Below are 54165 nucleotides of genomic sequence, written 5' to 3'. Positions count from 1 at the left end.
ACGCAAGTCGATCGCCTGTACGGCAAGGCTGGCTCGAGCGGCCCAGAAGTTCAGCTTTCCCACCACCGTGACGCCTTCGCCTTCAGCGGGGACGAAGTTCAGTTGTTGCAGCCTTGAAGCCCAGCAAACAACAGTGATGCTTGCGCTCCCGTCGCTGAGCGTCAGCCAGAGATGTCCTTTCTTGATCTGCGGACGCAGGGCACTGCCGTGCACAAGAAACCTGGGAGCAAAACCTCGTTCGAGAAGTGCACCCACGGAAGTATTTAACTCCTGAACGGAGTAGCTGGGAATGGTGTCAGCGTTCAAGACGGCGGTAAGCGAACCACCAATAAAGGCAGAGGGCACTGGCCAACACACTGACGATCTGCCCCCAGGGTTGGGTCAGTTGCGTGAGCGCAATGGCAAGAATCACCAGTGCACTGCTGAGCAACCTCGCTCCATCGCGTCGGTTCTTGGCAAAAAATGGAAGCAATCGACTCACAATGCGACCTTCACTCTCTCGCAGAGCGGTTGCCATGAAAAAGCCCACCGGTGGTCCAGTGGGCTTAAGAGAGAGATTGGAGCTTGACGCTGAAATCAGCCGAGGCCGATCTGGGTCAGGATGCCCTGGCCGGTGAGCAGCTCGGTGCCAAGACCGATTACGAAACCGAGCATGGCCAGACGGCCGTTCCAGGTTTCAGCAAAGTTGACGAAGCCGAAGCGGGGTTGTGCGGAGTCAGACATGTTGGAAAGTCCCTAACGGGTCCAATGTAACAAAGGGTTGACTTTTATTGACTGTCGCTATGGCGACATCACGAGGCATTTTTGGTTTTGCGCGTTGCAACGGCATCCGCTGGGGAATCAGGCCATGGGTGTTTGGGGTACCGACCACGCATCTCCTTGCGAACGTCGTGATAGCTGCCCTCCCAGAATCCCCGCAGGTCTCCGGTGCGCTGAAGGGGGCGGCCCGCAGGAGAGAGCAGTTCCAGGGTGATCGGAAGGTGTCCACTCAGCAGGCGAGGACTGTCTGTGCAGCCGAACATCTCCTGAAGCTTCACGGCGAGAACGACCCCATCCTCTTCGTACGTCAGTGCCGCATCGCGCCCACTCGGGATGCGAATTGTTGTGGGCAGCAACGCATCAAGATTGCGCCGAAAGCCCCACGCAATGTCTCCCCAGAGGGCCTCAATCAGGCTCGCTTCATTCAGCTCCCCCCAGCTGCGGGATTCCAGGCTTGCTTCTTTGAGCCAATGCTCTGGATGATTTTGGAGAAAGGGCTTCTCGCGGCATGGCCAAGGTGTGCCGATGCGCGCGTGGGCCAGCTGAAGCCGTCGGCGGAGTTGCTCGCTGTGTTGACTCCAGGGCAAGAGCACTAACCCCTCACGCCTGAGCCGTTCTAGTAAGACATCGCTAATGGCCTCGGCTGAAGGCTTGGGCCAAGGCTGACGTTTCAGCTCAAGAGCGCCGAGAGACAGAATTCGTTCTGCGCGGATTTTCTGTTGGCGGTCGTCCCAGTCGACGTCTTCCCGCCACTGCCCGTCGGCTTCAGCGAGGCTTTCAAGCCAGCTCTTTGGCATGGGGATGGCCAGGCGGATCCGTGCGTCGCGACCACTGAGATCGAGCTGAGCCACGGCGAGCGCTTCGGCATGGCTCAACGCATCGTCGTCTTGAAGGGTTGCTCCTCGTCCTTGCCTCAGCAGAAACTTCCCTGGGCGTTGGTCGCGAGCGAGAGCTAGCCATTCGGGGAAAGCCTTGGCCACCAGGAGTCCAGCCATCCAGTCCCATGCCTCGTGCGGGGAGGTGCTGCGGGGAATGTCCGAGAGCCTGTCCAGCTCCCTTTGCCATTGCTTGCTCTGCTGAAGGATGGCGGCAGAACCTGTTGTTTCCCCCCGCCGCTTTGATTGCCGGAGTGTCTGAAGCCCACGAAGGAGGTCGCACCCTTCAGAGCGAATGCCAGGGAGATTTCGTTCGCTCAACAGGGCTGCGAGATCGCAGCCAAGCTGCTCGACCCCCCTGCGACGGGCTTCAACCATCATCAACCCCAGCCTGGGATGAACGCCGAACGTCGCCACATGGCGACCCTCTTTGGTGATCTGCCCTTCTGGATCAATGAGGCCGAGCTGCTGCAGCTGCTGACGCCCTTCAAGAAAGAGGGCTTGCGGAGGTGGTTCAAGCCATGCCAAGTCCTCCCCTAATCCAGCTCCCCAGCGGGCGAGATCGAGCAGGGTTGGCTGTGGATCGGCCCGTTGGAGTTCGGGTAGATCCTGCACAGGGCGTCGCTGCTGATCAGCAGAAGACCACAGGCGGATGCAGCGTCCTGGGGCCTGTCGACCCGCACGCCCCCGTCGTTGATCAGCACTGGCTTGACTTGCCGGGATGGTCTCCAGCCCCTCCATGCCCGTGCCCGGATCAAACCGTGTGTGACGGCTCATGCCGGCATCGATCACCAGTCGAACGCCGTCGAGGGTGAGTGAGCTTTCAGCAATCGATGTGGCGAGCACCACACGGCCATCCCATTCGCGATTGCAGGGTTGAAGTGCGTAGGACTGCTGACTGAGAGAAAGCTGGCCGTGAAGGGGAATGCTCTCCCAGTCCTGCAGCCGGTTAGAGCCCTTGATCCGCCTGAGGCAGCGGTCGATTTCCTTGAGACCCGGCAGGAACACCAGAACAACCGGGGGATGGGTGCTGATGAGCCGTTCGTTCTCGAGATAAGCCAGCTCCGCCTCGAGCGCGCGGAGCACATGCAGATCCAGGGACTCCTGGTTGCGCGGTGGACAGTGGAGGGTGTCGACGGGAAAGGCCCGTCCCTCGCTGCGCAGGGTCCTGGCTCCATCCAACTGTCGACTGAGGTCACCGAGCTGCAGCGTCGCCGACATCAGCAGGACCCTCAGATCCGGCCTGAGCAGGTCCCTCGCCTCGCGTAGCAGTGCCAGGGCCACGTCGCTGTCGCGACGACGCTCATGAAACTCGTCGAAGATCACACAGGTCACCCCTGGGAGGTCGGGTTGTGCCTGAAGCCTGCGCAGAAATAAGCCATCGGTGATGGCTTCAATGCGGGTCTTTGGGGAACGCCTTTGTTCGTTTCGTACCGAGTAACCCACGCGTCCGCCGACGGGTTCGCCGAGAGAGTCCGCAAGACGAGCTGCTGCTGCCCTCGCTGCAAGTCGCCTGGGCTCAATAAGGAGGATCTTGCCCTCCATGGATGCGCCATCGGCAAGCTCGCCGATCAGCGCCAGGGGAACGCGGGTGGTTTTTCCAGCTCCTGGAGGAGCCTGCAGGATCACGGTGGCCCCTGGTACAAGCAGGGACTGCAGCTCCGGCAGCAGGGAATCGATGGGGAAGGGACCCGTCAGGGGCTGCTCCCGTTAGCTGAACAGCTCGAGAACTCCCAGTAGGAGAAGGCTGCTGAGTGCTCCCATGGCAGCGAGGAGGCGCACAAGAGGCGCGAAACGAAAACGGAGTGTGGCCATGAAGAAAACCTTAAAGGCCGAAGTGACTCTGTTCTAGTCCGATGCGTCTTTTTGCACCAGCTCCGCTTTGCAGGGCTTCACAGATCGTGCGAATGGTCAACGCACGTGTCTGGCGCCATCCACAGGGTGATACTCCTCTCCCGTGAGCTCTTCGTAAACGATGGCTGGAAGTCCCGTTTCAAACATGGTCTGAAGGGCTTCCTTCAGATAAGGGTTCCAGCCACCGGTGCTCACCTGCCCATGGCGCACCGTCCAGTCCCATGTCCCCTGAAGGTCTCTCGGGATGCGTCCTTCGCGATCCCTGCGGGCCACGAGGTCGAGAGACTCAACCAGGCCAACCTGCACGGGATCTTTGCCGTAGGCAGGTGTCAGGCTCAGTTCCAGCCGAACGGGATCCTCTTTGAGAAGGCGAAGCCGGAAACGCGGCGGCAACTTCACGGATTTGATCACTGCAGCAACGATCCGTGTTCTTTGGTCCACCAGGAAGTTCCCCCCTACGAGTCCGAAACGAGCCGTCTTGCAGCTCATCCATCCAACTTATTCACCAGAGCGATCAGCAGGTTCTCCCTCGTCGTCGTCGCTGAAACGAACCGTCAGCAGATTTTCTTCGGTCAGGCGGCCTTCGCCATCCAGTAGCTCGGGATGGATGGTCACTTTTCCAGTTCGATCATTGCGGCTTGCAGGTGCATTAAGCGGCCGTCCTGCTGCACTGAAACCCCGACCCATCACTTTGAACGCCTGCCAGAGCAGGGCCAGGAAGATCAGTCCATAAATCAGTGGAAAAAGACTACTCAGCATGGCGGAAGCCTGAATGGCAATCGGGGGCGGTCCTCCCTGTTCATCATCGCTGCAGACAGCAGAAAGCGGCATCATTCCAATCCCGCCGGTCGCATCCGGTCATGAAACGGTCGGGCTTCCCTCTGGCCTGTCCCGGGATTGCTCCCTACGGTCAAATGCAAGATTCAACGCCCCTCCGCCCATGGCTGTGGCTGATCCTTCCGCTCTTCGGATTTCGGCGCGACGCGTCAGCAACAGGAGTGGCCTGATTTCTCTGATGGTGACGGCGTCATTGTTTGGCCCCTTGGTGGGGCCATGGGGGGCCAGACCTGCGAAGGCCGTCCCAGCGCCTTCATCTGTGCTGTCCTCTCAATCGTTTGTTGCCGGAGCAGTGGCTCGCAGCGGTCCTGCCGTCGTCACACTCGAGACCCAACGCACGGTGAGGACATCAACAGGCAATGGCCTTCCACAGGGGCTGCTGATGGACCCCTTCTTTCAACGGTTTTTCGGTCTGCAGGGTCAGGCTTCTCCCCGCTCTCGTGTTGAGCGCGGCCAGGGAAGTGGTGTGATCTTTGATGCCCAGGGCCTCGTCCTGACCAATGCACACGTCGTGGAAAACACCGACCAGGTGATGGTGGGTCTTCCAGATGGCCGTCGTGTGTCTGGTCAGGTGGTGGGGCAAGATTCCGTGACGGATCTGGCTGTGGTGAAACTGGAGGGTGGAAGCAGCTGGCCAACGGCACCGCTCGGCAATTCCGATCAGCTCCGTGTTGGAGATTGGGCGATTGCTGTCGGCAATCCTTTCGGGCTTGAGAACACGGTCACCTTGGGGATTGTGAGCAATCTCAATCGCAATGTGTCCCAGCTGGGAATTCAGGGCAAACGCCTGGATCTGATCCAAACGGATGCAGCCATCAATCCAGGAAACTCAGGCGGCCCCCTTCTCAATGCCAATGGAGAGGTCGTGGGCATCAACACGCTTGTGCGATCAGGACCGGGCGCTGGCCTGGGATTTGCGATCCCGATCAACCGTGCCAAGACCATCGCCATGCAGCTCGTCGAGCAGGGGCGTGCCAGCCATCCGATGGTCGGAATTGGTCTTTCCTCAATCCCTGCATCCACTCCCGGAGGCAGAACACCTCCAGGAGCCGTCGTTCGCTCCGTCGTTTCCGGTGGTCCTGCCGCACGGGGGGGGCTGCAGGTGGATGATGTGATCGTGGCCGTGGCAGGTGTTGCCGTGAAGAGCCCTGCCGAGGTGGTGACAGCGATCGACCGCAGTGGAGTGGGGCGACCTCTGGAGCTCCGGGTCGAGCGTCAGGGCCGTTCGGTTCCCATCACGGTGACGCCTGTGGACATGCGCGCACTGAAGATGCGCTGATCAATCCTCATCAGCATCACGCAGCTGCTCGACACAGCGCGTAATGCATTCGCCGTCGTCGAGATTGCACGTGGTGATGCATTCGAAATAGGTTTCAACTGCATCCCAGGTCTGTTCATGGTCCGCTCCATTGGCCTGGCTCTGGGGGAGGCCGGCGGGCAGGGTTCCTTGGTGTGTCATCAGCTGCCGGGATCAGTAATGTCAGCTTATGCACACGTTCTGTGTGGGTAAAGGGAAATGAGTCTTCCTTCCTAGCTGTTCGTGAAGTTTCACCTTGCCGTGTCGAATTGCTGCGTTATGCAACTTTTTTGCGACGGCTATCGCGCTCTTTTTGCTTGTCGCGTTTGGCTTGGCGCTTGGCCTCCTGCTCCGCCTTCTGCAATGCCTCGTCGGTAGCTTGGCGCTCCTCCGTTTTCTTCTCGAGGTAGTAGTTGTAATCCCCCCGGTAGAGCACAAGCTCTCCATCGCGGAGTTCCACGATCCGGTTCGCGACCCGGGAAATGAAATATCGGTCGTGGGACACGAGTAGGGCTGCCCCCTCGTAGGCACAGAGTGCGTCCTCCAGCATTTGCTTGGCAGGAATGTCGAGGTGGTTGGTCGGCTCATCGAGAACCAGCAGATTGCAGGGGGTAAGAAGCATCAGGGCCAGGGCCAGGCGTGCTTTCTCGCCGCCGCTGAGCTGTCCCACGTCTTTGAAGACGCTGTCGTTGCTGAAGCAAAAGCTTCCGAGAAGAGAGCGCACCTGGGTCTGTGTCCAGTCCGGTACGGCTTCGAACATGGTGTCGATCACTTTTTTACCGAGATCCAGCGCCTCCGCCTGGTTCTGTTCGAAATAGCTCGCCACGATGTTGTGTTCGCCAAGGGTGGCGGCCCCTTCGTCAGGCGTTTCCAGCCCCATCACCAGGCGCAACAGAGTGGATTTGCCCGCACCATTAGGCCCAACGAAGGCGATCCGGTCCCCTCGCTCCACTTCAAGCTCAGCGCCAAGGAAGAGGATTTTGTCTCCATAGCTGTGGGTGAGGTTGTCGATCAGAGCCACCTGGGCTCCGGAACGAGGTGCCGGGGGAAAGCGGAAGCTTGGCCCTGCGACTGATTCGATCGGTGCTTCCACGCGATCCACCTTCTCAAGCTGTTTTTCCCGGCTTTTCGCCTGGGTGCTGCGGGTGGCACTGGCGCGGAAGCGGTCGATGTAGGCCTGCTGGGCAGCGATGTCCTTCTGCTGGCGATCAAACGCAGCTTGGGTGGCCTCCTGTTCAAGAGCTTTCTGCTCGAGGTGAGCTGTGTAGTTCCCCAGGTATGCGCGGGAGATTCCCCGCTCGGTGGACACGATCTGATTGCAGACCTGGTCGAGAAAGGCTCGATCGTGACTGATCACCACCAAGGCCGCGGTCTGCGTCTTGAGGTAGTCCTCCAGCCATTGGATCGTTTCCACATCCAGGTGATTGGTCGGCTCGTCGAGAAGCAGCAGATCTGGATCTTGGAGGAGGATCTTGCCGAGGGCGATGCGCATTTGCCAGCCACCGGAATAGTCCTTCACGAGCCGTTCGGCAGCTTCTGCTGTGAAGCCGATGGTGGGAAGCAGTTTGTCGATTCGAGCATCCAGCTCATAGCCGTGCAGGGATTCAAATCGGGTCTGAAGGGCCCCGAGGCGGTGAATGAGCTGGTCGAGATGCTCTGGATCGGAGGCAGCCTGCTCGGATGCCATGGCCAGCTCCACCTGTTTCTGTTCACGCAGCACCTGCGCTGCTTCGCCAAACGCCTGGAACAGCTCTTCACGAACCGTTCGCTCGGGGTCCACGTCGAATTCCTGCTGAAGAAAGGCGATTCGCGGTTCTCCCTGACGAACGATTTGACCGCTAGTGGGCTCCTCCAGCCCGGCGATCAGTTTCATCTGTGTGGATTTCCCCGCGCCGTTCACGCCGACAAGGCCAATGCGGTCGCCGTCTTTCACCTCCCAGGTCACATCACGGAGCACCTCCCCCGTCGGATAGATCTTGCTGACGCGCTCAAGTCGCAGCACAGGGGCGAAGGCAGATGCACTCATCATCCCGTGCCGGGGTGAGGGCAGACTGGGGATCGACGAGGCGGCGGTGATGCGGAGGCTTGAGCAGGTGGCAGCTCTTGTTGTCGCTGCAGGGTTGGCTCTGGTGAGTTACTGGTTGTTCTTTAGTTGGGCAGGCGGTGGCGGCACGCGTGAACGTCGTGTGGATCCGTCGCCCGCACCTCAGGCTTCCGTGCCGGTCAAAGCCCCCCTCTCGCTTTGACCAGCCACTGCTTGCTGAGGTCATCATCAAGATTGCTGATGTGAGCCTTCACCTCGTCGGCTGTCACCGGAAGCCTCAGTTGTTCACCGATCGCGCAGATGGCGTCGATGGCTCCAGCAGGGTTCTGTAGTGCCTGCCGGAAGAGTGAACGGGTGAGATCACGATCACCTTCGATGCGTTCGTAGAGCGCGGCTGCGTTGCCCATGGCACACCCATGTCTCACCGCACAGTATTCACGCCGCGTGGATCAGCCCAAAACCGCAAATTCTGTTTAAGCGGCTTGGTCGAGATCCGCCTCCTTCAGGCCTGCCGCTGAGGCGTCTTCCATGCTGCGGGCATCCATGCAGAGAACTTTGCGCAACTGGGCGTAATTGGCTGCCTGGGATGAACGTCCTTCCTGAACGGCGCCGTATTCAGCGCGCTGAAGAACATGGTGCAAATGGGTCAGCAGGTAGGTGCTGATGACTGCAGAGACCAGGACATCACTGTTTTCAGCGGCACGACGGGTCCGGCGAGTCCCGCCTGTCCGCCTGCTGCGAGGCGTCGGCTGGCGGGTGCTGGTGGCCTGGCTGGTGGAACGGGGCATGGCAGTCCTGGCTGAACGTCGAGAGGGGAGGGCAGATGAATGAGCCGTTGAGATGAACCGTTGAGATGAACCGGTGAATGAATCGCGCGTCAGGGGTCGGATCGATGACAGCAGCATAGTGCTGGATACTATCCTTGCGCATCTCTGTACACTTTTCAGTAGCTCTGCCTTTGCGGTCGTGGCAACCCGCCAAACTTCATCCAGCGGGAAGCCGAAGTCGCCACGAATTCAGGTGGTGCTGCCGGAAGATCTCTGCCTGCGCCTAACGGCTCTTGCCGAACAGGAATCCCGCACCGTGAGCAACATGGCCAAGGTGTTGATTCAGCAGGGGGTTCAGCGTTTGGAGCAGGGGGAAGCTGCCCCTCGCCCCAGCGCGTCTGCACCTCCTCAATCTCCGACCGATCGTCTGCGCTCAGCCCTCGAGGCCCAGCAGCCGAGGCGGTTGCGAGGGGCGCCTCGCAGGGTGCGGTTGTATCGCCCCAATGGCCCGGGCGCCTGATCAGGCAGGGTCGGCCCGAAGCCCGAGAACAGTTGACTTCGATGCACCAGTAATTGCAGGAGCGTTGCCGGGGTGCCCGCAGTGGTGCCACCAGGCCAGAAGCGCGAAGACGAGTGCTTCGCGGAACTGGGTGGGGAGATTCAATTCACTGCTCGGGCGAACGTGCACCCCAAGGCACCGCTGCCTGAGCTGCCGCATCAGGGTTCGATTCCTGCAGCCCCCGCCCGCAACCAGCAGCTCCACAGGCAGAGGCTGGCCTGTCGATGCCAGCCGGCGTAGATCCTGTGCCACCACAGCGGCGCTGAAGGCGGTGAGGGAGGCCAGCTGATCTGCGGGTGCCTGGGTTGCCAGCTGTTGGAGTCGCCGGTTGAGATCCTCCTGCCCGAACACTTCCCGTCCAGTGGATTTCGGCGGCGAGCTCAGGAAATAAGGTTCCTGAAGCCATCGCTCGAGAGTCTCCTCGGAAACGGTCCCGCGGCCCGCCAGCGCTCCATCCGTGTCGAATGTGTCCTGCCCTTGGCTGAGGCGGGTCATGGCCAGGTCCATCAAGGTGTTGGCAGGACCGCAATCCCAGCCCAGTACAGAGCGCTGGCGATCTGGCCCGGCGTTTGGTGGGATCAGCGTGATGTTGGCGATGCCACCCAGATTCAGGAGCCCTCGCCAGCCATCGATGCGACCCATCAGAGCGGCATCCGCCATGGGAACTAAGGGTGCGCCTTGACCTCCAAGCGCAAGATCGGCGGCTCGGAAGTCATGAATCACCGGTTGACCGCTCAGGTGCGCCAGGAGTGGAGCCTGGAGCATCTGCCAACTGGAGCCTCGGCGCCTGGACTCTTTCGACTGCTTGCTTGCAGGAGCAGGGGGGCGGTGCCAAATCGTCTGGCCATGGCAGCCCAGCAAGGAGGCCGAGCGCTCAGGATCGCAGAGATGGGCTGCTGTCGCCTGCATCTCAGTCACGGCTTCGGACATCTCCAGGAGATCGCAGGCGCTGGTGGGTTCACCCTGGGCCATGCGAATCAGTCGCTGTTTAAGGCCTGGGGGGTAGGGCACCGATGCGGTGTTCAGCAGAGCCCAGTCCGGGGCCTCAGGTCTGCCCTTGAACTGCGCGAGCGCCGCGTCAACCCCATCGGCACTGGTACCGCTCATCAAGCCGAGCACGCGCATGATCGAGAGCTGCTCAGGTTCGTGGAAGATTCTGAAGGTCTTCGGTGAGGCCCATGACGACCAGCACATGGCCGTTCAGAAGAATGTGCGAGGCGGGCGGATTCACCAGCAGTTCCCCTGCAGGGCCAGCAGCAAGAACGTTCACCCTGTGGTTTTTGCGCAAATTCAGATCGCGCAGTGACCGGCCCACAAAGCGTTCAGGAACTTTGATCTCCTCAATCGAGTGATGCTCATCGAGTTCCAGCCGCTCCATCAAATTGGGGCGAACAAGCTCGATCCCCAAACGTTCACCCTGCATCCGTGAGGGGAACACCACCCGATCAGCGCCAACACGCTTCAGCATCTTCTCGTGCAGATCGCTTGTGGCTCTTGCAATCACCTGGCGGACCCGGGTTCCTGCGCTGTCCTTCGCGATCAGAGTGGCCGTGATGCTGGCTTCGATCGGTTCACTGATGGCTACCACCACGATGTCCATATCGAGGATGCCTGCTTCACGCAGTGACTCCTCATCGGTGCAATCCACCACCCGCGCTTCGATGGAGGGTTCGAGCTGGCGCAGTTCCTCAATCGCCTTGGAGGAGCGATCGACGGCCAGCACTTCAGCGCCGTTCTGCATCAGCTGACGACAGACCGCGCTCCCGAAACGCCCGACGCCGACAATCCCGAAGCTCTGTGGATCGCTTTCGGTGGACTGCGACCAATTCCACCAGTCCCTCATGACAGCCTCTCCAAGGAACCTCGGTCAGACATACAGATCCTCACGGGGATAACCAACACGATTCTGGCGTTGGATCTGGTCGCGCTCGAAGCTTTCCCAGATGGCGCTGAGCAACAGCAGGATGCCGAGCCGACCTACGAACATACCCACCACCAAGATCAGCTGCCCAAGGTGACCGAGTTGTTCGGTCACGCCGAGATCGAGGCCCACCGTGGCGAAGGCAGAGATGCAGGTGAACATCAGTTCCAAAAACGACAGCGGATCTTCGCCCGTGGGGTCACTGATCAGAGCGAGCAGCAAGGCCATCATCAGCACGAACAGCAGGGAGGCCACCGTGATGCTCACGGCCCTCAGCACCACCTTGTCGGGAATCTGGCGATGACGGATCACAACATCATCGTGGCCGCGAAGGGTGGAGCGGGTGGTGGCCATCAATGCAGCCACCGTGGTGGTTTTGATGCCCCCGCCAGTCCCTCCGGGACTGGCGCCGATGAACATCAGCGTCATCAGGAGCAGCAGGCCTGAATCCGAAATGCTCTGGATCGACAGAGGCACTGTGGTGAAACCTGCTGTGCGCGCACTCACTGAGCCGAACAAGGTACTCATCACTCTCTCCTGCCAGCCCATGGTGGTGAGGATGTGGCCTTTGGAGAGGGATTCAGTCAGCGTCAGTCCGACCATGCCGATCAGGATCAGGAGTGCTGATGTGCGGAGCACGAGCCTGGTGTGAAGACTCAGGTTCCGGCGCTTAAGCCGTTGCCTGTTGCTCCAGAGATCGTTGGTCACCCGCCATCCCAAGCCTCCCAACACGATCAGAAGCATGATCACCGCATTGACCGCGCGATTGGTCCGATAGCCCTCGAGGCTGTCGTTCCAAAGGCCGAAGCCTGCATTGTTGTAGGCCGAAATGCTGTGAAAAAGAGACGCCCAGGCCCTGGAACCTCCCGCAGGCAGATCTGAGAATCCGAAGGTGTACAGCACAACAGCTCCTATCAGGATCAGGACGGCTGCCGTGAGAGCAATGCTTCTGAAGGTGCTGCCGATACCGCCGACGCCGAATTGATCCAGTGTCTGCCCCCGATCCAGTCGCCGGCGAAGAGAGGCCCCACGCACCACGAACCCCTGCAGAAAGGTGGTGATGGCCATTAATCCCAGCCCGCCCACGAGGATCATGAAAGCCAACACCCCTTGGCCGAAGGGTGTTAGATCGCGACCGACGTCGATCACCGTCAGTCCAGTCACCGTGACGGCGGACGTTGCTGTGAACAGCGCTTCCCAGAGCCCCACATTGGTGGCAGAGCAAACGGGGCTTGCCAGAAGAAACGTTCCGGTGGTGATCACCAGCAGGCCCGTCACCACCGTGAACTGAGCTACGGAGAGGCGTCGATACCAGGCCTGGGTTCGGTGAATGGCCTTGGGCAGAGGCATCGGCTTCATGCTCCCCCCATCTGGTTGAGGATCAACCAAGGCACGAGCAGAGTCATCAAAACTGTGAGTCCCAGTCCGTAGCGGGCCACGTCAAAGAAGCGGTAACGCCCCGGTCCGAACACCATCAGATTGGTCTGATACCCCATCGGTGTGAGGAAGGACTGGCTTGCTCCGAACAGAACAGTGAGCAGAAGGGCTTGGGGCGGCAGGTTGAGGGGGGCGGCCAGTTGGGTCGCCACTGGAATCAGCAGGGCGACGGATGCGGCGTTGCTGAGGACTTCCGTGAGCAGCGTGGTACTGAGGAAAATCACAAGCAAGGCGGCGTAATCAGGCCAGTTCACCAAAAGCACACGCAGGGAGGCGGCCAGTCCATCAGCAAGGCCTGTGCGCTGCATGGCCACACTGAAGCTCGGGAGCGCTCCCAGAAGCAGGATCACATCCAGACGGATCGACCGCAGCATCTCCCCTGAGCGCAGACAACCTCCAATCACCATCAGCACCACAGCGAGAAGCACTGAGGCCACGAGGGGGATGGATGTCATTGTTGGCAGCAACAGCATGCCGGCAGTGATCGCGATTGACAGCGGTTTGCGGCGAACCGTTGGCAGGTCGTTCTCCAGCTCATCAAGCACGAGAAGATCATGGTTGGACTGCAGGCCTCGAATGGCATCCACCGGCGCTTGAATCAGGAGCACATCGCCTTCTTTGAGCACGGCTTGTCCAAGTCGCTCCTGCACGGTCTGCTGGCCGCGGCGCAGGGCCAGAACCGTTGCGTTGTAACGCTGGCGAAAACGCAGTTCACGAAGACTGGCCCCGGCCAGGGTCGAGCCTGAGGGGAGCAGAACCTCAACCATCGTCTGTCCCCCTTCCGCAGGGGGGTGGGCCAGGGAATCTGCGGCCAACAAAACCGTTTTATCCTGCTGAAGCCGCAGGAGGTCATCGCGTGTGATCCTCAGCAGGAGTCGATCGCCCGCCTCCAGTTGGCGATCAGCGAGGGGAGGCATCAGCCGTTCTCCCTCCCGCTGTAGCTCGAGAACATCCACATCAAACCGCCTCTGCAGCCTGCTGTGGCGGAGTGTTTGACCCACAAGGCTTGAGCTGCCTGGGATGGTGACTTCGGTGAAGTAACCCTCAAGGTTCTGGTCGGCCGTCAGTGAATTGGCCTCGAGTCCTCGATCAGGCAGGAGTCCACGGGGGGCCAGGAGCATGTAGGCGACTCCTGTGAGCCACACAGGAATTCCGATGCTTGTGAAGCTGAAGAGTTGAAGCGGCCCGTATCCAAGCTGTTCACTGATGTCGCTTGCCAGCAGATTCACCGAGCTGCCAAGCAGGGTCAGGGTCCCTCCCAGCAGCGTGGCGAAGGACAGGGGAAGCAGCACCCTCGATGGCGCCACCCGCCGTCGCCGGCACCAAGCCTCCAGGACTGGGAGAAGAGTGGCCACAACCGGTGTGTTGGGCACGACCCCTGACACGGGTGCTACTACCAGACCGAGAAGCGCAATCAGTCGGCGGGGGGAGCGAATCCGGTCGGATGCGATTTGCTCTCGAAGTCGATCGAGGGCTCCGCTGCGGAAGAGGGCCGCGGAGACCGCGAACAGGCCCATCAGTGTGATCAAAGCGGGGCTCCCAAACCCTGCCAACGCTTGAAGGGGTGTCAGGACACCCCCGATCATCAGGAGCGCCAGACTGAGAAGCCCCACAAGCTCGGGGGCGATGACGCCGCTGATGAAGAGAGCAACGGCCAGCACAAGCACCGCAAGGGTGATCTGAGCATCCCCGTTTTGAAGAGCGGCACTGAGCTCAGCCATTGGCGCGTGCGCTGGTCTGATGGGAGGGGGCTTTGCAGACTTGTTCTGGTGAGGTCCCCCAGAACGTTTGCTCGAGCCATGCTCGCAGACCTTTCAATCCTGTCCCCTGTGTTGCTGACAGATAGAGGGCGTGCGGTTCAAGAGTTCTGATCAGTTCGAGTTCCGAAGCTTTGCAGCGATCGATTTGATTGGCGATCACCTGCCGCGGTTGCTGGCAGTTGAGCCCATTCAGAATGGAATGAACGGCACTCAGTTGGCCTTGCCAGTCGGGATCTCCGAGATCCACCACCAGAAGAAGCTGGTCGGCTTCGCGGGTTTCTTCAAGCGTGGCCATGAACGCCTGCATCAACGGTCCGGGCAGCTCCCGAATGAATCCGACTGTGTCGGTGATCAGAAGCTCTTTGGGTGCAGAGCCTGACTGCGGAAGGCACAACCGCCTGGTGGTGGGGTCAAGCGTTGCAAAGAGACTGTTTTTCGCTTCCACAGCACGCCCTTGATCAAGGGCACAGAGCGCATTGAGAAGAGATGACTTTCCAGCATTGGTGTAGCCGACCAGCGCAACTCTCGGAAGCGTGCTGCGTTGTTGCCGCAGCCGGGCGCGATGCGCCCCCAGCTGCCGCAATTCCCGGCCAAGATGCTCGATGCGGCGGCTGATGGCACGGCGGTCCTTCTCGAGCTGGGTTTCCCCCGGTCCCCGGGTGCCGATGCCACCTCCTTGGCGCGACAGGCTGAGACCGCGGCCGGTCAGGCGTGGAAGCCTGTAGCGCAGTTGGGCCAGCTCTACCTGAAGTCGGCCGGCCGAGCTTGTGGCGCGCTGGGCGAAAATATCCAAAATGAGCTCGCTGCGGTCCATCACAGGGCAATCCAGAAGCCGCTCGAGGTTTCTCGCCTGCACTGGGGTCAGTTCCCTGTCGGTTATCACGAGAGACGCAGCATGGCGGCGCACATCAACGGCAGCCTCCTGGAGTTTTCCTGTTCCCCAGAGAGTTTGTGGATTGATCTGGCCGAGGCGCTGACGACACACTGCCACGGGGCAGGCACCGGCACTGCGTGTCAGCCCCTCCAGTTCAGCGAGCTCGCGCTCATTGCCGTCAGGGTCTGAGCCAATCAGTGTCAGCAGCAGGACGCGTTCCTCCTGTTGATGGGGAGAGTAGACGGTTCCCTTCACAGCGGCCAGCTCGGAAACGGGCTCCGTCGTCTCAGCTGCACAAAGCACAGACAGCGCGCCCGTGGCATCGCAGCGCCAGCCGATCGCGGCAGAGGCATCGGTGCGCCAGAGCGCGGCAGGCCGCGTTCCCGAGGCGGTGGCGGCTGCTTGGAGCCGTAGCCAGATGCTGGGGGCCACATCCATCGCGATGACGGCGTCGCGTCCTTCCGGTTTCAGATCCACTCCTTGTGTGCCTGGCAATGCACTCACCAGACGCCAGCGTTGGCGGCGTCGCGTCCCTCCGGAAAGATGGCCATCAAGCCGGTCGGACTCTCCGAGGGGGCCAACCCACAGCAGCCTGCTCACACCGCGTGCATCGATCAGAAGATGCAGAGACTGCTTGAGTTCGAGGGTGAGTTCGGCCAGGCGCTCAAGGGTGAACAGATCGGCGCCCGCGTTCTGCGGATGACGCCGGTGGCTGAGCCTCTCCAGCTGACGGAGCTGGGATGGCCTTAGCCCGCGCGTGCGTCCTGCTAGGTGGGCCTGCTTCAAGAACTGAACAACCAGGCCCCAGCAGAGCGCAGACCAAGGGACAGTCCGGGCATGCGGGTGAGGTATGCCAAGCGTCTCAATTTGAAGGCAAGGGGCCCCGCCAAGGTGACACCCATACCGGTGAGTGTGGCGTCGCCGATCCCCAGGCTGAGCATTTCACCGAGATCCTGGAACACAAAAGGATCTGGAGTGTTGCCGTCTCGACGTGCCTGAAGGCTGCGGGCCGCGGCTTGCCCTTGCTGGATGGCGACCTGGGCCGACAAGGGCCAGGGAGATTGACCTTCATCGATGGAGTGCTGGCTGGCGATGTCTCCAAGGACAAGAACGTCGGGTTGGCCAAGCAGTCGCAGGCTTCCATCCACGGGCAGGCGCTTGTGATGGGGTGAGGCGGAAGGTATCAAATCAGGGATGTTGGGCCGACTGCCTGCCGTCCAGATCAGACCGTCGTGGGGCTGTTCCATGTCGCCGTCAACACCACTCCATCGCACAGCATTTGGAGCCACGTTGAGAACGCGTGTCTTCAAATGAACTGTGATGTCGCGCTTTTTCAAGGCTTGTTCAGCTTGCTCTCGGTTGAAGGCCCGTGAGCGAGCGAGGATCTGATCTCCCTGTTCGATGAGATGAACGCGAGCTGCTCCGTCAAGCAGGTCAACGAGTTTGCAAGCGAGTTCTACGCCCGTGGCACCAGCCCCAACAATCACGAGCGTGCTTGTTCCGGAGGGACGGTTGCGCAGGTCCCTCAAGCGAGCATGAAGTGGCGGAAGGTCTTCCAAGGCATGGAAGCGCAAGGCGTGCTCTCGGACGCCAGGGATTCCGAAGTCATCCGGTACTGCTCCAGTGGCCAGAACCAGTTGGCTGTAAGGCAACTGGTGACCACCTGCTGTTGTGACGACGTGATCTTCAAAGTTGACGGAGCAGACCGAGTCCTGAATGTGACTGATCCCCCGCCCTTGCAAGAGTTGCCCGTAGTCGGGGGCGACTTCCCATCCCTGCAGCTCCCCGCTGAGCAGTTCGTAGAGAAGGGGAACAAAGACGAACCTTGATCGGGGTTCGATCAAGACGAGGGGTGGTCGGGGATGCACCCTACTGAACGCTTGCAGGGTTGATAGCCCTGCAAATCCTCCCCCAACCACAAGGATCGGGTGCTCCTGCGGATTGGGTGCTTGCGTCAATGGATCCGCATGTTCTTTCTTCAACCTTAGGCAGGCCCCCGGTCACCCCGGCGTATGAGAATGCACTGATGAGGAACGGCATCATTCCGATGACAAGCGCTGCCGCGGGCTTGGACTCCGGCGGTGAAACCGCCATGCTGGCGCTTCAGAGGGAGGCGCTTGAGGCACTGGAGCCTGCTCAGCGGTTGCAGTGGGCGCGCGAGCAATTCGGGTCGGGATTCGCAATGACCACGAGCTTCGGGATCCAGTCGTCCGTGCTCCTACACATGCTTGCAGGCTTGCCAGGCTCCGAATCGGTGCCGGTGATCTGGGTGGATACCGGATATCTACTCCCAGAGACCTATCGCTACGCCAAAACTCTCTGCGACCGTCTCGGCCTTCAGCCCGTCGTCGTTCAGTCGTCTCTCTCCCCAGCAAGAATGGAGGCTCTGCATGGGCGACTTTGGGAAACAGGAAGCGACAGTGACCTTGATCTCTATTTACGTCTACGCAAAGTTGAGCCCCTCGAGAGCGCTCTCGACCGCCTCGCTGTGCGCTGCTGGGGCAGTGGGGTGCGCAGCGGACAGACCGACCTCAGAAGCACGATGACGGTGCTCGATCCGATTCGTGGTCGCCTCTCCCTCAGGCCGCTCCTGCATTGGACCAATAAAGACGTCTTCTATTACATGCAGGAACACGAGCTGCCCCAGCATCCCTTATTTGATCAGGGATTTTCCACAGTTGGTGACTGGCATTCCAGTGCTCCAGACGGTGTGGATTCCGAGGGACGCAGCACCCGTTTCGGTGGCCAGAGACAGGAGTGTGGCATTCACGTGCCTGGGGTGATGGGTGACGGCATTTAAGGAAGTGATTCCCCAGCGATGCCTTCTGATCGGCAATTCACGCTGGCATTGGGCCGAACGCGCTGATTCATCCCGCTGGAGTTTTCGTCACACCGATCCGATCGTTGAACAACAGCTGGATGCTCCAGTGCCTGAGCGATGGGCTGCAGTCGGAAGGGTTCCTGCTGCGTTCTCGCGCCATGGTGACCAGCAATTGCAACTTGATCAGGTGCCCCTGAACGATGTGCCGCCGTGGCTGGGTATCGATCGTGCCCTCGCAGGATGGGGGGCCTGGCTTCGATCCGGGGGCGGTAACGATTTGATGGTGGTTGATGCAGGAACGGTGCTCAGCCTGACGCGCGTCACCGCGGCTGGATGCTTTGGCGGAGGATGGCTCTGCGCGGGGTTGCGTCTTCAGCTGCAGGCCATGACTGAGGGGACTGTCGCCTTGCCCGTGGTGGGGCCTGATGTGCCCAGCATCGATTCAAGCCCGAACCTCCCGGCTGACACAGCGAGTGCCATGACCCAGGGTGTGCTTCAAAGCCTGTTGGGTTTGATCCATGGTGCTCATCGCCGTTGCCCTAGCACTGTCTGGCTTTGCGGAGGAGACGCCCCGCTTCTCTTGCCCGAGCTGGTGGCCCGGGGTGTTGATGTTCAGCACACCCCGGATCTTGTGATGGAAACGTTTGTCGACCTTGTCAGCTAGCTGAGGCCAAGGTCATTGAGGATCTGGTCCGCCATGATCTCTGCTTTCACTTTGCGGTAGATCAGCTCCAGATTTCCCTCAGCATCCACAACAAAGGTGTGGCGCATCATGCCCATGTACTCGCGACCCATGAACTTCTTGAGCCCATAGCTTTCATAGGCGCTGGCGACGAGGCAAGGCTCGACGTCGGTGAGAAGGGTGAAGGGCAGCTCCTGTTTGCTGATGAAGCGAGTGTGCGATGCGGCGTTGTCTTTGCTGATACCCAGCACCCGAATGCCATGGTCTTCGAATTGGTCCCAGCGGTCGCGGAAATTGCAGGCTTCCTTGGTGCACCCGGGCGTGGCGTCCTTCGGGTAGAAGTAGATCACGACCCGCTGGCCTTTGAGTGATGACAAGGTCACAGGCTCTTCCTTCTCGTTTGGAAGCGTGAAGTCCGGGGCTGGATCACCGATCTGCAAGGTCATGGATCAGGGATGGAGTGGCGGAAGCGTAACGGCCCTTTGGTTTCGGCGGATGTCCGCTCCGCTGACCTGTGATGCCAGCTGTTTATCGATGCAGGAACAGCAGTGGTCGTCGCGTCTGCCAAAAGTTCGCTCCGATGTTTTCATCCGTTCGCGGGTCTGGATGAGAGCTTGCTTGGCTGAGCGCTTCAGCTTGTCTCCCAAGGCGGTGCCTTTGCAGGCGCCACCTGGTGAACCCCCCACCCTGCCGAGTGGCTGGGGTTTCCTGAGCCTGAGTCATTGCCCTGATGCCCTTCTGCTGGGCTGTTCCAAGCATGCGATTGGTTTGGATCTCGAGCGCCGCGACCGGATGATTCCTGCGGCCTCGATTCTGCAACGGTCGTATGGCCACGGGGAACGGAAACGGCTGCAACACCTGTGCGCTGAAGACCTCCGACAGGCTGTGTTGAAGCACTGGTTGATCAAGGAGGCCTCGATCAAGTGGCAGCAGGGGTCGATTGCCCGTGATTTGCGCTTTTGGGAGGTCTGTCCTGGGATGAGCAGCGTGGTTCATCAACGCAGCCATCAAAAGCTTGCCGCTGTGCTGCATGGCTATGACTCCTGGGAGTTCGCCGTCGTGGCGGCAGATCAACAAGTTCTGCAATCCCTCGCCCTCTGCCTAACCTGAATTCAGTTGTTTTGCGCTGATTCCAGTGCCTGCCGCCGGCTTGTCCAGCCTTCCGACCCTGGCCAGTGCGGTAGTCCTGGCTGGCTTTGGACTCGCGGCAATGGTGAGCGCTCCGTCCAGCCAGGGCTTGCAGAGTGCTTGGAATGGTGCAGACCCGGACTACAGCCGCTTGGATGAAAGGGATGCCACGTTGCATCAACGCAGGAGAGTGGAGGAGTTGCTCGCGGCATTCACGAAAGGACAGCTCACACGCCACTACTGGGGACATTTCGCCCCGACACTGGCTGATCTCGGCCTCACGGCTGATCCGTCTCTTGATGTTCGCGTTGAGAATGCAGAGGGTGCGACCCGGCTATGGCTGACCCCTCAGCGGGGTGCAGAGGCCTATCTGGCTCAAGTCAGCTTCAACGGCGAAAAGCTTGAACGACTTCATTGCAGGGGGACCTCGGTGGGTGAAGTTGAACCAAAGGCAGGCCAATGCCCTCCTAGCTGGAAACCCCTATTAAAAACATCTCCCTAAGAGTTTCAAGAAGAGATTTGCGGGCCTCGCGAGATTCCTGAGACCCAAGATGCATGATCCTGTTTGCGCGATTTTTCGTGAGTTCCCGTACTGATCCAGGGGAAGTTGTTGGCATTGGTATTTCTTGCGACTAGATTTAAAAAGACGTCTTTTCTCGCCGTCCGTGCTTACCCGATTCGCTGCTGGCGCTCTCGCCGCCGCTTCCATCTCCACTCTGGCTGTCGCCGCTGAAGCTGGCACCAAGCGCCCTGTGCGCTGGGTGTCCGGTGGTGCTGTCTGGACCACCAAGTCCAAAGCCTTCAAAAAGTTCTTCAAGAACGGTGAAATCACCGACCGCGCTCTTGAGGCCGGCATCAACAACTCCGGTTGGACTGCCGATGAGATTCAAGAGGGCATGACCAAGACCTATGAAGTTGATCTGGTGGGCGTGTCCCGCTTCCTCTACTCCAAGGATGGCGTCAAGTTCCTGAAGGATCAGACCCGCTCCTACTTCCCCTACTGGCAGAAGAAGAAGACCGCTGTTGTGGCTCTTCGCTCCGCCATCATCCTCGACTCTGCTGACGGCAAGATCTCTTCTGCCGGCATCATGAAGCAGCTGCCCGTTGCCTTCCGTCTGAACGACAACGGCTCTTCTGATGGTTCTCAGAACGTCTGCAAGGACGGCCTCGACGGCGCTCAGGCCACCTCGCTGCTTTCCTGGTATGTGTTCCTGCCCGCTTGTGTGCAGGCCAACCAGATCCTTCCCGCAGCTCCCGCTCCTCGCGCCGCTGCTCCCGTTCGGGGCCTCTGGTGATCCTCTGAAATCTTAGGATTTCACTGCATCGCACGAACCCCGGCTTCGCCGGGGTTTTTTTATGTCTTTCAGCGACGGCGACCATCGATCCGCCAGTGCTGCAGCCGCATGGGCAGCTGTTGACCAACACGTTTCATCAGTTCATTTTTCAAGGTGGCAAGAGCCGAAGGATGGCCACGGGTCTGGCGTTCAACAGCCAAGCGGTAAGGCCGTCCTTCACCCAGCCAGCGGTTCATCAAGGATTGATCCAGGCGCAGGCTGGAGGATTCCTGCCAGTTGGTGCTTTCAAGGCTCCAGCCGCTGGCTTCAAGTTGTTGCCTCAGGGCTTCACGCTCCGATTTCTGGCTGAGCCATTGGGTTTCCAGTCCTTGCAAGCCATTCAGCGCATTGGCGATTTCGGGGGCTAAAGCACCCTGGCTGTGCTCCAAGAGAGCCGAAGCAGGGCCAAGTTCAGATTCACTCAGCAGAAGCCGAAGCTGGGCTCCTGAGGATGTCCGTTCGGCGATGGTGGGCCACAGCTCCATCAGCGTTGACGACTTGAGATCGTCCTGATTGAGGCGTCCGCCGATGACCTCAAAGTTGTGGTTCTTGCTCAGAGCATCGAGATCGTTCGGTTTGCCCATCAAGGCTGGCCTCTGCAGGGGATCCAGCAGGTTGAGCTGTGCTTCCAACCGCGGCTGATCCGTTGCTGAACCGCACAGAATCATCACTCCCCCCTCCGCAACAGCGGCCAAGGGGTCCAAGCTCCAGAGCAGAGACCGGCCTCCGAGCATCAAGACACGATCTGTACGGCGCCAGTTCAAATCAGCCCAGAGCCGCTGGCGGAGGGTCTGGAGCCGTTCACCGTCGATAGCCAGTTGCCGTTGAAGCCAACGTTCTAGCTGGGGTTGATCGGGGCCGCTGCTCACCAGAAGTGGATGGGCATCTTCGGCTTCCACTGCGGCGGCCAGCTGGGCTGCTCGGCGCTCGAGGATCCGTTCCCGCCGCTGACCTTCCCATCCTTGGTGGCTTGGTGCCCAGAACGCTTCTCCCTGAAGTGCATCGGGAAGGTATTGCTGGGCCACCCAATGCTCCCGGAAGGCATGGGGATAGCGGTATCCCTGGCCATCGCCGAAGGCGTCCCCATCACGATTGGCATCGCGCAGATGGGAGGGAACATCCTGGCGCTGGGCGTTCCGAACCTGTCGAAGAGCCTCGAAGAAACCACCGGTGCTGTTGCTCTTTTCAGTGCAGGCCAGGTAGAGAGCTGCCTGGGCCAAGGGGTAGAGGCCTTCGGGCAGGCCAATGCGTTCAAAGGCAGCGGCACAGGCTTCGACCACCACCACAGCCTGAGGATCCGCGAGACCCACATCCTCGCCGGCAGAAATCAGCATGCGCCTGAAGATGAACCGGGGGTTCTCTCCTGCCTCGATCATTCGAGCCAACCAGAACAGGGCCGCATCAGCATCGGAGCCTCGGATCGACTTGATGAATGCGCTGATCGTGTCGAAGTGCGCATCCCCCTGCTTGTCGTAAAGAACAGCTCTCTGCTGAATGGATTCCTCAGCAATTCCCAGATCGATGCGGATCACGCCGTTGTCATCCGTTGGAGTGCTGTCCACCGCCAGCTCAAGGGCATTCAGGAGGCTGCGCGCATCTCCGGACGCCACATCCACGAGATGGGCCGCGGCCTCCGGCTCGAGTTTGATCTGGCGACCGCCATAGCCACGCTCGGGATCCATTAAGGCGCTTTCCAGGAGTTTGTTGAGGTCTTCGGGCGTGAGCGCTTGAAGACGGAACAGACGGGAGCGGCTGACGAGTGCCTTGTTGACTTCGAAATAGGGGTTTTCAGTGGTGGCTCCGATCAGGGTGAGCGTGCCGTTTTCCACCCAGGGGAGCAGAGCATCCTGTTGCGCACTGTTGAAGCGATGCACTTCATCGATGAACAGGATGGTGCGCAGGCCATGGCGTTCCAGTCGCCGTCCGGCTTCGCTCACTTCGGTTCGCAGGTCCTTCACCCCGGCGAGAACGGCATTAAGGGAGCTGAAATGGGCCCTGGTGTGATTGGCAATGATGCGGGCCAAGGTTGTCTTCCCGACACCCGGTGGGCCGTGCAGGATCAAATTGCCGACCCGATCCGCGGCGATAGCACGGCGTAGTAAACGGCCCTCCGCAAGGATCGCTCCCTGGCCAACGAATTCATCGAGATTGCGCGGGCGCAATCGATCAGCGAGAGGAGCCTGTCGCCGCAGCAAGGCCTCCCGTTGATGACTGAATAGATCGGAATCCTGCGATCCGCTCAAGACCGTTTGATGTGCATGAGCCGATTCTTGCCCGAAACGGCCCAGCCAGTTCCTGAATCGCGGTCATAATGCGCCCGACCGGAACTAAAACGTGCGAGCGCTCTCTCCCTTCCTGGCCTTGGCACTGACCACCGTTGCACTCAGTGCCTGTGGCGGAAAGGGTGAGGCGCAAAGACCGCTGCCCGAGGTCCAGCAGGCTTCAGTGACCGAGGCGTCCTTCACGGACGACATCGACACGGTGAGCACCCTGGAGGCCAACGATCTGGTTCAGCTGGCAGCACAGGCCACGGGGAGAGTTCTCGAACTCAAGATCGCTCAAGGCGACAAGGTCGAGCCGGGGCAACTGCTGATGGTTCTGGATCAGGCCCAGGAGCAGGCGCGACTGGCTTCCGCAAGGGCCCAGGAGCAAAAGGATCTGCTGGAACTGAAGCGCTACGAGTTTCTCGTCCCCCTGGGAGCTGCCGAGGCGTCCGAGCGTGACCAGCGGCGAGCCATCTACATCGCCTCGCGGGCGCAGGTACGGGCGCAGGAGGCCACGCTTGCTTACAGCAACTTGAAATCACCGATTGGCGGCACGGTGGCTGATGTCTCCGTGAAGGTGGGTGATGTGGTGCGTTCAGGAGACCCATTCACCAAGTTGATCCGTAACAACACGCTGGAAGCGCGTGTGGAAATTCCCTCCACCTCAGCAACCCGCGTGAAGGTCGGGTTGCCCGTGCTGCTCAGCCTCCCGGGCACTGACGAGGTGCTCGCCAAGAGCACCGTGCTCTCGGTGGATCCCAACATCGCCTCGGACACTCAGGCTTTGCTGGCCCTCGCCGTGTTCCCCAACCCTGACGGGAAACTGCGCAATGGTCAGCGTCTGCGAACGCGTTTGCAGCTCGAGGAACGCAAGGAACCCTCCGTGCCTTTTTCCGCTGTGACCCAATCCTCCGGGCAGAGTTTCGTGTTCCGGCTCGGCACCTTCAAGGAACTTGAGGCCCAGCCCGGGAAAGCTGATCTTGCCCGCATCAAGAAGGGAATCGAAGTGGGCAAGATTCCTTCCACAACGCTGTTCGCTCTGCAGACTCCGGTCACCCTTGGGTCTCTCCAGAACAACCGTTACCCCGTTACCAAGGGACTCAAACTTGGCCAGAAGGTCATCACCAGCAATTTGCTGAGCTTGCGTCACGGTGTGCCCGTCAAGGTGAAGGGCTGAGGATCTAAATCATGTCTGCATCCAATAACTTCATTACGCGACCGGTTCTCACAACGGTTTGCAGCATTCTCATTGTGATTGTTGGCCTGATTGCTATCCCAATCCTGCCGATTGAGAACCTTCCAGACATTGCTCCACCCACGGTGAAGGTGAGAGCGACTTACACCGGTGCTGATGCGGTGTCCGTTGAAGAAGGCGTCACCACCGTTCTGGAACAGCAGATCAACGGTGTGGAGAACATGGATTTCATCAAATCCAACAGTTCTTCCGATGGCGTAAGTGCAATCGATGTTGCCTTCGCCAGTGGCACTGATGGCGACATCAACCAGGTGAACGTTCAGAACAGGGTGTCGCTGGCAGAACCGCAGCTCCCCGAGGAGGTGCGAAAGGCTGGAGTCACCGTTAATAAGGCATCCAATTCCATCCTGCTGGTTTACAACTTCGGCAGCGCTGATCCCGAGCAGATTCTCTACAGCGCGGAAACGATCAGTGGTCTTCTCGATCTCAAGCTCACTGACTCGATCAAACGGGTCACCGGTGTGGGTGACCTCACTTATTTCGGCAATCGCAAACTGGCCTTCCGTCTTTGGCTCGATCCAAACAAGTTGTCCACATTTGGGCTCACCTCCACGGATGTGGTGAACCAGCTCAGCAGTCAGAACCGACTGGTTCCAGCCGGCCAGGTGGGCGGTGAACCGTCGCCGAAGGGGCAGGAGTTCACCTTCACCGTTCAGCTTCAGGGGCGTCTGCGCAGCGTTGAAGAATTTGAAAACATGATCGTGCGGACGGCCGACGAAGGTGGTCTGGTGCGGTTGCGCGATGTGGGCAGCGTGCAGCTCGGTGGTGAGTCCTATGCGGTCAGCGCCACGGATCTCCAGGGAGTGCCATCGGTGGGCCTCGCTGTTTATCAGCTCACAGGCAGTAACGCGCTTGAAGTGTCAGACGGTGTCAAGAAGGTGCTGGCTGAATTCGAGAAGACCATGCCGATCGGCATGAAGATGGAGAAGATCTATGACAACACCGACTTCATCACAGCATCGATCAAAGGAGTCGTGAACTCCCTTCGGGATGCTGTGATTCTGGTGGTACTGATTCTGTTTCTGTTTCTGCAGAACTGGAAGGCGACCCTGGTTCCTGGAATTGCAATTCCTGTCGCACTGATTGGAACCTTCGGGCTGGTTTTGGCCTTTGGTTTCTCGCTGAATCAGCTCACCCTCTTCGGCCTTGTTTTGGCCACAGGTCTCGTTGTTGATGATGCGATCACGGTGATTGAAGACACCTCCAGCAAAAAGTCGGAGGGAATGAGTGCACTTGATGCGGCCAAATCAACGATGGACGAGTTGTTCTCAGCCATCATCGCCACCTCTCTTGTGAAATTCGCCGTGTTCTTGCCGGTGCTCTTCTTCCCAGGCGCGACAGGAACGATCTACAAGCAATTCGCTGCCACGGTGATTTTCTCGATTGCCATTTCCACCTTCAACGCGCTCACGTTCTCGCCGATGCTTTCGGCTCTCTTGCTGGCGCGGGAATCGAAGGACCCTGGCCGCAAGGTGTATTCCATCGCTGGAGCCGTGATCGGTTTCATCTATGGACTTCTGGTGGTGGGTGATGGTGCGGCGCTGGTGCTGGTGCCGACCATCGTTGGCGCCCTGATCGGGCTGCTCCTCTCTCGCTTCCTTCAACGTCCTGCTGTTCTCCCCTTCACCATCGGTGGAGCCATTGCCGGGTTGGTGCTTGTGGGTGTGAGCCGGATTCTTCCGGTGATTTTCTATCCCGCTTTAGGCCTCACTCTCGGTTGGTTCACTCCGGTGATCTTCAGCAACTTCAATCGCTTCTATGCGGCGATGGAAAGCCGCTATTCCTCTGCTTTGAACTGGGCCCTGGAATCACGCCGGCTTGTGATGGGGATTCTGGGCGTAGGCATCCTTCTCACCGCTGTTGCGTTCCGTGCGATCCCCGGGGGCTTCGTCCCGATTGAGGACCAGGGCTATGCCATCGGAGTTGTCCAGGCTCCTGAAGGTGTGTCCACCCAGGTGACTGAAGCCATCAACCAAAAGGTGGCCGCTGTCTTGAGAACCGAGAAAGACATCACAGCCGCATCGGTGTTCAGCGGAGCCAGCCTTGATGGAAACAGCCCGAATAAGGGTCTGTTTTTCTTCGGTACGAAGAATTGGTCTGATCGCAAGGAAAGAGACCAGAACGTGGGCGCCATCGTTGAGCGACTCAATCAGAAATTGGCTGCTTCGATTGATGGTGCACGGGTCATCGTGGTTGAGCCTCCTGCCATTCCTGGTTACGGAACCGGAGGCGGCTTTGAATTCCAATTGTTGGATCAAAGCGGGGGTGCTTACAACCTTGCTGATCTCTATGCCACGGCTGGACGCCTCGTGCAGGCAGGCAATGCCGATCCTGATCTCAACAGGGTTTACACCCTTTTCTCCCCTGAGTCTCCCCAGATCGAGATCAAGGTTGATCGTGAGCGCATGGCGGCCGTCGATGTGGACTTTGGCTCTGCGATGCAGACCTTCAGCGTCAATTTTGGAGGTCTGTATGTGAACGACACCTTCCAGGAAGGCAAGGTGCGACGTGTTTATGTGCAAGCTGATGCGGAGAGCAGGGCCACACCCGAGAAACTCTCATCGATTTACGTGAAGGATCAGGCCGGTGAGCAGATTCCGTTGTCCGAGTTCTTCACCGTTCGCGAAACTCTCGGTCCAACGGTTGTTCCACATTTCAACCTTTACCGGGCGATCAAAATCGAGGGCACGCCAGCCGCTGGCAAGAGTTCTGGCCAGGCGATCACCGCAATGAAGGGCACTTTCCAAACCTTGAATCCCCAAGGGCTCAGTTTCGATTGGACGGGTATTTCCCGTGAAGAGGTGAAAGCGGGGGCTCTGGCGGTCGTGATTTTTGCTCTGGGCATCCTTGCGGTGTACCTGGTGCTCTCGGCTCAATACGAAAGCTATTCAGATCCGTTGATCATCCTGATGACGGTTCCGACGGCAATGCTCGGGGCTCTGGTGTTTCTGGCGCTGCGGGGTGAGGTGCTGAATGTGTACGCGCAGGTGGGCCTGGTGATGCTGATCGGGCTCGCTGCCGGTAACGGCATCCTGATCGTTGACATGGCCAACCAGCGCATGCAGGCCGGTGCCAATGCTCTGGAAGCTGCACGCTTTGCAGCAGGATCCAGGCTCAGACCGATTCTGATGACGGCGATTTCATCGCTGTTCGGCTTTATCCCCTTGGTGTTTGCCAGTGGTGCTGGTGCCCGCAGTCAGACATCGCTCGGTGCGGTGGTGTTCGGTGGTCTGCTGATCGCCACTGTGCTGTCTCTCTTCGTGGTTCCCGTCTTTTACGTGGTGATGAAGACCCTCTTGGGTGAGGCGGAGGGGCAGGCGGAAGCGGAGGTCAGCTCATGAGCCAGCCTCAAGAATTCAATGGCTTCAAAGTGTTTTGGTCGGCGTTTGTTGGTGCCGGGATCGGCCTTGTGCTCGCGTTTTTCCTCGAAACCTTCATTCGCAACACCCCTGCGGATCTGTCCAAGAATCGCCTCACCTATCTTTACGGCGTGGTGGTGGCATCGGCGGCCCTGTTCGGCTCATCCATCGAGAGCATGCGCCAACTCCAGGAAGCATCACCTGAAAAGGAGTATCACCACAAGCAACGCGGTCGTCGCAAATAAAAAGGCCCCCCTTGCGGGAGGCTTGGTTGGTTGCGCGCAGAAGCCTCGTTCAGGTGATCACCGTGGGCTTGTCCATGCCGGTGCGCGCCTTGATCTCAGCCAGGGCATTGATGCCGCTGATCATGTCCGCAAGGGCGATCTGAGGATCCTGATTGAGGTTGCCACCGCTGGCGACATAGCTCTCCAGATACACACGGATCGTGGCCCCCTTGGTGCCGGTACCCGATAACCGCACCACCACCCGGCTGCCGTCTTCGAGAAGGATGCGTAGTCCCTGCCCTTTCGTCACGGACTTGTCGATCGGATCGCTGTAGCTGAAATTGTCAGCGCTGCTGATGCTGCGTCCGGCGAAGGACTGTCCCGCGAGTGAGGGCAGCATGGATTCCAATCGGTCGTAAAGACCATGGGCCGCGTCGCTGGGAACGGCCTCGTAATCATGGCGGGAGTAGTAGTGCCGCCCAAATCGATTCCAGTGGTTGTTCATGATCTCGGCCACGCTGCAGCGGCGTTCGGCCAGGATCTGCAGCCAGAACAGCACGGCCCAGAGGCCATCTTTCTCGCGCACATGGTTGCTGCCGGTGCCAAAGCTTTCTTCACCGCAGAGCGTGATCTTGCCGGCATCGAGAAGATTGCCGAAGAACTTCCAGCCCGTGGGAGTTTCGTAACAGTCGATGTTGAGATCCTTCGCCACCACGTCCACCGCGGCACTTGTCGGCATGGAGCGAGCCACTCCGGCGAGTCCGCCGGCATAGGCCGGTGCCACCGTGGCGTTGGCGGTGAGCACAGCCAGGCTGTCGCTGGGATTCACAAAGCAACGGTGGCCCAGAATCATGTTGCGGTCACCGTCGCCGTCGCAGGCCGCACCGAAACGGAAGCCGTCGCCGTTCAGCAAGAGATCCGCCAGTTCATGGGCGTAGGTGAGGTTGGGGTCTGGGTGTCCACCGCCGAAGTCCTCGAGGGGCGTGCCATGGCGCACGCTTCCAGCCGGTGCACCGAGCAGACCTTCCAGCAGGCGACGCGCATAGGGGCCGGTCACGGCATGCATGGCATCGAAGGCCAGGGGAAAGTCGCCGCGGATGAGGTCGCTGATCCGATCGAAATCGAAAAGCTGCTGCATCAGCTCCACGAAATCATCAACGCCATTGATCACCTCCACGTCCATGGCACCGATGGAATGCTTTCCAGGGGCATCAAGGCTGGGGGTTTGGGTTTCAACGATGGTGTATCGCTCGAGTGTCTTGGTGCACTCGAAGACGGCATCCGTAAAGGAGGCAGGCGTCGGGCCTCCGTTGGCACCGTTCACCTTCACGCCGAAATCCCCATCGGCACCACCTGGGTTGTGACTGGCCGAGAGGATGATCCCGCCGATCGCCTGACGCTTGCGGATCAGGTTGGATGCCGCAGGTGTGGAGAGGATTCCAGCGGTGGTGACGATCACCTTGCTGAGACCGTGAGCTGCGCCCATGCGCAGAATCACGTCGATCGCTCGGGTATTTCCATAGCGACCGTCGCCCCCCAGCACGAAGGTGCCGCCCTGAACCCCTGGGAGGGTGCGAAACACTGCCTCAACAAAGCTTTCCAGATAATGCGGTTGTTCGAACTGGCGGCTGCTTTTGCGCAGTCCGGACGTGCCGGGTTTCTGATCAGTGAAGGGAGCGTCCAGACGAACAAGGGTGTGCGTCGGTTCGGCCGAGGCGGATGCGGTCATCCCATCAGGCAGCGGTTCACCGGGAACCTAAACACGTCTGAAGGCGTAAGGGGTGTTCGGCACAACCAGTTGTTGCAGCTACCTTTGATTCATAAGTGGAAGTTACGTCGTATGCAGATCGATCACCCGAATGCAGAACCTCTATCGGAGGAGCAAAAGGCAGTGCTTGATGGATTCCGCAAGCGTCTGGAATCCATGGTGTCCAGCCATGGCCTGACCAGCGATGACATGAACGAATTGATCCGAGATCTGAAGAGCCATCCCCTGATCAGCGCACAGTTGCTGAACGAAGCGCGTTCAGAAGTCTCTCGGCTTCTTCCTGGCCAGCGTTTCAGTTTTGACTGGTCTTAAGAATCTTCAGGCCTTTCCAGGGGGTGGAGTCGCTTGTTTCTGGGGCTTGACCGGTTTGGCGCAGACGACCGTGAGTCTGCGTGCAGGCCTGTCGATGCTGTCGCGCCGCTGGAACGAGTTGGGCGTCGCAGGAGTGGATGCCTGAATGAGCTCCCACACAGCGTCCTTGCAGGCAGCGGGCAGCCGGGGGTGGTCCATTAAGGGGTCAGCTGTCTTCCGGGTTGCATCGCAGAGTTCAGCATCGTTCTCCCGGGAACAGGCGTAGGCCTGCAGTTGAAGCGAGCGCAGCTCGTCTTTCGTGGGAAACGGCACGTAGTCAACATTCGCTTGAGCGACGGGAACCCTCAACACCGCGAGGCTGAGCAGAAGAGTCAGGAAGCGCAAGGTGGGGTGCAGGCCGTGGTTGTCATTCTGCCTCTGATGCGAGGGGATCGGATGCTTTGAGGATCGTCTGACAAGCTCCCGCAACAGCCTCTTTGAGTGCGGGGATGTGGTGTTTGAAGCCATGCTCGGCCCCAGGGATCCAGACCATGCTGATCGACTCGGACAGTGTTAGCCCTGCGACCAGGTTTTTTGCTCCGTAGCGGTCGTCTTCTCCCTGAATGATGAACACGGGCGTGCGGACGTTCGCTCATGCTCTTTCTTCACCACTGCCGCACTTGGCCCGTTGCCGTTCGAGTTTGCGGCGCATGCGTTCGCTGATGCCCAGTTCTGCACCGCGCCACATCCGATCGATCTCTCGGGTGAAATGCGCTGCCAGTTTGGGTGAGTGAATCACCAGCAGGGTTTCGTCGTTCTGATGGGCGGCCGACGGTGACCAGTTGAAGGATCCAGTGATCACTGTGCGCTTGTCAATCACCGCGAACTTGTGATGCAGTTTGTCGCCGCGGGCGAGTCGAGGGGTGCCGACTCCCTTTAGAGCCTTGGCCAAGGGGCGGTTGCCCTTCTCCAACTTGCAGAAACGATCAGGAAGTGCCACCCCGAGTAAGTCGAGCACCTCAGAAAAGGAGCGACTGGCGAAGCCCGGGTCTGCCAGCAGCCGGATCGCCACTCCAGATTGAACGCGTTCGGCCAGCACATCAGTGAGCGACTGGGCTGAGAACACGAACAGGGCCAGATCAATGGTGTGTTCTGCAGCGCTCAGGTGTTGTGCGATCAGTTGGAGGCCATGGTCTTCCGACCGCTTGCTGTGGGGGGCGAACAGCACATCCACCCGTGTTCCATCCACCATCACGCTTTGAACCGCTCGGCTCGGCTTTCCTCGTCCGAAGCGACTGTTCTATAAACCGCCTGGGCCATCCCCCCACAGGATCTGAAATTCCTCTGTGAACAAAGCAGCCAGTTCGGTGCTTTGGATGCTGAGCAGATGATTCACATTCCCACGCGTCCGCTGTGCTCCGCCATCGCCATGAACGCCAGAGCTTGTGAAGTTGGCACTGCCCGTGATCACCAAACGCTTGTCGATCACCATGAACTTGTGGTGCATCAGTCCACTGCCGCGGCTGCCGTCTTCGGTGTCGTCAATGACGGGCACTCCGCCCTGATGCAGCAGCCCCACGGCATCACCAGCGCGACGCTCCGGTGATGTCAACACGCCATCGCCATCCAGGTCGGCCAAGGCTTCCAACCGTCGCAACCTCTGACGGGCGTGGGCTGGCAGATCTGATTCATGTAGGTCTGCCCAGGGTGCGCTGTAGCTGTTTTCAAGAACCACTCTCACGATCACGCCGCGCTGGTGGGCTCTCACCAGCGCGGAGGCGATTTGCGGAAGCGAGAGCTCCTGAACAGCCACCAGCAGTACTTTTCTGGCGGCATCGATCTGTTCGATCAGGTGCCGTTCAAAATCGTCGCCATTGCGCCACTGGCCTTGCAGAGGTGAGCGGTAGCGGCTGTTGTCGCGATGATTGAAGCGAACTGCGATTGCGGCTGGGAGCGGTAGCTTGCTCGGAGGGCTGCCGATCACAACCCCGGGCTGGCTGCAGCCCAGCAGCGTCAAGGTCACCAACGCGAAGGATGATCGCGTGAAGCGGCGGCATGTGCGGATGATTGGGCCGTGGCTCATCGCGCTGGAGCGGATGACAGCAGGATTCCCCGATCTGGCTCAGTGGGGCATTTCAGAGGTGCGCAGCATGGTGACGAACCAGAGACTGCTGAGCACCAAAGCGAGGCCAACACCAGCTCCAATCCCAACCTTGGCCATGGTGAGTGGAACGGCCACTGGAAAAATCATGGCCCCTGCCAAAGGGGTGATGGCCACGAACCAGCGCAGCGGACGATTGGTCATGCTCACCCAATCAGAACCATTCAGCTTTGGCTTCGCTGGCGGGGTTGCTGTTGTCTTCTGGGGTCATCCGCTTGAAGTTGAGAGTGATGTTGCGCTTCTGCTCTCCATCGGCGGCTGTCGCTTCGATGGGGTAGGCCTGTTCGCCGTCGCGGAACGGCACCTGAATGCGGAAGGTGCCGTCGCTGGAGAGGGGCACTTCCTCAGCTCCGATGGTGAGACGGGCAGAGGGGTCGGTGGCTCCATAAACGATCAGCTCAGCATCAGCGACCAACCAGAAGCTGCGCTGACGCGGTGCGACACCGCCGAGCCCTGACTCGTTGCGTCCGCTGGCCCAGAGGCCGGCACCGGAATCGCTGAGCCCACGCTGATCGCCGGTGTGGGAGCCTTCTCGCTGGTGCAGAACTTCTGAGCCCACCCGGCGGCTGCGGAAGTGGGTGGTGGCGCTTTGGTAAAGGCGCTCGTGCAGTCCGCTGTCAGTGGTTTCGATCGGCGTAGAGATTGGCTGGGGGGCTGGCGCTGTGGCCTCGAGACTGAAAGGAACGAACTGATCGAGGATCTGATCGCTTGGATGAAGAGCAGGCACCCTGGCAACTGAAGAGAAAGCCAGGGAAATCCAGTTGCTGCCAGCACGGAATCCGAGCTCAACTCGATAATCGCGGTCGCACATTGGAACGGGTAGATACCACTCGGTGCTGTGGCTATCAACCGGGACTTCCTGAAGGGTATGCGGGTGGGATGAGCCATCTTGAAGCCCAGTGACGTCAGCCAGGCGCAAGCTGAGGTGAGAGGCCCCTGTGCTCTGGGCTTGCCGACGATCTGCATCGGAGATTTCCCAAAACACGTAGGCCCATTGGGGGTCACGTGGCAGGAAAACAACCCGTGTGTTGGCTTGAGGGCGTGTTGGAGGATTGAGTTCGGCTTCAATCGCCTTGAGGTCGCCACCACGGCGTTCCTGTCTCTCGGCTATGGCGGACACCAGGTCCTCCTTGCTCTTGCGGCTGTAGAGCGTCACGCCAAGATCACTAGCCATCTGACGCAACTGACGAAGGGTCAGGCGGGCAAGATTCGTGATGGCTTGCGTCACTGGGGCGTCTCCCTAGTTTCTTTGGGATCAGTCTGGAGGAAAAATCCTTTTTTCAAACAACCGCCCTCTCTGGAGTCAGGATCCTCTGACTGCTGATGCATTGATGCAAAAAAAAACGGGGCTCAGGGCCCCGTAGATCAGCTTGTAAGCACGTTGGCTCAGCGTCCAACGCTGCGATAAGGAACCTTGGAGAGATAGTCGATGTCTGCGGATCCACTGGGTGAGGCTCCCGTTGCTCTGGACAGGCCACGCACCCAGGGAAGGTAGTCCTCGGGGAAGCCACCACGAATGCGCTTGGCTCTTGGAGGCAGGGCCTTGGCGATGCCGGTGTATACGACCTGAGGGAATCCCAGGATGCTTCGGTAGTACTCGTCGTAACGGGGCGTGGTGATGTTGAAGGGGGTCTCACCGAGTTCGCGGCCTGGGAGGACGCGGTTGCGCTGATAGGGGACCGTGTCGTATCCGAAGGCGTTGAGGTATTCCTCGCTGTCGAGAAGGGCGTCCACCATGCCTTCGACACCCTTGGTGGCGATCACGATCGACCAGGCGATCTCTTCGGACTTGCCATGGGTTTTGCGGCCGAGCACTTTCTCGACCAGGTGGCGGACCACCTTGTAATTGGAGTTGAGGTTGTAGAAGCTGCGCTTGAACGTGTCCGAAAGACACAGGCCTCGAATGAAATCCCTGACGGTGATCTGGCCGTTGCGCAGCTGGGATTCAAGAAAGGTTTCGCGATCGCTTTTGAACGCGTGGAAGAAGATCTGCCGGTAGGCCGACTCGATCACCGTCGTGAGGTTCTCCGCATCCATGGAGATATCCATCTGACGCGAACGCTGGTTCTCGTCGGAAGCAACTCTGATGGCAGCGACTCGATTGTTCTGCGTGGTCGGGGCGTACTGCAGAAGGGGGAGTGCCACGCGTTTTGGAATCCACTGGCGTGATCGTAGAAGTGTGAGTCAACGCACCCCTCGACTGCCCTCCTGCGCCTCACAGTCCGTAACAGTGAATCTCACCAGCCGAACGGTGAGCTCACCGTTTCTGAGCTGGCTGCAACGTCTGGGGCTTCTGCTCCCGAGAGGCGTGTCTCGATGCAAAAAGAGGCATTGTTCGACAAGCCTTCCACGGTGCTCGAGCGCACTCTCACGTCGGGGCCGCAGAAGCTAAATCGCTCCCACACCGTCATCATCTCGTAGCTCGTGCGCAGAATCAGGCCGTCGCGATCGTCCATGTCGAAGGTCGATGTCGCAGGAGCTTTCTCGGCATAACCCTGATCTCTGAGCAAGGTGCCGCTGCGGTCAGCCTCAGCTTCAGCCATCAGGGCGAAGCAGGTTTCACCATCGTGTGCATCGCCGTCGCGGTCCCAGGCCATGTTGGCGCTCCAGCGCACATGGCTTCCGCCAATGATCATTGCTGGATCCTGCCCATGCTGCCGGGCCATCACCACCAGGCGGTCATCGCTCGGGGCGAGGTCTTCAACAACAATCAATGACCCTCCAGCTTCAGCGCGCCTGTGCAGAAGATGGTGGACGCTTCGCTGGGATCGCCATTGCCCGCAGCTGAGCCGAAAGAAGCTCAGAGCGTCGGGAATCTCCAGAGTCATGGTGAAAGCAGAGCTTCACTGATGATTGCAGGGGGTCTGCAGCAATCGGGATCTGTCGATTCAGCCGCCCTGGGCGAGGCGTCGGCGACTCGCCGCTTCGGCATCGTTGATCAGTGCGTCGAGTGTGAGCTCGAGGGGGGTGCGTCCGCAGACGTCCGCCAGGGTGTTGAGTTGGTCAGAAATCACTTGAAACTGTCTGAGCAGCTCGTCCTGGAAATCGGAATCGTCGCGAAGCGCAGGTTGCTGCCCGCACCAGGCCTGAATCTCTTCATCGCTGGGTAGCGGTCCACAGCAACGCGGCGCTGCAATGGACTTCAGGGTTGCCAGGCAGTGCGCCTGCAAGCGCAGATGATGGCGATCCAGGGTTGGAAGGAGTGTGGCTTCGATCCGCTCGGCGTCCCCGCGGGTGAGGGGGCCTGTGGGTGATGAAGACTCCATTACGACAGGGTCTCGGTCTCAGCGAGTCTGTCGAGAGGGCTGATCTGAAAGCCACAGGAGTGGCCCGATTCCAGACGCCAGTGCACCCGTTCCACCTGGCAGTCGGGGAACGTCAGCCTGATCAGCTGAAGTTCTTGATCACAGATGGCCGGGAATTCCTCGGCAATGCGCTGTACGGAGCAGTGAAATTCACTGATGCACCACCCGCGACCATCCTCCGCAGGCGCCATGTCGCTCACATATCCTTCGCGACTGCGCAGATCAACGAGGGCACGCACCCGTTGCTCAAGCGGAGCATCGCCGAGATGTTGCCTGTATTGACTGGCTTTCTCATGCGCCTGCTGCTTGAGCAGGGCACCCAGCATCTCGGGGGGGAGGCTTTGGGCCAAGGAGTCCAGCAAGCCGAGGGCGAATGTTTCGCTCCCGTCGGGAAAGTGCTGATGACCGCGAGAGGTGAGGCGCCAGAGGTTGGAGGGGCGCCCTGGCCCCACGGTGACCGCTGTGGATTCCACCAGCCCTTCATCTTCGAGGGTGCGCAGATGCCGCCGCATGGCCTGCACGGAGATGCTCAGTTGGCTGGCCAGTCCGGCCGCGTCGATCTCGCCCTGCCTTAATAGCAGGGTGAGCGTCGCTTCGCGGGTGGGTGCCTGGGATGGAGCGCCCATGACATCAGGATGGTGTCCTCACCATGCCACGGGATCTGGACTCAAGCGATGGTGACCTCGGGACTCAGGTACACGTCCTGAACGGCGTGAATCAGATCCACCCCTTCCTGACGTGGTTTTTGGAACGCTTTGCGACCCATGATCAGACCGCTGCCCCCGGCCCGTTTGTTGATGGCGGCTGTACGGATCGCTTCATGCATGTCGTCGCTGCCTGAGGCGCCGCCGCTGTTGATCAGGCCGATCCGGCCTGAATAGCAATTGAGAACCTGGTAGCGACAGAGATCCACCGGATTGTCACTCGACAGCTCGCTGTAGATGCGATCGTCCGTCATGCCAAAAGACTGGCCGAGAGCTTTGGCTACAGCGGGGTAGCCACCGTTGTTGGCTGGCAATTTTTGCTTGATGATGTCGGCGCCGATGGTGACCCCGAGGTGGACCGCTTGACCGGTGAGGTCCGCGGAGAGGTGGTAGTCAGCTTCGGGCTGTTTGAAAATCGGATTGCGTAGATAGCACCACAACACCGTGGCCAGGCCGCGATCGTGGGCATGTTCGAACAAGGCCGAAATCTGCTGCAGTTCCCTGTTGCAGTCGTCGCTCCCGAAGTAAATGGTGGCACCGATGGCCACGGCACCCATGTCCCAGGCCTGGTCCACCGAAGCGAACAAGATCTGCTCATGCACGTTCGGTGCCGTGAGCAGCTGGTTGTGGTTCACCTTCACCATGAATGGGATGCGGTGCGCCCACTTCCGGGCCACGGATCCAAGAACGCCGAGAGTGGAGCACACGGCATTGCAGCCGGCCTCAACAGCTAACTCGACGATCGCTTCACTATCGAAATAGTCGGGGTTGGGGGCGAAGGAATGGGCCGCAGAGTGCTCGATGCCCTGGTCGACCGGGAGGATGGACAGGTATCCGGTGTTGGCCAAACGACCACTTCCATACATCTGCTGAATGCTTCGCAACACCTGTGGATTGCGATCCGAAAGGCTGAATCGATCCACCACGTGAGCGTTGGGTACGTGGAGTCGCTCTCTGCTCACCCGTGGTTGGGTGTTCAGGATCAGTTCAGCTTCGGCTCCAAGCCAGTCGCTGATCGGACGGTTGGCAATGGCCATGGCGGCAAAAGGTGGTGTTGCGCCGAAGGTAATGACAGCCCACGGATCCGTCAGTGCATGGGCGACATCGCCTCACCGAGATGGTGATCTGGCGTCATTCACAATGGGCGGATCCGTCGGGTGATGGATCCGTGCTCTAGGCTTCAAAAAGGAAACCAAACGGTTTCGTATCTCCCCCGGTTCCGTTCCCCCAAGCCCCATTCCGCGCCATGACAGACGCCCCTGCCGGCACTTCAGAACCGACTGCTGAGAGCCTTGAGGTCATCCGAAAATTTGCTGAGACCTACGCCCAGCGCACAGGAACTTATTTCTGCAGTGATCCAGGTGTGACCGCTGTCGTGCTGAAGGGACTGGCGCGTCACAAGGATGATCTCGGTGGGGCTCTCTGTCCCTGTCGCCATTACGAGGACAAGGAAGCAGAGGTTTCCCAGGCGTTTTGGAACTGCCCCTGTGTGCCGATGCGTGAGCGCAAGGAATGCCATTGCATGCTGTTCCTCACGGAGGACAACCCTTTCAGGGGTGACGATCAGACGATCAGCACCGAAACCATTCACGCCACCGCCGGCTGATTGCCATGACCTCCACGTCCACAAGGGATCTTGTGAGCCAGCCGTACAAGTACGGCTTCGTTACCGAGATCGAGACCGACAAGATCGCCAAGGGTCTCAGTGAGGACGTGGTGCGTTTGATTTCGGGGAAGAAAGACGAACCCGATTTTTTGCTTCAGTTCCGTCTCAAGGCATTTCGTCATTGGCTCACCCTCGAGGAACCCGATTGGGCTGCGCTCGGGTATCCGGCGATCGACTACCAGGACATCATTTATTACGCAGCTCCGAAACAGCAGGATAAGAAGGCGAGCCTCGACGAGGTCGACCCCAAGCTCCTGGAGACTTTTGACAAGCTTGGAATTCCTCTGAGCGAGCAAAAGCGCCTCAGCAATGTGGCTGTGGATGCTGTCCTTGACAGTGTGTCCATCGCCACGACCTACAAAGAGAAGCTTGCAGAACACGGTGTGGTGTTCTGTTCCTTCAGTGAGGCGGTCAAGGAACACCCCGCCCTGATTGAGCGCTACCTGGGCACTGTGGTGGCCAGCAACGACAACTACTTCGCAGCGCTCAATTCCGCTGTGTTCAGTGATGGATCCTTCGTGTTCATCCCCAAAGGTGTTGAGTGCCCGATGGAACTCTCCACGTATTTCCGCATTAATTCGGGTGATACAGGGCAGTTTGAGCGCACGCTGATCGTTGCCGAGGAAGGAGCGTCGGTGAGTTACCTCGAGGGTTGTACTGCGCCGATGTTTGACACCAACCAGCTGCATGCTGCGGTGGTTGAGCTTGTGACGCTGGATGACGCTTCGATCAAATATTCCACCGTTCAGAACTGGTATGCCGGCGATGAGAACGGAGTGGGAGGGATTTACAACTTCGTGACCAAGCGAGGCCAGTGCCGTGGCGCGCGGAGCCGCATCAGCTGGACCCAGGTGGAAACAGGCTCGGCGATCACTTGGAAATATCCGAGCTGTGTTCTTCAAGGAGCTGACTCGGTTGGTGAGTTCTATTCCGTGGCTCTCACCAACAACCGCCAGCAGGCCGATACCGGAACCAAGATGGTTCACGTTGGTCCTCGCACCCGCTCCACGATCGTGAGCAAAGGCATCAGTGCGGGTCACTCCAGCAACAGCTATCGCGGTCTGGTGCAGATCGGCCCGGGTGCTTCCGGCGCCCGCAATTACAGCCAGTGCGATTCGATGCTGATCGGTGATCAGGCCGGTGCCAACACCTATCCCTACATCCGCTCCCAGCAGCCGGATTCAGCTGTGGAGCACGAAGCCAGCACCTGCAGAATTTCCGAAGACCAGCTCTTCTATCTTCAAAGCCGAGGAATCGGTTTCGAAGAAGCAGTGTCCATGATGGTGAGTGGCTTCTGTCGCGACGTGTTCAATCAGTTGCCGATGGAATTCGCTGCCGAAGCTGACAAGCTTCTTGCTCTCAAGCTCGAGGGCTCCGTGGGCTGACGCCTGCATCGCTCCAGAACGAGTTTCATTTTTTTCATTCCGCTCTTTCTTCCACCGTGATCCGCCCCGACGCTGAGCTGCTTCTCGATATCTCCGACCTGCATGCGTCCGTCGAGGATCAACCCATCCTTAAAGGTGTGAATCTGCAGGTTCGCGCCGGTGAAATTCATGCCGTGATGGGGCGGAACGGCAGCGGCAAAAGCACCCTTTCCAAGATCCTCGCTGGTCACCCCGCGTATCGCGTCACCGCAGGGTCCGTGCGTTATCGCGGTGACGACCTCTTCGCGCTGGAACCGGAGGAACGGGCACGCCTCGGCGTGTTCCTTGGCTTTCAATACCCGGTCGAGATCCCTGGCGTCAGCAACCTGGAGTTTCTCAGGGTGGCCACCAATGCCCGCCGGGACACACAGGGCCAGGAAGAGCTCGACACCTTCGACTTCGAAGACCATGTGCGCGAGAAGCTGAAGGTGGTGCAGATGGATCCTGCCTTCCTTGATCGAAGCGTGAATCAGGGATTCTCGGGTGGAGAGAAAAAGCGCAACGAAATCCTGCAGATGGCTCTGCTTGAGCCAGTGATCTCCATTCTTGATGAAACCGATTCCGGACTCGATATCGATGCCCTGCGCATCGTTGCCGGTGGTGTGAATCAGCTCTCAAGCCCAGACACCGCCTCAATCCTGATCACCCATTACCAGCGTTTGCTGGAAGAGATCACTCCGGATTACGTCCACGTGATGGCTGCAGGCCGGATCCTGCGGACAGGAGGCAGGGAACTGGCGTTGGAGCTTGAGCAGATCGGTTACGACTGGGTGGATGCGCAGCTGGCTGCCGAGGGAGTGGCCTGATCATGGTGAGCACCGTGTTGGCACCGGTTCAGAAGCGGGGGCAGGCCAATCTTGAGAAGCTCGGTTTGCCGACCAGACGTCAGGAAGCCTGGCGGCTCACGGATCTCAAGCGGCTGGAGGCCATGGCCTCCCTGCCACCTGTTGATGGGGCTGATCAGCGGTCCTGGCCTGTGGTTGATCAGGGTGTCACCCGCCTTGTTATCGGAACAGACGCCGATCCCTTGGAGGGGATTCAGCTTCCAGAAGGACTGTCGCCTCTGAGCGAGGCCGAGCTTGAGCAGGCTCTTGGACACACCCTGGATCGCTGCGGTTGTGCTGAGGTCTGGCCTGTGGAACTCAACCATGCCCGCAGCCGGCGCGTCCTGGCGCTGCGGGTGCGTGGCTCGGTGGCTCCCCTCGAGATTGTGCTGGCCTCAGGCGATGGTCTGATCGCCACGCGGGTGCTGCTGCTTCTGGAGGAAAAAGCTGAGCTGGACCTGCTTCAGGTGATTCCAGCCGAGCGTGACAACACAGCTGTGCCTTTGGCTCACAGCCATGTGATGGAGGTGCATCTGGGACAGGAGGCGCGCCTGCGCCATGGCTTCCTGGCCAGTGCAAGTGGCGATACCTCCTTGCTCGCCCATCTGGCGGTGGAGCAGGAGCCTCGCAGCAGCTACGACTTCGTGAGCGTGTGTCGAGGTTGGCGCTTCGGGAGGCTCGAGCCCCGGGTGCTGCAGGTGGATGGTCAGGCCATCACCCGCCTGAACGGTCTGACGATGACCGGTGGGGATGAACAATTTGCCACCCATACGGCCGTTTGCTTCCAAGGACCGGATGGATCACTCGATCAGCTTCAGAAATCCGTGGCGGCTGATCGGTCTCACAGTATTTTCAACGGCGCGATTCAGGTGCCCCGCGCTGCGCAGCGCACCGATGCCTCTCAGCTCAGCCGCAATCTGCTGTTGTCCAGCCGAGCCCGTGTGGATGCCAAGCCGGAGCTAGAGATCGTGGCCGACGATGTGCGTTGTGCTCACGGAGCCACGGTCAGCCAATTGCAGCAGGATCAGCTTTTTTACTTGCGCAGCCGGGGCGTGGCTGCCGATGAAGCTGCAGCGCTGCTGCTGAAGGGCTACTGCTGCGATGTGGTGGATCGTCTCCCTTCAGTGGCGCCCTCCTGGCTGGCATCAGCTGCCATCAACGATCCCGCCCGCCCCCTATGACCACACTTTCTCGCGACGTTGGCGTAACGCTTGCGGAACGGACTCGTTCCGATTTTCCGATCCTGGATCAGTTGGGTGCTCAAGGCGACCCCTTGATCTATCTCGACCATGCGGCCACCAGCCAGAAGCCCCAGGTGGTGCTCGATGCCTTGCTCGGCTACTACAGCTGCGACAACGCCAATGTGCACCGGGGAGCGCATCAACTCAGCGCCCGTGCCACCGATGCCTTCGAGGGAGCCCGAGCTGCTGTGGCCCGATTTGTGGGGGCTGCAGGGCCCGATGAAGTGGTGTTTACCCGTAATGCCACCGAGGCCATCAATCTGGTTGCACGCACCTGGGGAGATGCCAACCTTCAGGCCGGTGATGAGGTGCTGCTCAGCGTGATGGAGCACCACAGCAATCTCGTGCCCTGGCAGCAGCTCGCCCAGCGCACGGGTTGCGTGCTGCGTCACGTGGGGATCACCGAGAGCGGAGAGCTCGACCTCGATGACCTTCGCCGGCAGCTCAACAAGCGCACCCGTTTGGTGAGCCTTGTGCACATCAGCAACACCCTGGGCTGCCGCAATCCCGTTGAGGAGATCGCCGCCCTGGCCCATGGGGTTGGGGCGCTGATGCTTGTGGATGCCTGCCAGAGCCTGGCCCACCAATCCACCGATGTGCAGCGGCTGGGAGCTGATTTTCTTGTGGGGTCCTCCCACAAGCTGTGCGGACCCACCGGCATGGGCTTTCTCTGGGCACGGAAAGACCTGCTTGAAGCCATGCCTCCGTTCCTGGGGGGAGGCGAGATGATCCAAGATGTGTTCCTTGATCACAGCACCTGGGCTGCTCTGCCCCACAAATTCGAGGCTGGCACGCCCGCCATCGGTGAAGCTGTGGGCATGGGTGCGGCGATCGCCTACCTCGAGTCTCTCGGCTTGGAGCAGATCGCTGCCTGGGAAGCGCAACTCACCCGTCATCTCTTTCATCGGCTCGAGAGCATCGAGGGATTGCGCATCCTTGGTCCCACCCCTGAGCAGCAGCCAGGACGTGGAGCCCTCGCCACCTTTCTCGTTGATGGCGTCCACGCCAACGACATTGCCTCCATGCTGGATCTGGCTGGCATCTGCATCCGCAGCGGCCATCACTGCTGCCAGCCCCTGCATCGGCATTTCAACGTGACGGGCTCCGCCAGGGCCAGCCTCAGCTTCACCACGACGTTTGAGGAGATCGATCGTTTTGCGGCTGAGCTTCAGGGCGTGCTTGCGTTCTTCAGGGAGCACGGCTGAAGCACGGCGAGAGCCTCGCTCCCCTGGGAGCCGCGCCAGGCCCAGCGCCAGCGCCATCCTTCTTGGGCTGCGATCGTTTCGATCGTGCCGCGTTGGGCGGGCCAGTCGCAGACGTGTATGTGCTCAACAATGGTCTTGATCTGCAGGGTGTCGAGCGCGTGCCAGTGGCGCACCCGATCGATGTAACGATCGAGGTAGGTCTCCCTGGTGTCGTCTTCGTCCTGAAACACATCCACCCACAGCAGCAGACCGTCGGCCTCGATCCGTTGCCGGGCTCCCCGCAGAAACTGAATTTTCTGGCTGTCGCTGAGGTGGTGAATGGCGAATGCGGAATGGATCACATCCACACGTTCCGGCGCGCTGCCATCGGCCGATGGGTTGGGTCGCTCCGCCCAGTGCAAGAGATCGCCCTGCTGCCATCGGCAGGGGAACGGAGCCTGCCCCATGGCGCTAGCGGCCAGAGGCAGCACTGACGCTGCCAGGTCCAGGCCTGTGTAGGCACCCAGGGGCAAGGTTCTGAAGAGGTCGGCCATGCGGGCTAGGTCGCCGCAGCCAAGGTCCACGAGAGTTGGTGGAGGCCGGTGAGCAGGGCGTTGCGCCAGCCATGTCTGCAGTTCCTCGCCTGTGGCGGCAGCCGCCGCCCGGTGCTCAATGGCGTCGTGCTCCAGCACGGTGCGATAGGTCTGCCATTGCTGTTCAAATAGGCTCACTTTCCCTGTCTCCCGTTTGCTTCAGGCTGACAGCGGCGTTCAGGGACAGGGGTAGGGGATCCCGACCGTTAGCTGCGTTGGGGCTGCCGCCCGAGGCGCAGACCCAGCAGCAGCATGGCCAGGGTGAGAATCAGGGCGACCACGCTGAAGCGGGGTAGGCCCCAGCTCGCAATCAGCAGGGGGGACAAGGCCGTCACCAGACCGCCACCGAGGAAAGGCTCAAACAGCAATTGTTTGAAGGAGAACGCCTCCATGGCGCGACTGCGTCCAAAGGGGTCGGCCATGCGCAGCAACAGCAGCCCAGTGGCCGTGACACCCGTGCCCTGACCGAAGTCGGCAATGCCCCGCTCGAACCAGTGGTCGCTGAAGATGCGAGGCGCCAACCAGAGGAACGCGCAGACGTTCCAGGTGAGACCTGCCGTCGCGAGCAGTGCGAACGGAAGCCAGTTCTCTTCGAGAAGCGGCAGGTTGAGGCTGGCCATGGCGGCTGTGATCAGCAGATCCATCGCCATGGAGCCAATGCTGGCCTGGGCTACGGGAGACACCAGACGGGTCTGCCGACTTCGCTGCAGCAGAACCTGAACGATCACTCCCCCCACCATCGCCAGGGGGAAGACGGGAATTGCAGCCAGCAGTTTGGCTGTGCCCTCACCTCCAGCGAGCCCACCTAGCTGGGTGACTCCTGCTTTGAGCAGGATTCCCAGGCCGACAGCGCCTCCGGCGAGCGCCACGTTCACTGTGAGCGCATCGATGGTCATCGACTCCGATAGGCCGGACTCCACGGTTCCGGCAGCCGTTTCCATGGCCAGTCGCTCATCCGCCGACATGGGATCACCGTCGCTCGTCCGCATCAGCGGGGTGGCAGAGGCGCTGCTGCCGGTTTCGCTCACCCCCCGTGACAGCCAGCGGCGACTGCGACCGATCACCACCAGGGTGCTGCCGAGCAGCACGGCGGTCAGAACCCCCACCGTGGCCATGGCGAGGCCCAGGGTTTCCCCGGAGGGCAGCCCCAGCTCTGTGAAGGTGGGGCCCATGCCAGCTGCGGTGCCGTGGCCTCCCTCGAAGCCCACTTCAATCAAAGCGGCCATCAGCGGGTCAGTGCCAAACAAGGGCTCGAGCACCGCCAGCACCAGCACTGCTCCCACCAGGTACTGGCCGAACCCCAGCACCATGCCGAACGCAGTCTGCCCTGCAGCCCGGTTCCAGATCACCCTCGGGCTGGGCAGTTCCTGTCCCAGGAACAACGTGGCGAACACCAGGGAGATCAGCACGCCGGGGGTCTGACTCCAAACCCTGTACACCGCATCAGGGAACACCGACCAAGGCCCGAAAGGACCCACCAGCAAACCCAGCAGGCCAGCGACCAGTGCTTCGGGAATGCCGAGTGCCCGCAGCCAGCGCAGCCTTTGGCGAAGGGCCATCCCTGTCAGCAGCAGCAGGCTCAGGCCGGCGAAGGCCACCAGCACGTCGAACAGCTTGAACCCCATGAAGGTTGCGTCAGTGCTGGCAGGTTGCCACCTCGTTTGCGCCCTGGTTTGCGGGGGTGACCGGCCAGGCAGATTGGCTGGGTCACCCGCAGCGCATCAAATGAATATTGATGGCCAGGCTTGGCGCACCATCGGGCTTGAACCAGGTGGTCGCTCGGTGTGGGTGATCGACCAAACCCAGCTCCCCCATCAGTTCCGAACCCTCACCCTCAGCACCTGTGCTCAGGCGGCTGAGGCCATCCGCACGATGGTGGTGCGCGGCGCTCCGCTCATCGGCGTGACCGGTGCCTACGGGCTGATGCTGGCACTGCAGGAGGATCCCGGTGATGCGGCGCTGACAGCGGCTTTTGACCAGCTCAATGCCACCAGGCCCACAGCGGTGAATCTGCGCTGGGCCCTGGAGCGCGTGCGCGATCGGGTGCGTCCCCTGCCGCCGGAGCAACGGGCTGGCGCCGCCAGGCAGGAGGCGGGTCTGATTGCTGAGGAGGACGTGGCGATGTGTGCGGCCATCGGCGATCACGGCCTTGAGATTGTCCAGCGGCTGGCGGCCGCTCGCCCCCGGGAACGCCAGGGGATGCCCTTCCAGGTGCTGACCCACTGCAACGCTGGCTGGCTGGCCACCGTGGACTGGGGCACTGCTCTGGCTCCCATTTATAAGGCCCATCGCGCCGGGCTCAACATTCACGTGTGGGTTGATGAGACCCGTCCACGGAACCAAGGGGCTTCACTCACCGCCTATGAACTGGGGCGGGAGGGGGTGCCGCATACGGTGATCGTCGACAACGCCGGCGGCCATTTGATGCAGCACGGTGAGGTGGATGCGGTGATCGTCGGCACCGACCGCACCACGCGCCGCGGCGATGTTTGCAACAAGATCGGCACCTACCTCAAGGCCCTGGCTGCCCACGACAACGGCGTGCCGTTTTACGTGGCACTGCCTGCTTCCACGATCGACTGGAGCTTGGATGACGGTGTGGCCGAGATCCCGATTGAAGCCCGGTTGGCCGAGGAGGTGACCCACATCCAGGGGCGCGGCACGGATGGAGTGATCACCCGTGTTCAACTCACTCCCGATGGCAGCGAGGGATTTAATCCTGCCTTCGACGTCACCCCAGCCCGGCTAGTGACGGCTCTGATTACCGATCGGGGCGTGGCCCAGGCCAGCGAGGACGGCTTGCGGGGGCTTTATGGCCACAGCTGAGTTCTTCGGTAACGACGTTCTGCGGCAGCAACTCGTTGCGGTGGCCCGTCGCCTGAATGGGTCTGGTCTCAACCAAGGCACATCCGGCAACCTCTCCATCCGCATCGACGGCGGACTGCTGGTGACTCCCAGCTCACTCCCTTACGAGCAGATGACTGCCGGGGATCTTGTGGCGTTGGATCTGAGCGGGCAGCCGCTGCAGGCGGGGCAGCGCCGTCCCTCGTCGGAGTGGCGGCTGCATGCGGATGTGCTCGCCTCCCGTCCTGAAGCCCGAGCGGTGCTCCACTGCCATCCGGTGCATGCCACTGCCCTGGCATGTCATGACCGGCCGATCCCCGCTTTCCATTACATGGTGGCGGTGGCCGGAGGGGATGACATCCGCTGCGCCCCCTACGCCACATTCGGGACCGCAGCCTTGTCGGCGCATGTGGTGAGGGCGCTCGCTGAGCGGCAGGCGTGCCTGATGGCCCGGCATGGGCTGGTGACGCTGGGCTCCGATCTTGAGGCTGCCCTGCGCGTCGCCGTGGAGGTGGAAACGCTGGCGAGGATGTATCTGCAGGCCCTGCAGCTGGGTGAGCCTCCCCTGCTCAGTGCGGAGCAGATGGAGGCTGTGCATGCCCAGTTCAAAGGCCTGCACTACGGCCAGAAGGATCAGTGAGTGTGGGGTTCGAGACCGAGGTGATGGCGGAAGAAGGCTTCCGTTGCTTCGAGCACATCCACCTGCACGGCACTGTCCCTGAAGCCATGCCCTTCCTCGGCATAGGTGCGCACCTCAACCGGGACGCCATTGCTGCGCAGGGCCGCTGCCATCCGTTCCGTTTGCTCTGGCACCACCACCTTGTCCTGCAGACCCTGAAAAAAGATCACCGGACAGCGGATGCGGTCGGCATGGTGCAGGGGTGAACGCTCCTGATAACGATTGCGTTCCTGGGGCCATGCCCCCACCAGACCGTCGAGATAGCGGGCCTCGAAGCGGTGGGTTTCAGAGGCCAGCGCCATCAGGTCGCTGACCGCATAACGGCAGGCCCCCACCTGGAAGACATCCGTGAAGCAGAGGCAGGCCAGGGTTGTGAAGCCTCCGGCGCTGCCCCCTTCGATGGCCACCCGCTGCGGGTGGGCGCGTCCGCTGGTGATCACCGCTTGCGCCGCTGCGGCGCAGTCCTGCACATCCACCATGCCCCATTCACCGTTGAGTCGTTCGCGGTAAGCCCGCCCGAACCCAGTGGAGCCCCCGTAATTCACATCCACCACGCCCCAGCCTCGGGTGGTCCAAAACTGAATGCCGAGGCTGAGGCCGCGGCGAGCCATGGCGGTTGGACCGCCGTGGCTCTTCACCAGCAGGGGCGTGTCAGTCGAGGCGCCGCCGCTGGGCGGGTAGTACCAGGCGTGGGTGCGCCGGCCGGCCGCTCCCTCGAACCAGAAGGGTTCGGCGATGCTGACGTGCTCGGGCTCCAACACCGCGTCTGAAGCCGGCGTATGGCTCCAGCGTCCACTGGCCATGTGCAGTTCCAACAGCCCCTGCCCGGTGGTGCTGTTGCTGGCGATCGCCACGGCACGGCCTGCGTCGGCATCCAGCTCCGCAAGGTCATCGAAAGGTTGGTCCACCAGGCTGACTGCGCCATCGGCGCTGAGCCGCTTCAACTGCCAACGGCCGTCAGCGCACACTGCGGCGAGCAGCTGCTCACCATCCCAGGCTGTGGTGCTCATGCCGAACACCCATTGCGGCATCGCAGTCTCCGCCTGCATGGGCCAGAGCCGTTCCCAGCTCTGCGAGGGGTCGCAGGGATTCTGGTGCCGCATCAGATTCCACCAGCCACTGCCGTCCTCCGCCACGACCAGTTGACCGTCAGGAAGCCAAAGCGGCTGGAAAATCGAGGTTGGATGCGCAGCTCCTGGCGTGCTCCCGGCCAACGTGCCAACGGTGCCGAGATCACCGTTGGCGTTGATGGATGCCCAGCGCAGTGCGGCGGCATCCCAGGGCATGGCGGGTTGTTCCCACTCCACCCAAGCCAGCTGGTCTCCATCAGGGCTGATAGCGGGGTAACCCGCGAAATCCGCCGCGGGGTGCAGCACCAATGGCGTCTGATCCAGGTGGTCAAGGGCCACATGCACCAGGTCGTCCCGCCCGCCCTGCTCCATCACGCCGATCCAGCGGTGCCGCTTCGGATCGATCACCCCACCGCCCAGCAGGCCATCTCCCGGGGCCGTCAGTCGCTTGGCAGGTCCTTTCGCCACCACCGATCGAGGGTCTCCGCCAGACAGTCCGCTCCAGGACCGGGCCCACAGACAGCCATCGCTGCCATCGATCCAGGTGAAGAGGAGACCATGATCGAGGAGGGCCGCTGCACTGGCGCCGCCGCCGTATTCGTGGATCCGGCAACGCAGGTTGCAGGGGGCCGGCGTTAACTCCAGTGGCGGGTGATCAGGCTGTCCCCATCGCCGCAGCAGGGCCGTCGTGCGGCCTTTCTCCTGCGGGCGCTGCTCGAGCCACAGCAGCCAGTCGCCGAGAATCCTGGGTGCTTTCAGGGAGGGTTGCCTCCCGAGTGCTTGACGGGCGGAGAGGGGATGGCGGGTGGCCATGGCGCGCGATCCGACTGTTGAAGGGACTGCTTAAGATCAACACAGCAGATTGAAGGAAAGGTCTTGGCCAGGAGCTTTGCCCAATTGGCACGATCGGCCGAGAAGGCGGGTTCTCCGGTGGCCGTTCCGAAAGAGCCTCTGGAGACTGCGCCTCTGCAGATCCATACCCTCGGAGACGACGTGCTGCGGCTGGATGCCCGGCGCATCGGCAAGGTGGATGAAACCGTGCGTGATCTGGCGCGCGACATGCTGCGCAGCATGTACACGGCCCGAGGCATCGGCTTGGCGGCTCCCCAGGTTGGCGTTCACCAGCAGCTGCTTGTGATTGATCTGGATCCGGAAACAGCCAGCTCGCCACCGCTGGTGCTCATCAATCCGGAGATCATCTCTGCCAGTGCAAGCCTCGACACCTACGAGGAAGGTTGCCTGAGTATTCCAGGGGTGTATCTGGATGTGGTGCGCCCCAGCGCCGTTCAGGTGAGTTTTCGCGATGAGATGGGGCGGCCGAGAACCATGAAAGCCGATGGCTTGATGGCCCGATGCATTCAGCACGAAATGGACCATCTCACCGGTGTTTTGTTCGTTGACCGGGTGACCGATGCCGGAGGTCTGAGCAAGGAACTCAAGGACCATGGCTTCCGGACCAATGACGTTCGCTCTCTGGCCTGACGCCATGCCGATGAAACCCCTATCAGGCCTGTTCCTGGCCCTGGCCTGCGTTCTTGGAATCGCTGCCACCGGTTGTGTGTTCGAGCTGGCCTACGGCGATCCAGACCTCGGTGTCCGCCTCACGCGTTTGATTCTCGGGCTCAGCCTTCCGGCCACCATCGGGTCACTTCTGGTTGCGATTCGGCTCAACAAACCGGCCTGATCAGGGCAGCTGAACCCGCTCAGGACTTTTACCATCCAGGGACATCACCTTGTTCCGAATGGCCCGTTTCCGGATCGTTGCTGCCGTTCTCACCGCCGCGGTGGCTTCCGGCCTGACTTCTCCGGCCAGGGCTCAGGGTTCCCTGTTCACCACGTCTGAAGTGGATCAGACGAAATTTGTGATGGTGGCGGCACCGATCGGCAGTGGATCCAGTGCTCAGCTGAATATCTATGAGCAGCGCACCAACGCCAGACCTTGTTTTGAGATGTCGGGAAGTGCTCCGGCTGTGGTGAATCCGATGCTTGCCACCTTTGATTTCACCGGAATTTGCAATCGGTACATCGATGGCAACGGTTATTCGCTGCGGATTGGGGGCGATGACCTGGGTACCCGTTACCGGCTGTCGGTGATCAAGTCGGCGAACGATGTGCAGCTCATGGCCGTGCCAACCCGGGATCCTGCTCAATCCACCTATCTGATCGCCAAGGCAGGTGGGGCCGGCAATGGCTTCATTCAGTTGGTACTGGAGCCCGGCTGGCGTCTGATGCGTCGCCAGTACGGCAAACGCACCTTGGGCCATCTGTATGTGTACAGGGATGCCGCCCCTGCAGCAGAAGCGCCCTGACCTCGGCTTGCTAAGTTGTTGAGCTGGATATCCCTGCAGGTTGCATGACTCAGGTCACGGTCGGAGAAAACGAAGGCATTGAATCAGCCCTGCGTCGCTTCAAGCGCCAGGTCTCCAAGGCCGGCATCTTCGCTGATCTCAAGCGTCTGCGTCACCACGAAACGCCCATCGAGAAGTACAAGCGCAAGGCCCAGCAGCGCCGCCGCCGTCGTTGAGTTTGCTGTCCGGGAAACCGGTACTTCAACTTGTTGGCACAACCTCACGTTGGCTTGAGACTGAAGGGAGAACGTGAGGTGTGAACAATGGGTCAGACGCTGAAGGAATTCCGCCACTGGGTTGCTGAAACCCTCTCCCACGCCATGGGCAATCCACGTGAAGAGAGGCTGAATCAGCCGCCAACCATTGGACCGCAGCCCTACAAAGATCGTCCTCAGTGAGCTCCGTGAGGGTGGTGGTGTGCTGACCCGTCCTGGGTCTGATCGTCGAAGCTGCGAAAACACAGCGCTGTTGCAAGGTGATCCACGGTTACGTCTCCTTGACCCGCTAAGTCCGCAATGGTGCGTGACACTTTCAGAAGCTTCAAGCCGCTGCGCAGGCTGAGCCGACGCGCCTTCAGCACCTGCTCCCAGGATGTGAGGGTCTCTGACTTGAACGCTCCGTGCCGTTTGAGGTCAGCGGTGGTGAGGTCACGATTGCTGCATTTGTTCGGGTTGCGTTGATGCATCTGCCGGCGTGCTGCTTCGATCGTCGCGGGCAGATGGTCACTGTCGATGGATCCGTGGCGCTCTTCGATCACGTGACGCAGGGAGTCCGCTGCCGGGGGTTCCAGTTGCAGCTGCAGATCCAGCCGATCGAGCAAGGCACCCGACATCCTGTGCCAATAGCGTTTCACTTGGGATTCGCTGCAGCGGCAGCGAGGATCTCCATGCCAGCCACAGGGGCATGGATTGGTAGCTGCCACCAGGGTGACTCTGCAGGGGAAGGCACAACGCACCCGGGCGCGGCTCAGCATCAGTACGCCCTCTTCGAGCGGTTGCCGCAACTGATCAAGCACTGCACGTGGGAACTCTCCCAGCTCATCGAGAAACAGCACACCTCCATGGGCGAGGCTCAGTTCTCCAGGTCTGGGATTCGCGCCTCCACCCAGCAATGCAGCGGCTGAGGCGTTGTGGTGCGGAGCCCGGAACGGCCGTTGGCGGATCAGCTGCTCCTCGCTGCGAGGCAGCCCTGCGATCGAGTGCAGCCTGGTGATTTCGAGAGCTTCGTCATCGTTGAGAGGAGGCAGCAGAGCTGGCAATTGCTGCGCGAGCAGGGTCTTGCCGCACCCCGGAGGACCCACCATCAACAGGTGATGGCCACCAATAGCCGAGAGGGCCAGTCCTTGGCGGGCCAGATGTTGAGCCGGCAGATTCAGGAGATGTGGTGCCGTCGTTGGCTCCGCAGCAGCGCACTGATCTCTCGGGGTTTGCTGTTGGGCCCGTGCCGCGGTCTGCACCAGGTCGCTGGCGCGGAGGAGGTTCACCAGTTCCTTCAGCGATGCCGCAGCGGTCACCCTGAGGCCCTTCACCAGTGCGGCCTCTGACGCATCTTCGGCAGCGACCAGCAGGCCGCGGGCTCCCATGGATTTCGCCAGGCAGGCAATGGCAAGGATTCCTCGGCATGGCCGCAGGCGGCCGTCCAGGCCCAGTTCTCCTGCGCTCCAGAGGCCCTTCAGGCAGGGTGAATCCAGTTGCCCGCTCGCGATCAGCAGGCCAAGGGCAATCGGCAGATCAAAGCAAGGACCTTCCTTGCGCAGATCAGCCGGCGCCAGATTGACCACCACCTTCACCAGGGGGCCACGGAAGCCGCTATTGCGCAGGGCCGCGCGCACCCGTTCTTTGGATTCCTGGATGGCCGTATCAGCCAGTCCCACCAATTGCAGTCCTGGTAGGCCAGGGGCAAGGTCCACCTCCACGGTGACCGGTCTGGCGTCGATTCCAAGGAGCGAAGCGCTGAGGCAACGTGCAAGCATTCATGGTTGAAACGGTTCAGGGATCCAATGCCCAGGCCGTCGCATTCCTTTCTCCAACGAGCCCAGTGCCATGGCCGAGGACACGATTTTTGCCCGCATCCTGCGGGGTGAGATTCCCTGTGATGAGGTCTACAGCGACGATCGCTGCCTTGCCTTCCGGGATGTCTCCCCCCAGGCACCGGTTCACGTGTTGGTGATTCCCCGTGATCCGATTCCAAGTCTGCGTGAGGCGCAGGACCAGCACGCCTCCTTGCTCGGTCACCTCATGCTGGTGGCTGCGCAGGTTGCCCAGCAGGAGGGACTGGAGGACTGGCGCACCGTGATCAATACCGGAGCGGGCGCTGGCCAGACCGTGTTTCACCTGCATGTGCATGTGATCGGTGGTCGTGAGCTCGCATGGCCGCCCGGCTAGGGCTGAGCTGGTCAGAATGCCGTCATGATCACTCCCTCCATGGCTCCTGTGTCTGGCTTGTCAGGCCAGCTGAGAAGGCTCCGTAACCTCGCGCAGCCATTTTTCCTCCCCCTCGATCAGGCCACGGGCTGGCAGTTCTCTGGGCTGCTGCTGTCACTTCTCTTCTGCGTTGGTGGGCTTGTGCTGGTCGCTCTGACCGGCCTGATCAATCTTTCTGAGCAGCTGCTCCCAGCGCTAACAGCGAAATATTTCGGTGGCATCAGCACCACGATTGATGGCATATGGAGCGGTTGGTGGGGCATTGTTTTTTCAGCATTGTTCCTGCTTGGGGCAGGCTCATTCCTGTTGATGCGTCAGCAGCTGCGCAACAGGCGTTGGCTGCACTGGCTTCTGCTTGGCGCCATTGTTTTGATGCTGCTCACGGTGAATGGAATTAATGCTGGTATTGGATTTATTGCGCGTGATATCACCAATGCCTTGGTGGCCAAGCAGGAAGCTGGTTTTAATCGGATTCTTGCTATTTACGCAACTTGTTTTGTTGTCGCGTTGCCGATCCGCACGGCTCAGATTTACTTTACGGCCAAGTTGGGACTGATTTGGCGCGAGTGGTTGTCGAGTGGATTGATCGATGAATACTTGAGTAACAGGGCCTATTACATCTTGAATCCCAATGATGAGCAGGCAACCGGTCTTGATAATCCCGACCAGCGAATCACTGACGATGTCAAGGCTTTTACGGAGCAAAGCCTTCTGTTTACGCTTGGAATCTTTGATGCTGTTCTGACATTTTCTTTGAATATTATTATTCTTTGGAGTATCAGTCAGAGGTTGACTTTTTCACTTTTTGCCTATGCTCTCTTCACGACCGCATTGCTTGTTTATGCAGGTCGACGTCTGGTTCGGATCAACTTTGACCAGCTTCGTTATGAAGCAAATTTCCGCTACGGACTGGTTCATATCCGCAATAATGCTGAATCCATTGCTTTTTATTCAGGAGAAGAGCCGGAGAAACAGGAAACCACACGAAGACTGGGCACAGTCGTTAGCAACTTCAATCTTTTGATTGTATGGCAGGTGATTATCAGCGCCATGCAGCGATCCGTGGGATATGCCGGTGTCTTTTTCCCGTATCTGATCATGGCCGGACCGTATTTCGCCGGAGAGATAGATTATGGGCGTTTTGTGCAGGCTGGCTTTGCTTTCAACATGGTTGAAGGCTCGCTGTTGTTTGTTGTCAACCGCATTGATGAGCTCGCCAAGTTCACAGCGGGTGTGACACGTCTTGAAGGATTCCAGAGTCAGGTTGAACAAGTCAGTCGCGACTCCATTGATACGTCGATCGTCCAGCAGGCGTCCAACGCCATCGTGGTTCGTCATGCCGATCTCACGCCTCCAGGGAGTGACTTGCCGATCTTGCGTGATCTCAGCCTCAGTGTTGGAGAGGCTGACCGTTTGCTGGTTGTCGGACCCTCCGGTTGCGGCAAGACATCGCTCCTACGCATGATCAGCGGTCTTTGGGCGCCAAGCCACGGGGAGGTGGAGCGTCCCGCCATGGGAGATCTCCTTTTTATCCCTCAGAAGCCCTACATGCTGCTGGGATCGTTGCGCGAGCAACTTTGTTATCCCAC

The 54165-nt window shown here is 60.2% G+C and carries 57 protein-coding genes and 1 pseudogene (2 of these 58 cut by a window edge); 25 read left to right on the top strand and 33 right to left on the bottom strand.

The window, feature by feature from the left end:
* The 6 genes from xseA to SynMEDNS5_RS11200 all read right to left on the bottom strand — a co-directional run.
* On the bottom strand, positions 1–306 hold the start of the coding sequence (gene xseA / locus SynMEDNS5_RS11225) for an exodeoxyribonuclease VII large subunit (protein ID WP_186583447.1). The gene continues 843 nt to the left of window position 1, outside the view; the window shows 306 of its 1149 coding nt (coding positions 1–306); its start codon is at positions 304–306; the stop codon falls past the left edge of the window.
* Positions 296–517, bottom strand: coding sequence for a hypothetical protein (locus SynMEDNS5_RS11220; protein ID WP_186586034.1), 222 nt, complete (start codon positions 515–517; stop codon positions 296–298). The genes xseA and SynMEDNS5_RS11220 overlap by 11 nt, the downstream gene beginning before the upstream one ends.
* A 59-nt stretch (positions 518–576) precedes the next feature.
* The gene (locus SynMEDNS5_RS11215) at positions 577–723 is read right to left on the bottom strand and encodes a high light inducible protein (protein ID WP_011934079.1); all 147 of its coding nucleotides are present in this window, start codon (positions 721–723) and stop codon (positions 577–579) included.
* 68 nt (positions 724–791) lie between these two features.
* Positions 792–3314, bottom strand: coding sequence for an ATP-dependent helicase HrpB (hrpB, locus tag SynMEDNS5_RS11210; protein ID WP_255440393.1), 2523 nt, complete (start codon positions 3312–3314; stop codon positions 792–794).
* A 231-nt stretch (positions 3315–3545) separates the two neighbouring features.
* Positions 3546–3929, bottom strand: a complete 384-nt coding sequence (locus tag SynMEDNS5_RS11205; protein WP_186585983.1) for a hypothetical protein — start codon at positions 3927–3929, stop codon at positions 3546–3548.
* Between the two features lie 57 nt (positions 3930–3986).
* Positions 3987–4247, bottom strand: coding sequence for a DUF2973 domain-containing protein (locus tag SynMEDNS5_RS11200; protein ID WP_186583446.1), 261 nt, complete (start codon positions 4245–4247; stop codon positions 3987–3989).
* 181 nt (positions 4248–4428) lie between these two features.
* On the opposite strand from SynMEDNS5_RS11200, the gene SynMEDNS5_RS11195 reads away from it, so the two are divergent.
* Positions 4429–5604, top strand: coding sequence for a trypsin-like peptidase domain-containing protein (locus SynMEDNS5_RS11195; RefSeq protein WP_186583445.1), 1176 nt, complete (start codon positions 4429–4431; stop codon positions 5602–5604).
* Here SynMEDNS5_RS11195 and SynMEDNS5_RS11190 read toward each other — a convergent pair whose 3' ends face one another.
* Positions 5605–5784, bottom strand: coding sequence for a hypothetical protein (locus SynMEDNS5_RS11190; protein ID WP_186583444.1), 180 nt, complete (start codon positions 5782–5784; stop codon positions 5605–5607).
* A 115-nt stretch (positions 5785–5899) separates the two neighbouring features.
* Positions 5900–7651 carry an ATP-binding cassette domain-containing protein gene (locus SynMEDNS5_RS11185; RefSeq protein ID WP_255440149.1) on the bottom strand — a complete coding sequence of 584 codons (1752 nt, stop codon included), beginning with the start codon at positions 7649–7651 and terminating at the stop codon, positions 5900–5902.
* 46 nt (positions 7652–7697) lie between these two features.
* Here SynMEDNS5_RS11185 and SynMEDNS5_RS11180 point away from each other — a divergent pair, with 46 nt between their 5' ends.
* Complete coding sequence (locus SynMEDNS5_RS11180; protein ID WP_186583443.1) at positions 7698–7868, top strand: hypothetical protein; 171 nt, start codon at positions 7698–7700, stop codon at positions 7866–7868.
* Here the strand turns inward: SynMEDNS5_RS11180 and SynMEDNS5_RS11175 are convergent.
* Both SynMEDNS5_RS11175 and SynMEDNS5_RS11170 read right to left on the bottom strand, forming a co-directional pair.
* Positions 7846–8073, bottom strand: a complete 228-nt coding sequence (locus SynMEDNS5_RS11175; RefSeq protein WP_186583442.1) for a hypothetical protein — start codon at positions 8071–8073, stop codon at positions 7846–7848. The genes SynMEDNS5_RS11180 and SynMEDNS5_RS11175 overlap by 23 nt on opposite strands.
* A gap of 66 nt (positions 8074–8139) precedes the next feature.
* Positions 8140–8454, bottom strand: a complete 315-nt coding sequence (locus tag SynMEDNS5_RS11170) for a hypothetical protein (RefSeq protein WP_186583441.1) — start codon at positions 8452–8454, stop codon at positions 8140–8142.
* A 178-nt stretch (positions 8455–8632) separates the two neighbouring features.
* On the opposite strand from SynMEDNS5_RS11170, the gene SynMEDNS5_RS11165 reads away from it, so the two are divergent.
* Positions 8633–8953 (top strand): hypothetical protein, encoded by a 321-nt coding sequence (locus SynMEDNS5_RS11165; protein ID WP_186583440.1) that lies wholly within the window; start codon positions 8633–8635, stop codon positions 8951–8953.
* Here SynMEDNS5_RS11165 and SynMEDNS5_RS11160 read toward each other — a convergent pair whose 3' ends face one another.
* From SynMEDNS5_RS11160 to SynMEDNS5_RS11135, 6 genes are read right to left on the bottom strand one after another with little or no spacing between them, the layout of a single operon-like run.
* On the bottom strand, positions 8954–10117 hold the full coding sequence (locus tag SynMEDNS5_RS11160; protein ID WP_186583439.1) for an anhydro-N-acetylmuramic acid kinase: 1164 nt from the start codon (positions 10115–10117) through the stop codon (positions 8954–8956). It lies immediately after the preceding gene.
* Positions 10118–10130: 13 nt separating this feature from the next.
* Positions 10131–10835 carry a TrkA family potassium uptake protein gene (locus SynMEDNS5_RS11155; protein WP_186583438.1) on the bottom strand — a complete coding sequence of 235 codons (705 nt, stop codon included), beginning with the start codon at positions 10833–10835 and terminating at the stop codon, positions 10131–10133.
* Positions 10836–10859: 24 nt separating this feature from the next.
* Entirely contained in the window at positions 10860–12263 is a 1404-nt protein-coding gene (locus SynMEDNS5_RS11150; RefSeq protein WP_186583437.1) for a TrkH family potassium uptake protein, read from the bottom strand.
* Between the two features lie 5 nt (positions 12264–12268).
* Complete coding sequence (locus SynMEDNS5_RS11145; RefSeq protein ID WP_186583436.1) at positions 12269–14071, bottom strand: SLC13 family permease; 1803 nt, start codon at positions 14069–14071, stop codon at positions 12269–12271.
* A complete protein-coding gene (hflX, locus tag SynMEDNS5_RS11140) occupies positions 14064–15770 on the bottom strand; it encodes a GTPase HflX (protein ID WP_186583435.1) in 1707 nt (568 codons plus the stop codon). Before hflX ends, SynMEDNS5_RS11145 begins: the two co-directional genes overlap by 8 nt.
* Positions 15767–16942: an NAD(P)/FAD-dependent oxidoreductase gene (locus SynMEDNS5_RS11135; protein WP_186583434.1), complete on the bottom strand. Its 1176-nt coding sequence runs from the start codon at positions 16940–16942 to the stop codon at positions 15767–15769. The genes hflX and SynMEDNS5_RS11135 overlap by 4 nt, the downstream gene beginning before the upstream one ends.
* An 89-nt stretch (positions 16943–17031) precedes the next feature.
* Here SynMEDNS5_RS11135 and SynMEDNS5_RS11130 point away from each other — a divergent pair, with 89 nt between their 5' ends.
* On the top strand, positions 17032–17784 hold the full coding sequence (locus tag SynMEDNS5_RS11130; RefSeq protein WP_255440148.1) for a phosphoadenylyl-sulfate reductase: 753 nt from the start codon (positions 17032–17034) through the stop codon (positions 17782–17784).
* Positions 17771–18469, top strand: a complete 699-nt coding sequence (locus SynMEDNS5_RS11125) for a type III pantothenate kinase (RefSeq protein ID WP_255440147.1) — start codon at positions 17771–17773, stop codon at positions 18467–18469. Before SynMEDNS5_RS11130 ends, SynMEDNS5_RS11125 begins: the two co-directional genes overlap by 14 nt.
* On the opposite strand, the gene bcp is transcribed toward SynMEDNS5_RS11125, so the two are convergent.
* Positions 18466–18933, bottom strand: coding sequence for a thioredoxin-dependent thiol peroxidase (gene bcp, locus SynMEDNS5_RS11120; RefSeq protein ID WP_186583432.1), 468 nt, complete (start codon positions 18931–18933; stop codon positions 18466–18468). The genes SynMEDNS5_RS11125 and bcp overlap by 4 nt on opposite strands.
* Positions 18934–18982: 49 nt before the next feature.
* Here bcp and SynMEDNS5_RS11115 point away from each other — a divergent pair, with 49 nt between their 5' ends.
* The 3 genes from SynMEDNS5_RS11115 (at position 18983) to SynMEDNS5_RS11105 (ending at position 20910) form a co-directional block, all read left to right on the top strand.
* Positions 18983–19597, top strand: coding sequence for a 4'-phosphopantetheinyl transferase superfamily protein (locus SynMEDNS5_RS11115; protein ID WP_255440145.1), 615 nt, complete (start codon positions 18983–18985; stop codon positions 19595–19597).
* Positions 19598–19637: 40 nt separating this feature from the next.
* Complete coding sequence (locus SynMEDNS5_RS11110) at positions 19638–20117, top strand: thymidylate synthase (RefSeq protein WP_255440144.1); 480 nt, start codon at positions 19638–19640, stop codon at positions 20115–20117.
* A 163-nt stretch (positions 20118–20280) separates the two neighbouring features.
* Entirely contained in the window at positions 20281–20910 is a 630-nt protein-coding gene (locus SynMEDNS5_RS11105; RefSeq protein ID WP_186583429.1) for an alpha/beta hydrolase, read from the top strand.
* A gap of 68 nt (positions 20911–20978) precedes the next feature.
* Here the strand turns inward: SynMEDNS5_RS11105 and SynMEDNS5_RS11100 are convergent, their stop codons facing one another.
* Complete coding sequence (locus SynMEDNS5_RS11100) at positions 20979–23192, bottom strand: AAA family ATPase (RefSeq protein WP_186583428.1); 2214 nt, start codon at positions 23190–23192, stop codon at positions 20979–20981.
* Positions 23193–23310: 118 nt separating this feature from the next.
* Between SynMEDNS5_RS11100 and SynMEDNS5_RS11095 the strand changes: the two genes are divergently transcribed.
* Genes SynMEDNS5_RS11095 through SynMEDNS5_RS11085 form a run of 3 tightly spaced genes read left to right on the top strand, consistent with a single transcriptional unit; the run spans position 23311 to position 28072 of the window.
* Positions 23311–24390 carry an efflux RND transporter periplasmic adaptor subunit gene (locus SynMEDNS5_RS11095; protein WP_186583427.1) on the top strand — a complete coding sequence of 360 codons (1080 nt, stop codon included), beginning with the start codon at positions 23311–23313 and terminating at the stop codon, positions 24388–24390.
* Between the two features lie 11 nt (positions 24391–24401).
* Positions 24402–27809, top strand: a complete 3408-nt coding sequence (locus tag SynMEDNS5_RS11090; RefSeq protein WP_186583426.1) for an efflux RND transporter permease subunit — start codon at positions 24402–24404, stop codon at positions 27807–27809.
* Entirely contained in the window at positions 27806–28072 is a 267-nt protein-coding gene (locus tag SynMEDNS5_RS11085) for a hypothetical protein (protein WP_186583425.1), read from the top strand. The genes SynMEDNS5_RS11090 and SynMEDNS5_RS11085 overlap by 4 nt, the downstream gene beginning before the upstream one ends.
* Before the next feature lie 49 nt (positions 28073–28121).
* Here SynMEDNS5_RS11085 and SynMEDNS5_RS11080 read toward each other — a convergent pair whose 3' ends face one another.
* Positions 28122–29780, bottom strand: a complete 1659-nt coding sequence (locus SynMEDNS5_RS11080; protein WP_186583424.1) for an alpha-D-glucose phosphate-specific phosphoglucomutase — start codon at positions 29778–29780, stop codon at positions 28122–28124.
* 111 nt (positions 29781–29891) lie between these two features.
* Here SynMEDNS5_RS11080 and SynMEDNS5_RS11075 point away from each other — a divergent pair, with 111 nt between their 5' ends.
* Positions 29892–30131 (top strand): hypothetical protein, encoded by a 240-nt coding sequence (locus SynMEDNS5_RS11075; RefSeq protein ID WP_186583423.1) that lies wholly within the window; start codon positions 29892–29894, stop codon positions 30129–30131.
* A gap of 6 nt (positions 30132–30137) precedes the next feature.
* Here SynMEDNS5_RS11075 and SynMEDNS5_RS11070 read toward each other — a convergent pair whose 3' ends face one another.
* The 10 genes and pseudogenes from SynMEDNS5_RS11070 to SynMEDNS5_RS11025 form a co-directional block, all read right to left on the bottom strand.
* The gene (locus SynMEDNS5_RS11070) at positions 30138–30515 is read right to left on the bottom strand and encodes a hypothetical protein (RefSeq protein WP_370593535.1); all 378 of its coding nucleotides are present in this window, start codon (positions 30513–30515) and stop codon (positions 30138–30140) included.
* Positions 30516–30537: 22 nt separating this feature from the next.
* Entirely contained in the window at positions 30538–30744 is a 207-nt protein-coding gene (locus SynMEDNS5_RS11065) for an alpha/beta family hydrolase (RefSeq protein WP_186586033.1), read from the bottom strand.
* 18 nt (positions 30745–30762) lie between these two features.
* Positions 30763–32193 (bottom strand): annotated as a pseudogene (locus tag SynMEDNS5_RS11060) (phospholipase D-like domain-containing protein).
* A 39-nt stretch (positions 32194–32232) separates the two neighbouring features.
* Positions 32233–32415 (bottom strand): hypothetical protein, encoded by a 183-nt coding sequence (locus SynMEDNS5_RS11055; protein WP_186583422.1) that lies wholly within the window; start codon positions 32413–32415, stop codon positions 32233–32235.
* Between the two features lie 10 nt (positions 32416–32425).
* Positions 32426–33499, bottom strand: coding sequence for a DUF4912 domain-containing protein (locus tag SynMEDNS5_RS11050; protein ID WP_186583421.1), 1074 nt, complete (start codon positions 33497–33499; stop codon positions 32426–32428).
* A gap of 158 nt (positions 33500–33657) precedes the next feature.
* The gene (locus tag SynMEDNS5_RS11045; RefSeq protein ID WP_186583420.1) at positions 33658–34416 is read right to left on the bottom strand and encodes a phycobilisome rod-core linker polypeptide; all 759 of its coding nucleotides are present in this window, start codon (positions 34414–34416) and stop codon (positions 33658–33660) included.
* 92 nt (positions 34417–34508) lie between these two features.
* A complete protein-coding gene (locus SynMEDNS5_RS11040) occupies positions 34509–35099 on the bottom strand; it encodes a phycobiliprotein lyase (RefSeq protein ID WP_186583419.1) in 591 nt (196 codons plus the stop codon).
* 60 nt (positions 35100–35159) lie between these two features.
* Positions 35160–35537: a hypothetical protein gene (locus SynMEDNS5_RS11035; protein ID WP_186583418.1), complete on the bottom strand. Its 378-nt coding sequence runs from the start codon at positions 35535–35537 to the stop codon at positions 35160–35162.
* Positions 35537–36202 (bottom strand): iron-sulfur cluster biosynthesis transcriptional regulator SufR, encoded by a 666-nt coding sequence (gene sufR / locus SynMEDNS5_RS11030; RefSeq protein WP_186583417.1) that lies wholly within the window; start codon positions 36200–36202, stop codon positions 35537–35539. The genes SynMEDNS5_RS11035 and sufR overlap by 1 nt, the downstream gene beginning before the upstream one ends.
* 41 nt (positions 36203–36243) lie before the next feature.
* Positions 36244–37317: a class I fructose-bisphosphate aldolase gene (locus tag SynMEDNS5_RS11025; protein WP_186583416.1), complete on the bottom strand. Its 1074-nt coding sequence runs from the start codon at positions 37315–37317 to the stop codon at positions 36244–36246.
* Between the two features lie 209 nt (positions 37318–37526).
* On the opposite strand from SynMEDNS5_RS11025, the gene SynMEDNS5_RS11020 reads away from it, so the two are divergent.
* Genes SynMEDNS5_RS11020 through SynMEDNS5_RS11000 form a run of 5 tightly spaced genes read left to right on the top strand, consistent with a single transcriptional unit; the run spans position 37527 to position 42640 of the window.
* On the top strand, positions 37527–37886 hold the full coding sequence (locus SynMEDNS5_RS11020; RefSeq protein ID WP_186583415.1) for a ferredoxin-thioredoxin reductase catalytic domain-containing protein: 360 nt from the start codon (positions 37527–37529) through the stop codon (positions 37884–37886).
* Positions 37887–37891: 5 nt separating this feature from the next.
* The gene (gene sufB, locus SynMEDNS5_RS11015; RefSeq protein WP_186583414.1) at positions 37892–39331 is read left to right on the top strand and encodes a Fe-S cluster assembly protein SufB; all 1440 of its coding nucleotides are present in this window, start codon (positions 37892–37894) and stop codon (positions 39329–39331) included.
* A 56-nt stretch (positions 39332–39387) separates the two neighbouring features.
* On the top strand, positions 39388–40176 hold the full coding sequence (gene sufC, locus SynMEDNS5_RS11010; protein WP_186583413.1) for a Fe-S cluster assembly ATPase SufC: 789 nt from the start codon (positions 39388–39390) through the stop codon (positions 40174–40176).
* Between the two features lie 2 nt (positions 40177–40178).
* Complete coding sequence (locus SynMEDNS5_RS11005) at positions 40179–41375, top strand: SufD family Fe-S cluster assembly protein (RefSeq protein ID WP_186583412.1); 1197 nt, start codon at positions 40179–40181, stop codon at positions 41373–41375.
* Positions 41372–42640 carry a SufS family cysteine desulfurase gene (locus SynMEDNS5_RS11000; protein ID WP_186583411.1) on the top strand — a complete coding sequence of 423 codons (1269 nt, stop codon included), beginning with the start codon at positions 41372–41374 and terminating at the stop codon, positions 42638–42640. The genes SynMEDNS5_RS11005 and SynMEDNS5_RS11000 overlap by 4 nt, the downstream gene beginning before the upstream one ends.
* Here the strand turns inward: SynMEDNS5_RS11000 and SynMEDNS5_RS10995 are convergent.
* Both SynMEDNS5_RS10995 and SynMEDNS5_RS10990 read right to left on the bottom strand, forming a co-directional pair.
* Positions 42604–43350, bottom strand: coding sequence for a class I SAM-dependent methyltransferase (locus SynMEDNS5_RS10995; RefSeq protein ID WP_186583410.1), 747 nt, complete (start codon positions 43348–43350; stop codon positions 42604–42606). The genes SynMEDNS5_RS11000 and SynMEDNS5_RS10995 overlap by 37 nt on opposite strands.
* Before the next feature lie 68 nt (positions 43351–43418).
* Positions 43419–44837 (bottom strand): sodium/glutamate symporter, encoded by a 1419-nt coding sequence (locus SynMEDNS5_RS10990; protein ID WP_186583409.1) that lies wholly within the window; start codon positions 44835–44837, stop codon positions 43419–43421.
* Between the two features lie 100 nt (positions 44838–44937).
* On the opposite strand from SynMEDNS5_RS10990, the gene mtnA reads away from it, so the two are divergent.
* Together mtnA and SynMEDNS5_RS10980 are read left to right on the top strand one after the other, a co-directional pair.
* Complete coding sequence (gene mtnA, locus SynMEDNS5_RS10985) at positions 44938–46038, top strand: S-methyl-5-thioribose-1-phosphate isomerase (RefSeq protein ID WP_186585979.1); 1101 nt, start codon at positions 44938–44940, stop codon at positions 46036–46038.
* Positions 46025–46696: a class II aldolase/adducin family protein gene (locus SynMEDNS5_RS10980; RefSeq protein WP_186583408.1), complete on the top strand. Its 672-nt coding sequence runs from the start codon at positions 46025–46027 to the stop codon at positions 46694–46696. Before mtnA ends, SynMEDNS5_RS10980 begins: the two co-directional genes overlap by 14 nt.
* Here the strand turns inward: SynMEDNS5_RS10980 and SynMEDNS5_RS10975 are convergent.
* Complete coding sequence (locus tag SynMEDNS5_RS10975; RefSeq protein ID WP_186583407.1) at positions 46690–48618, bottom strand: prolyl oligopeptidase family serine peptidase; 1929 nt, start codon at positions 48616–48618, stop codon at positions 46690–46692. The two genes, SynMEDNS5_RS10980 and SynMEDNS5_RS10975, sit on opposite strands and share 7 nt — an antisense overlap.
* Positions 48619–48681: 63 nt before the next feature.
* Here SynMEDNS5_RS10975 and def point away from each other — a divergent pair, with 63 nt between their 5' ends.
* From def to rpsU, 4 genes are read left to right on the top strand one after another with little or no spacing between them, the layout of a single operon-like run.
* On the top strand, positions 48682–49287 hold the full coding sequence (def, locus tag SynMEDNS5_RS10970) for a peptide deformylase (RefSeq protein WP_186583406.1): 606 nt from the start codon (positions 48682–48684) through the stop codon (positions 49285–49287).
* Positions 49288–49291: 4 nt separating this feature from the next.
* Positions 49292–49489: a hypothetical protein gene (locus SynMEDNS5_RS10965; RefSeq protein WP_186585978.1), complete on the top strand. Its 198-nt coding sequence runs from the start codon at positions 49292–49294 to the stop codon at positions 49487–49489.
* Between the two features lie 58 nt (positions 49490–49547).
* Complete coding sequence (locus SynMEDNS5_RS10960) at positions 49548–50114, top strand: DUF3747 domain-containing protein (protein ID WP_186583405.1); 567 nt, start codon at positions 49548–49550, stop codon at positions 50112–50114.
* Between the two features lie 44 nt (positions 50115–50158).
* Positions 50159–50329, top strand: a complete 171-nt coding sequence (rpsU, locus tag SynMEDNS5_RS10955; protein WP_006043142.1) for a 30S ribosomal protein S21 — start codon at positions 50159–50161, stop codon at positions 50327–50329.
* A gap of 215 nt (positions 50330–50544) precedes the next feature.
* Here the strand turns inward: rpsU and SynMEDNS5_RS10950 are convergent, their stop codons facing one another.
* Positions 50545–52125: a YifB family Mg chelatase-like AAA ATPase gene (locus SynMEDNS5_RS10950; RefSeq protein WP_186583404.1), complete on the bottom strand. Its 1581-nt coding sequence runs from the start codon at positions 52123–52125 to the stop codon at positions 50545–50547.
* 70 nt (positions 52126–52195) lie between these two features.
* Here SynMEDNS5_RS10950 and SynMEDNS5_RS10945 point away from each other — a divergent pair, with 70 nt between their 5' ends.
* Positions 52196–52537 (top strand): histidine triad nucleotide-binding protein, encoded by a 342-nt coding sequence (locus tag SynMEDNS5_RS10945; protein WP_186583403.1) that lies wholly within the window; start codon positions 52196–52198, stop codon positions 52535–52537.
* Between the two features lie 24 nt (positions 52538–52561).
* Positions 52562–54165 carry the 5' portion of an ABC transporter ATP-binding protein/permease gene (locus tag SynMEDNS5_RS10940; RefSeq protein ID WP_370593532.1) on the top strand. Its footprint extends 382 nt past the window's final position, so 1604 of the gene's 1986 nt are visible here — the first part of the coding sequence; the start codon lies at positions 52562–52564; the stop codon falls past the right edge of the window.

It is taken from the genome of Synechococcus sp. MEDNS5 (assembly GCF_014279875.1).
Classification (GTDB): domain Bacteria; phylum Cyanobacteriota; class Cyanobacteriia; order PCC-6307; family Cyanobiaceae; genus Synechococcus_C.
The sequence above is the reverse complement of the archived record's forward strand: the minus strand, read 5'-3'. Positions and strand labels throughout refer to the sequence as shown.

What these genes read in the sequence shown, in the direction of transcription:
- SynMEDNS5_RS11170 (WP_186583441.1), bottom strand. Translation starts at nt 8,454, where the DNA reads ATGCCCCGTTCCACCAGCCAGGCCACCAGCACCCGCCAGCCGACGCCT.
- SynMEDNS5_RS11185 (WP_255440149.1), bottom strand. Translation starts at nt 7,651, where the DNA reads ATGATGAGTGCATCTGCCTTCGCCCCTGTGCTGCGACTTGAGCGCGTC.
- SynMEDNS5_RS11080 (WP_186583424.1), bottom strand. Translation starts at nt 29,780, where the DNA reads ATGACCGCATCCGCCTCGGCCGAACCGACGCACACCCTTGTTCGTCTG.
- SynMEDNS5_RS11085 (WP_186583425.1), top strand. Translation starts at nt 27,806, where the DNA reads ATGAGCCAGCCTCAAGAATTCAATGGCTTCAAAGTGTTTTGGTCGGCG.
- SynMEDNS5_RS11155 (WP_186583438.1), bottom strand. Translation starts at nt 10,835, where the DNA reads ATGAGGGACTGGTGGAATTGGTCGCAGTCCACCGAAAGCGATCCACAG.
- SynMEDNS5_RS11075 (WP_186583423.1), top strand. Translation starts at nt 29,892, where the DNA reads ATGCAGATCGATCACCCGAATGCAGAACCTCTATCGGAGGAGCAAAAG.
- SynMEDNS5_RS11200 (WP_186583446.1), bottom strand. Translation starts at nt 4,247, where the DNA reads ATGCTGAGTAGTCTTTTTCCACTGATTTATGGACTGATCTTCCTGGCC.
- SynMEDNS5_RS10980 (WP_186583408.1), top strand. Translation starts at nt 46,025, where the DNA reads ATGGCCACAGCTGAGTTCTTCGGTAACGACGTTCTGCGGCAGCAACTC.
- SynMEDNS5_RS10990 (WP_186583409.1), bottom strand. Translation starts at nt 44,837, where the DNA reads ATGGGGTTCAAGCTGTTCGACGTGCTGGTGGCCTTCGCCGGCCTGAGC.
- SynMEDNS5_RS11215 (WP_011934079.1), bottom strand. Translation starts at nt 723, where the DNA reads ATGTCTGACTCCGCACAACCCCGCTTCGGCTTCGTCAACTTTGCTGAA.
- rpsU (WP_006043142.1), top strand. Translation starts at nt 50,159, where the DNA reads ATGACTCAGGTCACGGTCGGAGAAAACGAAGGCATTGAATCAGCCCTG.
- SynMEDNS5_RS11160 (WP_186583439.1), bottom strand. Translation starts at nt 10,117, where the DNA reads ATGCGCGTGCTCGGCTTGATGAGCGGTACCAGTGCCGATGGGGTTGAC.
- SynMEDNS5_RS11130 (WP_255440148.1), top strand. Translation starts at nt 17,032, where the DNA reads ATGACAAGCGCTGCCGCGGGCTTGGACTCCGGCGGTGAAACCGCCATG.
- SynMEDNS5_RS11175 (WP_186583442.1), bottom strand. Translation starts at nt 8,073, where the DNA reads ATGGGCAACGCAGCCGCGCTCTACGAACGCATCGAAGGTGATCGTGAT.
- SynMEDNS5_RS11090 (WP_186583426.1), top strand. Translation starts at nt 24,402, where the DNA reads ATGTCTGCATCCAATAACTTCATTACGCGACCGGTTCTCACAACGGTT.
- SynMEDNS5_RS11145 (WP_186583436.1), bottom strand. Translation starts at nt 14,071, where the DNA reads ATGGCTGAGCTCAGTGCCGCTCTTCAAAACGGGGATGCTCAGATCACC.
- SynMEDNS5_RS10945 (WP_186583403.1), top strand. Translation starts at nt 52,196, where the DNA reads ATGGCCGAGGACACGATTTTTGCCCGCATCCTGCGGGGTGAGATTCCC.
- SynMEDNS5_RS10960 (WP_186583405.1), top strand. Translation starts at nt 49,548, where the DNA reads ATGGCCCGTTTCCGGATCGTTGCTGCCGTTCTCACCGCCGCGGTGGCT.
- mtnA (WP_186585979.1), top strand. Translation starts at nt 44,938, where the DNA reads ATGAATATTGATGGCCAGGCTTGGCGCACCATCGGGCTTGAACCAGGT.
- SynMEDNS5_RS11195 (WP_186583445.1), top strand. Translation starts at nt 4,429, where the DNA reads ATGGCTGTGGCTGATCCTTCCGCTCTTCGGATTTCGGCGCGACGCGTC.
- SynMEDNS5_RS11055 (WP_186583422.1), bottom strand. Translation starts at nt 32,415, where the DNA reads ATGACCAATCGTCCGCTGCGCTGGTTCGTGGCCATCACCCCTTTGGCA.
- SynMEDNS5_RS11115 (WP_255440145.1), top strand. Translation starts at nt 18,983, where the DNA reads ATGTCCGCTCCGCTGACCTGTGATGCCAGCTGTTTATCGATGCAGGAA.
- SynMEDNS5_RS11040 (WP_186583419.1), bottom strand. Translation starts at nt 35,099, where the DNA reads ATGACTCTGGAGATTCCCGACGCTCTGAGCTTCTTTCGGCTCAGCTGC.
- SynMEDNS5_RS11020 (WP_186583415.1), top strand. Translation starts at nt 37,527, where the DNA reads ATGACAGACGCCCCTGCCGGCACTTCAGAACCGACTGCTGAGAGCCTT.
- SynMEDNS5_RS11035 (WP_186583418.1), bottom strand. Translation starts at nt 35,537, where the DNA reads ATGGAGTCTTCATCACCCACAGGCCCCCTCACCCGCGGGGACGCCGAG.
- SynMEDNS5_RS11180 (WP_186583443.1), top strand. Translation starts at nt 7,698, where the DNA reads ATGCGGAGGCTTGAGCAGGTGGCAGCTCTTGTTGTCGCTGCAGGGTTG.
- sufR (WP_186583417.1), bottom strand. Translation starts at nt 36,202, where the DNA reads ATGGGCGCTCCATCCCAGGCACCCACCCGCGAAGCGACGCTCACCCTG.
- SynMEDNS5_RS10965 (WP_186585978.1), top strand. Translation starts at nt 49,292, where the DNA reads ATGCCGATGAAACCCCTATCAGGCCTGTTCCTGGCCCTGGCCTGCGTT.
- SynMEDNS5_RS11190 (WP_186583444.1), bottom strand. Translation starts at nt 5,784, where the DNA reads ATGACACACCAAGGAACCCTGCCCGCCGGCCTCCCCCAGAGCCAGGCC.
- SynMEDNS5_RS11150 (WP_186583437.1), bottom strand. Translation starts at nt 12,263, where the DNA reads ATGCCTCTGCCCAAGGCCATTCACCGAACCCAGGCCTGGTATCGACGC.
- sufB (WP_186583414.1), top strand. Translation starts at nt 37,892, where the DNA reads ATGACCTCCACGTCCACAAGGGATCTTGTGAGCCAGCCGTACAAGTAC.
- bcp (WP_186583432.1), bottom strand. Translation starts at nt 18,933, where the DNA reads ATGACCTTGCAGATCGGTGATCCAGCCCCGGACTTCACGCTTCCAAAC.
- SynMEDNS5_RS11005 (WP_186583412.1), top strand. Translation starts at nt 40,179, where the DNA reads ATGGTGAGCACCGTGTTGGCACCGGTTCAGAAGCGGGGGCAGGCCAAT.
- SynMEDNS5_RS11000 (WP_186583411.1), top strand. Translation starts at nt 41,372, where the DNA reads ATGACCACACTTTCTCGCGACGTTGGCGTAACGCTTGCGGAACGGACT.
- SynMEDNS5_RS10950 (WP_186583404.1), bottom strand. Translation starts at nt 52,125, where the DNA reads ATGCTTGCACGTTGCCTCAGCGCTTCGCTCCTTGGAATCGACGCCAGA.
- SynMEDNS5_RS11220 (WP_186586034.1), bottom strand. Translation starts at nt 517, where the DNA reads ATGGCAACCGCTCTGCGAGAGAGTGAAGGTCGCATTGTGAGTCGATTG.
- SynMEDNS5_RS11025 (WP_186583416.1), bottom strand. Translation starts at nt 37,317, where the DNA reads ATGGCCATTGCCAACCGTCCGATCAGCGACTGGCTTGGAGCCGAAGCT.
- SynMEDNS5_RS10975 (WP_186583407.1), bottom strand. Translation starts at nt 48,618, where the DNA reads ATGGCCACCCGCCATCCCCTCTCCGCCCGTCAAGCACTCGGGAGGCAA.